This is a genomic window from Burkholderia sp. Bp8992 (genome assembly GCF_003853705.1).
Lineage (GTDB): Bacteria > Pseudomonadota > Gammaproteobacteria > Burkholderiales > Burkholderiaceae > Burkholderia.
This window is the reverse complement of sequence record NZ_QTQI01000021.1, coordinates 1-56,892: the sequence shown is the minus strand read 5'-3', so window position 1 is coordinate 56,892 and position 56,892 is coordinate 1. Positions and strand designations below refer to the sequence as shown.

49 protein-coding genes, 1 tRNA gene and 1 rRNA gene (1 of these 51 only partly in view) are annotated in these 56,892 nt (G+C 66.0%); 15 read left to right on the top strand and 36 right to left on the bottom strand.

Annotated features, from left to right (window positions below):
* The 5 genes from DIE03_RS26935 to DIE03_RS26905 form a co-directional block, all read right to left on the bottom strand.
* On the bottom strand, window positions 1–1,015 hold the 5' portion of the coding sequence (locus tag DIE03_RS26935) for a ribonucleotide-diphosphate reductase subunit beta (protein ID WP_014898151.1). 197 nt of this gene lie to the left of the window's left edge; 1,015 of the gene's 1,212 nt are visible here — the first part of the coding sequence; the start codon lies at window positions 1,013–1,015; its stop codon lies beyond the left edge, outside the window.
* A gap of 365 nt (window positions 1,016–1,380) precedes the next feature.
* Complete coding sequence (locus DIE03_RS26925; protein ID WP_124455331.1) at window positions 1,381–4,377, bottom strand: ribonucleoside-diphosphate reductase subunit alpha; 2,997 nt, start codon at window positions 4,375–4,377, stop codon at window positions 1,381–1,383.
* Between the two features lie 451 nt (window positions 4,378–4,828).
* Entirely contained in the window at window positions 4,829–5,419 is a 591-nt protein-coding gene (gene ampD / locus DIE03_RS26915; protein ID WP_124455329.1) for a 1,6-anhydro-N-acetylmuramyl-L-alanine amidase AmpD, read from the bottom strand.
* Entirely contained in the window at window positions 5,416–5,733 is a 318-nt protein-coding gene (locus DIE03_RS26910; RefSeq protein ID WP_124455328.1) for a PP0621 family protein, read from the bottom strand. The genes ampD and DIE03_RS26910 overlap by 4 nt, the downstream gene beginning before the upstream one ends.
* Before the next feature lie 13 nt (window positions 5,734–5,746).
* Window positions 5,747–6,640, bottom strand: coding sequence for an inner membrane protein YpjD (locus DIE03_RS26905; protein ID WP_059236271.1), 894 nt, complete (start codon window positions 6,638–6,640; stop codon window positions 5,747–5,749).
* Between the two features lie 89 nt (window positions 6,641–6,729).
* Here DIE03_RS26905 and ffh point away from each other — a divergent pair, with 89 nt between their 5' ends.
* Both ffh and DIE03_RS26895 read left to right on the top strand, forming a co-directional pair.
* Window positions 6,730–8,097: a signal recognition particle protein gene (gene ffh, locus DIE03_RS26900; RefSeq protein WP_124455327.1), complete on the top strand. Its 1,368-nt coding sequence runs from the start codon at window positions 6,730–6,732 to the stop codon at window positions 8,095–8,097.
* Window positions 8,098–8,191: 94 nt separating this feature from the next.
* Entirely contained in the window at window positions 8,192–8,743 is a 552-nt protein-coding gene (locus DIE03_RS26895; protein ID WP_124455326.1) for a hypoxanthine-guanine phosphoribosyltransferase, read from the top strand.
* A 92-nt stretch (window positions 8,744–8,835) separates the two neighbouring features.
* On the opposite strand, the gene DIE03_RS26890 is transcribed toward DIE03_RS26895, so the two are convergent.
* Together DIE03_RS26890 and DIE03_RS26885 are read right to left on the bottom strand one after the other, a co-directional pair.
* Window positions 8,836–9,438 carry a MarC family protein gene (locus tag DIE03_RS26890; RefSeq protein WP_047899741.1) on the bottom strand — a complete coding sequence of 201 codons (603 nt, stop codon included), beginning with the start codon at window positions 9,436–9,438 and terminating at the stop codon, window positions 8,836–8,838.
* A 21-nt stretch (window positions 9,439–9,459) separates the two neighbouring features.
* Window positions 9,460–11,196, bottom strand: a complete 1,737-nt coding sequence (locus DIE03_RS26885) for a proline--tRNA ligase (protein ID WP_124455325.1) — start codon at window positions 11,194–11,196, stop codon at window positions 9,460–9,462.
* Between the two features lie 228 nt (window positions 11,197–11,424).
* On the opposite strand from DIE03_RS26885, the gene DIE03_RS26875 reads away from it, so the two are divergent.
* Together DIE03_RS26875 and DIE03_RS26870 are read left to right on the top strand one after the other, a co-directional pair.
* Window positions 11,425–12,072: an RNA pyrophosphohydrolase gene (locus tag DIE03_RS26875; RefSeq protein ID WP_124455324.1), complete on the top strand. Its 648-nt coding sequence runs from the start codon at window positions 11,425–11,427 to the stop codon at window positions 12,070–12,072.
* 13 nt (window positions 12,073–12,085) lie between these two features.
* On the top strand, window positions 12,086–12,694 hold the full coding sequence (locus DIE03_RS26870; protein WP_124455323.1) for a CNP1-like family protein: 609 nt from the start codon (window positions 12,086–12,088) through the stop codon (window positions 12,692–12,694).
* A 106-nt stretch (window positions 12,695–12,800) separates the two neighbouring features.
* Here the strand turns inward: DIE03_RS26870 and proB are convergent, their stop codons facing one another.
* From proB to rplU, 4 genes are all read right to left on the bottom strand, one after another.
* Complete coding sequence (gene proB / locus DIE03_RS26865) at window positions 12,801–13,919, bottom strand: glutamate 5-kinase (protein WP_124455322.1); 1,119 nt, start codon at window positions 13,917–13,919, stop codon at window positions 12,801–12,803.
* Window positions 13,920–14,009: 90 nt separating this feature from the next.
* A complete protein-coding gene (obgE, locus tag DIE03_RS26860; protein ID WP_124455321.1) occupies window positions 14,010–15,122 on the bottom strand; it encodes an Obg family GTPase CgtA in 1,113 nt (370 codons plus the stop codon).
* A gap of 187 nt (window positions 15,123–15,309) precedes the next feature.
* A complete protein-coding gene (gene rpmA / locus DIE03_RS26855; protein ID WP_006476999.1) occupies window positions 15,310–15,573 on the bottom strand; it encodes a 50S ribosomal protein L27 in 264 nt (87 codons plus the stop codon).
* A 24-nt stretch (window positions 15,574–15,597) separates the two neighbouring features.
* Window positions 15,598–15,909, bottom strand: coding sequence for a 50S ribosomal protein L21 (gene rplU / locus DIE03_RS26850; protein ID WP_006025184.1), 312 nt, complete (start codon window positions 15,907–15,909; stop codon window positions 15,598–15,600).
* Window positions 15,910–16,119: 210 nt separating this feature from the next.
* On the opposite strand from rplU, the gene DIE03_RS26845 reads away from it, so the two are divergent.
* From DIE03_RS26845 to DIE03_RS26805, 9 genes are all read left to right on the top strand, one after another.
* Window positions 16,120–17,115, top strand: a complete 996-nt coding sequence (locus DIE03_RS26845; RefSeq protein ID WP_069247066.1) for a polyprenyl synthetase family protein — start codon at window positions 16,120–16,122, stop codon at window positions 17,113–17,115.
* 148 nt (window positions 17,116–17,263) lie between these two features.
* A tRNA-Pro gene (locus DIE03_RS26840) sits at window positions 17,264–17,340 on the top strand.
* 142 nt (window positions 17,341–17,482) lie between these two features.
* Window positions 17,483–18,775: an HlyC/CorC family transporter gene (locus DIE03_RS26835; RefSeq protein WP_124455320.1), complete on the top strand. Its 1,293-nt coding sequence runs from the start codon at window positions 17,483–17,485 to the stop codon at window positions 18,773–18,775.
* Window positions 18,776–18,858: 83 nt separating this feature from the next.
* A complete protein-coding gene (locus tag DIE03_RS26830) occupies window positions 18,859–20,136 on the top strand; it encodes a GspE/PulE family protein (RefSeq protein ID WP_124455319.1) in 1,278 nt (425 codons plus the stop codon).
* Entirely contained in the window at window positions 20,133–21,344 is a 1,212-nt protein-coding gene (locus DIE03_RS26825; RefSeq protein ID WP_124455318.1) for a type II secretion system F family protein, read from the top strand. Before DIE03_RS26830 ends, DIE03_RS26825 begins: the two co-directional genes overlap by 4 nt.
* Window positions 21,345–21,390: 46 nt before the next feature.
* Window positions 21,391–22,302: an A24 family peptidase gene (locus DIE03_RS26820; RefSeq protein ID WP_124455317.1), complete on the top strand. Its 912-nt coding sequence runs from the start codon at window positions 21,391–21,393 to the stop codon at window positions 22,300–22,302.
* Window position 22,303: 1 nt separating this feature from the next.
* Window positions 22,304–22,912, top strand: coding sequence for a dephospho-CoA kinase (gene coaE, locus DIE03_RS26815; RefSeq protein WP_124455316.1), 609 nt, complete (start codon window positions 22,304–22,306; stop codon window positions 22,910–22,912).
* Between the two features lie 109 nt (window positions 22,913–23,021).
* Window positions 23,022–23,777 carry a cell division protein ZapD gene (zapD, locus tag DIE03_RS26810; protein WP_034186363.1) on the top strand — a complete coding sequence of 252 codons (756 nt, stop codon included), beginning with the start codon at window positions 23,022–23,024 and terminating at the stop codon, window positions 23,775–23,777.
* A gap of 28 nt (window positions 23,778–23,805) precedes the next feature.
* Complete coding sequence (locus tag DIE03_RS26805) at window positions 23,806–24,006, top strand: DNA gyrase inhibitor YacG (RefSeq protein WP_059506884.1); 201 nt, start codon at window positions 23,806–23,808, stop codon at window positions 24,004–24,006.
* 60 nt (window positions 24,007–24,066) lie between these two features.
* Here DIE03_RS26805 and DIE03_RS26800 read toward each other — a convergent pair whose 3' ends face one another.
* The 4 genes from DIE03_RS26800 to secA all read right to left on the bottom strand — a co-directional run bounded on the left by DIE03_RS26800 (window position 24,067) and on the right by secA (window position 29,582).
* Window positions 24,067–24,510, bottom strand: a complete 444-nt coding sequence (locus tag DIE03_RS26800; protein ID WP_039353126.1) for an NUDIX domain-containing protein — start codon at window positions 24,508–24,510, stop codon at window positions 24,067–24,069.
* Window positions 24,507–25,376, bottom strand: a complete 870-nt coding sequence (locus tag DIE03_RS26795; protein WP_124455315.1) for an ATP-binding protein — start codon at window positions 25,374–25,376, stop codon at window positions 24,507–24,509. The genes DIE03_RS26800 and DIE03_RS26795 overlap by 4 nt, the downstream gene beginning before the upstream one ends.
* A 19-nt stretch (window positions 25,377–25,395) precedes the next feature.
* Window positions 25,396–26,637, bottom strand: a complete 1,242-nt coding sequence (gene argJ, locus DIE03_RS26790) for a bifunctional glutamate N-acetyltransferase/amino-acid acetyltransferase ArgJ (protein WP_124455314.1) — start codon at window positions 26,635–26,637, stop codon at window positions 25,396–25,398.
* Between the two features lie 143 nt (window positions 26,638–26,780).
* Window positions 26,781–29,582: a preprotein translocase subunit SecA gene (gene secA, locus DIE03_RS26785; protein WP_124455313.1), complete on the bottom strand. Its 2,802-nt coding sequence runs from the start codon at window positions 29,580–29,582 to the stop codon at window positions 26,781–26,783.
* 256 nt (window positions 29,583–29,838) lie between these two features.
* Here secA and DIE03_RS26780 point away from each other — a divergent pair, with 256 nt between their 5' ends.
* Window positions 29,839–30,315 (top strand): DUF721 domain-containing protein, encoded by a 477-nt coding sequence (locus DIE03_RS26780; RefSeq protein WP_124455312.1) that lies wholly within the window; start codon window positions 29,839–29,841, stop codon window positions 30,313–30,315.
* Window positions 30,316–30,396: 81 nt separating this feature from the next.
* On the opposite strand, the gene lpxC is transcribed toward DIE03_RS26780, so the two are convergent.
* From lpxC to coq7, 18 genes are all read right to left on the bottom strand, one after another.
* Window positions 30,397–31,314 (bottom strand): UDP-3-O-acyl-N-acetylglucosamine deacetylase, encoded by a 918-nt coding sequence (lpxC, locus tag DIE03_RS26775; RefSeq protein ID WP_124455311.1) that lies wholly within the window; start codon window positions 31,312–31,314, stop codon window positions 30,397–30,399.
* A 240-nt stretch (window positions 31,315–31,554) separates the two neighbouring features.
* A complete protein-coding gene (locus DIE03_RS26770; protein ID WP_124455310.1) occupies window positions 31,555–32,061 on the bottom strand; it encodes a peroxiredoxin in 507 nt (168 codons plus the stop codon).
* Between the two features lie 188 nt (window positions 32,062–32,249).
* Complete coding sequence (gene ftsZ, locus DIE03_RS26765; RefSeq protein WP_021159911.1) at window positions 32,250–33,446, bottom strand: cell division protein FtsZ; 1,197 nt, start codon at window positions 33,444–33,446, stop codon at window positions 32,250–32,252.
* A 111-nt stretch (window positions 33,447–33,557) separates the two neighbouring features.
* Window positions 33,558–34,790: a cell division protein FtsA gene (ftsA, locus tag DIE03_RS26760; RefSeq protein ID WP_006487138.1), complete on the bottom strand. Its 1,233-nt coding sequence runs from the start codon at window positions 34,788–34,790 to the stop codon at window positions 33,558–33,560.
* Window positions 34,791–34,816: 26 nt separating this feature from the next.
* Entirely contained in the window at window positions 34,817–35,569 is a 753-nt protein-coding gene (locus DIE03_RS26755) for a cell division protein FtsQ/DivIB (RefSeq protein ID WP_006477014.1), read from the bottom strand.
* Window positions 35,570–35,588: 19 nt separating this feature from the next.
* The gene (locus tag DIE03_RS26750; RefSeq protein WP_124455309.1) at window positions 35,589–36,530 is read right to left on the bottom strand and encodes a D-alanine--D-alanine ligase; all 942 of its coding nucleotides are present in this window, start codon (window positions 36,528–36,530) and stop codon (window positions 35,589–35,591) included.
* A gap of 84 nt (window positions 36,531–36,614) precedes the next feature.
* On the bottom strand, window positions 36,615–38,012 hold the full coding sequence (gene murC / locus DIE03_RS26745) for a UDP-N-acetylmuramate--L-alanine ligase (protein WP_124455308.1): 1,398 nt from the start codon (window positions 38,010–38,012) through the stop codon (window positions 36,615–36,617).
* The gene (murG, locus tag DIE03_RS26740; RefSeq protein WP_124455307.1) at window positions 38,009–39,112 is read right to left on the bottom strand and encodes an undecaprenyldiphospho-muramoylpentapeptide beta-N-acetylglucosaminyltransferase; all 1,104 of its coding nucleotides are present in this window, start codon (window positions 39,110–39,112) and stop codon (window positions 38,009–38,011) included. Before murG ends, murC begins: the two co-directional genes overlap by 4 nt.
* Complete coding sequence (gene ftsW / locus DIE03_RS26735) at window positions 39,109–40,392, bottom strand: putative lipid II flippase FtsW (protein ID WP_124455306.1); 1,284 nt, start codon at window positions 40,390–40,392, stop codon at window positions 39,109–39,111. Before ftsW ends, murG begins: the two co-directional genes overlap by 4 nt.
* Complete coding sequence (murD, locus tag DIE03_RS26730; protein WP_124455305.1) at window positions 40,389–41,897, bottom strand: UDP-N-acetylmuramoyl-L-alanine--D-glutamate ligase; 1,509 nt, start codon at window positions 41,895–41,897, stop codon at window positions 40,389–40,391. Before murD ends, ftsW begins: the two co-directional genes overlap by 4 nt.
* A gap of 28 nt (window positions 41,898–41,925) precedes the next feature.
* The gene (mraY, locus tag DIE03_RS26725) at window positions 41,926–43,095 is read right to left on the bottom strand and encodes a phospho-N-acetylmuramoyl-pentapeptide-transferase (protein ID WP_006477019.1); all 1,170 of its coding nucleotides are present in this window, start codon (window positions 43,093–43,095) and stop codon (window positions 41,926–41,928) included.
* Between the two features lie 16 nt (window positions 43,096–43,111).
* Window positions 43,112–44,518: a UDP-N-acetylmuramoyl-tripeptide--D-alanyl-D-alanine ligase gene (gene murF, locus DIE03_RS26720; RefSeq protein ID WP_124455304.1), complete on the bottom strand. Its 1,407-nt coding sequence runs from the start codon at window positions 44,516–44,518 to the stop codon at window positions 43,112–43,114.
* The gene (locus tag DIE03_RS26715) at window positions 44,515–46,053 is read right to left on the bottom strand and encodes a UDP-N-acetylmuramoyl-L-alanyl-D-glutamate--2,6-diaminopimelate ligase (RefSeq protein ID WP_124455303.1); all 1,539 of its coding nucleotides are present in this window, start codon (window positions 46,051–46,053) and stop codon (window positions 44,515–44,517) included. The genes murF and DIE03_RS26715 overlap by 4 nt, the downstream gene beginning before the upstream one ends.
* Window positions 46,050–47,897 (bottom strand): penicillin-binding protein 2, encoded by a 1,848-nt coding sequence (locus tag DIE03_RS26710; RefSeq protein WP_124455302.1) that lies wholly within the window; start codon window positions 47,895–47,897, stop codon window positions 46,050–46,052. Before DIE03_RS26710 ends, DIE03_RS26715 begins: the two co-directional genes overlap by 4 nt.
* Window positions 47,894–48,235 (bottom strand): cell division protein FtsL, encoded by a 342-nt coding sequence (ftsL, locus tag DIE03_RS26705; protein ID WP_124455301.1) that lies wholly within the window; start codon window positions 48,233–48,235, stop codon window positions 47,894–47,896. Before ftsL ends, DIE03_RS26710 begins: the two co-directional genes overlap by 4 nt.
* Window positions 48,232–49,173, bottom strand: coding sequence for a 16S rRNA (cytosine(1402)-N(4))-methyltransferase RsmH (gene rsmH, locus DIE03_RS26700; RefSeq protein WP_124455300.1), 942 nt, complete (start codon window positions 49,171–49,173; stop codon window positions 48,232–48,234). Before rsmH ends, ftsL begins: the two co-directional genes overlap by 4 nt.
* Window positions 49,174–49,196: 23 nt before the next feature.
* Window positions 49,197–49,625, bottom strand: coding sequence for a division/cell wall cluster transcriptional repressor MraZ (gene mraZ, locus DIE03_RS26695; RefSeq protein ID WP_006487094.1), 429 nt, complete (start codon window positions 49,623–49,625; stop codon window positions 49,197–49,199).
* 384 nt (window positions 49,626–50,009) lie between these two features.
* A complete protein-coding gene (gene coq7, locus DIE03_RS26690) occupies window positions 50,010–50,633 on the bottom strand; it encodes a 2-polyprenyl-3-methyl-6-methoxy-1,4-benzoquinone monooxygenase (protein WP_124455299.1) in 624 nt (207 codons plus the stop codon).
* Between the two features lie 279 nt (window positions 50,634–50,912).
* On the opposite strand from coq7, the gene DIE03_RS26685 reads away from it, so the two are divergent.
* Complete coding sequence (locus tag DIE03_RS26685) at window positions 50,913–52,064, top strand: porin (RefSeq protein WP_124455298.1); 1,152 nt, start codon at window positions 50,913–50,915, stop codon at window positions 52,062–52,064.
* 271 nt (window positions 52,065–52,335) lie between these two features.
* On the opposite strand, the gene DIE03_RS26680 is transcribed toward DIE03_RS26685, so the two are convergent.
* The 3 genes from DIE03_RS26680 to rrf form a co-directional block, all read right to left on the bottom strand.
* On the bottom strand, window positions 52,336–54,009 hold the full coding sequence (locus tag DIE03_RS26680; RefSeq protein WP_124455297.1) for a long-chain fatty acid--CoA ligase: 1,674 nt from the start codon (window positions 54,007–54,009) through the stop codon (window positions 52,336–52,338).
* A gap of 136 nt (window positions 54,010–54,145) precedes the next feature.
* The gene (locus DIE03_RS26675) at window positions 54,146–56,221 is read right to left on the bottom strand and encodes a molybdopterin-dependent oxidoreductase (RefSeq protein ID WP_124455296.1); all 2,076 of its coding nucleotides are present in this window, start codon (window positions 56,219–56,221) and stop codon (window positions 54,146–54,148) included.
* A 340-nt stretch (window positions 56,222–56,561) separates the two neighbouring features.
* Window positions 56,562–56,674 (bottom strand): 5S ribosomal RNA (gene rrf, locus DIE03_RS26670).
* Window positions 56,675–56,892: the final 218 nt, after the last annotated feature.

Sequence of the window (56,892 nt, the reverse complement as noted above, 5' to 3'; positions counted from 1 at the left end):
TCAGGCCCAGCACGCCGCGCGGCATCGTGTCCTCGGCGTAGCGGTACTCGAGTTCGACAGCCTGCTTGAACAGCTCGCGGATCTCGGCGCGGAATTCCGCGGTCCAGAGATGCGGATTCTCGAGCTTGATCTGGTTGATCAGGTCGATGCCGAAATTGCAGTGCATCGACTCGTCGCGCAGGATGTACTGATATTGCTCTGCAGCACCCGTCATCTTGTTCTGGCGGCCGAGTGCGAGGATCTGCGTGAACCCGACATAGAAGAACAGGCCTTCCATGATGCAGGCGAACACGATCAGCGACTTCAGCAGCTTCTGGTCCGCTTCGAGCGTGCCGGTCTTGAAGGCCGGATCCGTCAGCGTGTGGATGAACGGGATCAGGAATTCGTCCTTCGCGCGGATCGACGTGACCTCGTGGTACGCGTTGAAGATCTCGCCTTCGTCGAGACCGAGCGATTCGACAATATATTGGTACGCGTGCGTGTGGATCGCTTCCTCGAACGCCTGGCGCAGCAGGAACTGCCGGCACTCGGGCGCCGTGATGTGGCGGTACGTGCCGAGCACGATGTTGTTCGCCGCGAGCGAATCGGCCGTCACGAAGAAGCCGAGGTTGCGCTTCACGATGCGGCGCTCGTCCTCGGTCAGACCGTTCGGGTCCTTCCACAGTGCGATGTCGCGGGACATGTTGATTTCCTGCGGCATCCAGTGGTTCGCGCAACCGGCCAGATACTTTTCCCACGCCCACTTGTACTTGAACGGCACCAGCTGATTGACGTCAGTCTGGCCGTTGATGATGCGCTTGTCGGCGACATTGACCCGCGCTTCCGAACCGCCGGCGGGAACAGCCGATGCTTGCGGCGGCACCGCAAGATCGCCTTCGAAAATGTCACGGACCTGATGGGCGGCAGGCGTTGCAGCCTGCATTCCGACAGCCATCCCGGCGGAGGTGCGCATCGCGTTTTGCTGCGCTCCGCTCGCGGGGGTTACGGCAGTCTTCTCGTCATCCCAGTTGAGCATAAATTCTCACCATCAATTTAGAACGGTTTGTACCATCTTTTCCTGAGCGATAAAAGGGTTCGCTCACGAAAAATCCTTTTTTCGATTCGCGTTGCGACCTCGATACAACACTTTGAGCAACGCATCGTCGTTCATGCAGCGCGCGATGTGAGTCGCGCTTGTATCGCGAGGTGCGCTCGACGCATCGAACGCTGATCGAAACGCGACGTCGTCGGGGATGTTTCGATCGCTTGTCACTGCCTGCAACGCAGGTGCCGCGTTACAGATTCCTTATCATTTTTTTAGTTGAGAGCGGCGCACACTTCAACCTCGATCGGTCGTCGTGTGCGCCGCCGTTGCCTGCTTCTCAGGTCAGGCGCACTGCGTTACTGGCACGCTTCGCACTCGTCGAAGCCCGGATCGCCCGGACGCATCGTGCACACCGGACCGTCGGCCTCGACCGGCGCGAGCGCCGATGCCGCGTCGACTGCACCCGACGACGATGCCGCACCGCCTGCCGCGCCGAAGCCGCCGGCTGCGCCTTGCGCGCCGCCGCTGCTCGAGCCGCCACCCGTCGGCACTGCGTTCAGCGCGCCGTGTGCGACCGTCGACTTCTCGACGTGCGTCGCCGCCATCGTGCGGAGGTAGTAGGTCGTCTTCAGGCCGCGCAGCCATGCGAGCTTGTAGACCTCGTCGAGCTTCTTGCCCGACGCGCCGCCCATGTAGATGTTCAGCGACTGCGCCTGGTCGATCCACTTCTGGCGACGCGATGCCGCTTCGACCAGCCACGTCGGGTCGACTTCGAACGCGGTCGCGTAGATCGCGCGCAGGTCGGCCGGGATGCGGTCGATGCGCGACAGCATGCCGTCGAAGTACTTCAGGTCGGCGACCATCACTTCGTCCCACAGGCCGCGTTCCTTCAGGTCGCGAACGAGGTACTCGTTCACCACCGTGAATTCGCCCGACAGGTTCGACTTCACGTACAGGTTCTGGAAGGTCGGCTCGATGCATGCCGACACGCCGATGATGTTCGAGATCGTCGCCGTTGGCGCGATCGCGACGCAGTTCGAGTTGCGCATGCCGTGCGTGGCGATCCGCGCACGCAGCGTCGTCCAGTCGAGCGATTCCGACGTGTCGACCTCGACGTAGCCGCCACGCGCTTCGGCCAGCAGCTTCAGCGTGTCCTGCGGGAGGATGCCGCGATCCCACAGCGAGCCGCGGTAGCTCGAGTAGCGGCCGCGCTCCTCGGCCAGTTCGGTCGACGCGTGATACGCGTAGTAGCAGACGGCTTCCATCGAACGGTCGGCGAACTCGACCGCCGCTTCCGACGCGTACGGCGTACGCAGCAGGTGCAGGCAGTCCTGGAAGCCCATGATGCCCATGCCGACCGGGCGGTGCTTCAGGTTCGAGTTACGCGCCTTCGGCACCGCGTAGTAGTTGATGTCGATCACGTTGTCGAGCATGCGCATCGCGACGCTGATCGTGCGCTTCAGCTTGTCGTGGTCGAGCGCGTAGCTGCCGTCGGCCTGCTTCACCAGGTGGGCGACCAGGTTCACCGAGCCGAGGTTGCACACCGCGATTTCGGTGTCGCTCGTGTTCAGCGTGATTTCCGTGCACAGGTTCGACGAGTGGACGACGCCGACGTGCTGCTGCGGCGAGCGCACGTTGCACGGATCCTTGAACGTGATCCACGGGTGGCCCGTCTCGAACAGCATGCCGAGCATCTTGCGCCAGAGCTGCGCCGCCGGGACCTTCTTGAACAGCTTGATCTCGCCGCGCGCGACCTTGTCTTCGTAAGCCGTGTAAGCCTTCTCGAAATCGGCGCCGAACTTGTCGTGCAGGTCCGGGCAGGTCGACGGCGAGAACAGCGTCCAGTCGCCACCTTCCATCACGCGCTTCATGAACAGGTCGGGAATCCAGTTCGCCGTGTTCATGTCGTGCGTACGGCGACGGTCGTCACCGGTGTTCTTGCGCAGCTCGAGGAACTCCTCGATGTCCAGGTGCCACGATTCGAGGTACGCGCAGACCGCGCCCTTGCGCTTGCCGCCCTGGTTCACCGCGACGGCCGTGTCGTTCACGACCTTCAGGAACGGGACCACGCCTTGCGACTTGCCGTTCGTGCCCTTGATATGCGAGCCGAGTGCACGCACGCGCGTCCAGTCGTTGCCGAGGCCGCCGGCGAACTTCGACAGCAGCGCGTTTTCCTTCAGCGCTTCATAGATGCCGTCGAGATCGTCCGCGACCGTCGTCAGGTAGCACGACGACAGCTGCGAGCGGTGCGTGCCCGAATTGAACAGCGTCGGCGTCGAGCTCATGAAGTCGAAGCTCGACAGCACGTTGTAGAACTCGATCGCGCGCGTTTCGCGGTCGATCTCGTTCAGCGACAGGCCCATCGCGACGCGCATGAAGAATGCCTGCGGCATTTCGATGCGCGCGCCTTCGACGTGCAGGAAGTAGCGGTCGTACAGCGTCTGCAGGCCGAGGTAGCCGAACTGCAGGTCGCGGTTCGCGTCGAGCGCTTCGCCGAGGCGCTTCAGGTCGAACTGCAGCAGCTTGTCGTCGAGCAGGCCGGCGTCGACGCCGCGCTTCAGGAACTGCGGGAAGTATTCGGCGTAGCGGGCCGGCATCTCGGCCTGCACGACTTCCTCGCCGAGGATCTCGCGACGGATCGTGTGCAGCAGGATGCGGGCCGTGACCTGGCTGTATGCCGGATCCTTTTCGATCATCGTGCGCGCTGCGAGGATCGCCGAGTCGTAGACCTGGCTCATCGGCACGCCGTCGTACAGGTTCTTCACCGTTTCCGCGACGATCGGGTCAGGGTTAACCGCAGCGCCGAGGCCGTCGCATGCCGACACGATCAACGCACGCAGCGCGTTCAGGTCGAGCGGGCGCGTGACGCCGTTGTCGACGACGTTGATGCCGGTGCTCGCCTCGCCGCCCGCTGCCGCTGCTTCCTCGCCCGCATGCTGGCGCTCGAGGTGGCGCTTCTCGCGGTACAGCACGTACGCACGCGCGACGTTGTGCTCGCCGCCGCGCATCAGCGCGAGTTCGACCTGGTCCTGGATGTCTTCGATATGGAACGTACCGCCGTTCGGGCGGCTGCGCACGAGTGCGCGCACGACGTTGTGCGTCAGCTGTTCGACTTGCTCGCGCACGCGTGCCGATGCCGCGCCCTGCCCGCCGTTGACGGCCAGGAAAGCCTTGGTCACCGCGATCGCGATCTTCGAAGGTTCGAACGACACCACGCTGCCGTTGCGGCGGATCACCTTGTAGTCGGCGAACGTGGCCTGCGGCGCGAGCGCCTTCGCGCCCTGTTCGGTCCCGCCGAGCGGACGGCTCGAGGCGCTCTCGTACTGGGACGTCGCGTTGTCGGTGGTTTGCATGTGCAAAGCTCCTGGTGTTGGATGGTGCGGAGAGAACCGCGGATTAAAACGAACGCTGCGCAATGCGGTGCGCGAGCGGTAAGAGGCGAGCGATGCGCCGGGGAAGCCGGTTCGGTCGATGCGCGACAACCTGGCCGGTCGTGTGCTTCGTCATGTCTACCCTGCCCCGTCGATGTTCGCTGCGCTGATCGCGACGCCCGGACCGCCCGGCCTGGCGCGCCGCCCTGAGAACCCTGTCCGCCGGCGTTGCCCGCCGGCCGGTGCCGCTCGGGTTTCCCCTGCGGCACACACTATATCTAGTACAGAACTACTCAACTGGCACCAAGTATAGTGGACATTCGGACGAGGTCAAAACGGATAATTTGCGATGAAGGTCTTGACATCGCGCACGCGCAGACACGACAAGGCATTGGTCGGAGAAAAAACTTTCTCCGCTCAAAAAACCCCGCGATCAGTGCTGACGGAAAGGAAAGTATTCGGCGGAAAACCCGGCATCGCTCGCGAAGCGTTGCCAATCGAAGTGCGGGCCGGGGTCGGTCTTGCGGCCCGGCGCGACGTCCGAGTGCCCGGCGAACGCGTCGACCGGATAGTGCTCGGCGAGCGTGCGGGAGAGCGCGGCCAGGACCGCGTATTGCGCGTCGTCGAACGGCACGTCGTCCGCGCCTTCGAGCTCGATGCCGATCGAGAAGTCGTTGCAGCGCGTGCGGCCGAAGAACTCGGACGAACCCGCGTGCCATGCGCGCTCGTCGCACGACACGAACTGCACGAGTTCGCCGCCGCGGCGGATCAGGAAGTGCGCGGAGACACGCACGCCGCGCAGGTGGCTCTGGTAATAAGGGTGCGCATCGCAGTCGAGGCGATTGAGGAACAGCGACTCGATCGCGTCGCCGCCGAATTCACCGGGCGGCAGGCTGATGTTGTGGACGACCACGAGCGTCGGCACCGCACCCGCGGGCCGCACCTCGAAGTTCGGCGACGGCGCATGGCGCGCTTCGCGCACCCAGCCGTTCGCATCGACCGACAGCACCGGCGCGTCGCTCATCGCGCGTCGTGACCGCTTGCGCGCGCGGCGTGGCGCTGCGCGTGCTCGGCGCTGCAGAAGTAGTCGCCGCCCGCGGCGATCGCATCGCCCTTCGGCGCATGCACGCCGCATTCGGCACAGCGCACCATCGGCTCGGGCAGCGAGCGCGCTTCGCCGTTCGGACGGGCCGCGCCGGGACCGCCGGCGCCGGGCGCGCCGTCGTAGCCGGCGCCGCGGCCGGTGCGCGCCTGCGCGTGCTCCTGCGCCTGGCGCAGCTTGCGCGCGAGCCACGAACCCGCGAAGAAGAGAAGGATCAGGAGAAGAATCTGTCGCATCGGAAACCTGCGTTCAAACCACGGAACGGTGCAGCAGCACCTCGAAAACGAACCGGCTGCCGACATACGCGAGCAGCAGCGCGGCGAACGACACGAGCACCCAGCGCGCGGCGCCGCGGCCGCGCCAGCCCGACGTCTTGCGCGCGACCAGCAGGCCGCCGAACATCAGCCACGACAGGATCGCGAACACGGTCTTGTGGTCGAGGCGCAGCGCGCGCGCGTCGACCTGCTCGCTGAACAGGATGCCCGACGCGAGCGTCAGCGTGAGCAGCACGAAGCCGGCACCGATCAGGCGGAACAGCAGCTTCTCGAGCGTGAGCAGCGGCGGCAGCGTTTCGAGCCAGCTCGCGATCCAGCCCGTCGAGCCGTCGCGCCCGCCGCTCCTCAGCGACTGCAGCCGCCGCTCGACCATCAGCATCAGGACCGCATGCAGCGCGGCGATCGCGAACAGGCCGTACGCGATGTTCGCGATCAGGAAGTGCAGCTTGAACAGCGGCGCTGCGGCATAAGGAAGCACCCGCACGCCGCCGAACACGAGCGGCAGCAGCGACGCGCCGCACGCGAGCGGCAGGACCAGCAGGCGCAGGCTGTCGAGCGGGAAGAAGAAACTCTCGATCCAGTAGATGCCGGCGCCGAGCCAGAACATCGCGGACAGCGCGAACGCGAAGCCGAACACCATCGAGTCGTTCGGAAAGATCGTCATGTGGAGCAGCACGCCGTGCGCGACGAGCGCGGCGAACAGCAGCGCGCGGCCGGCCCCGCTCATCCCGGACGCGGCGGACGCGGGAACCGGCACGGCCGGCACGCTCGCGACGAGCGGCGTCGCGCCCTGGCGATGCGTGCGCCAGCCTGCGACGGCGAGGCCGCCGTACAGGAATGCGGTGAGGGCATACAGTACAATATCCATGTTCGAAGTTTACACTAGGCCCCCTTCCCGCGACGGCTCCCTTTGTTCGGTTCCGCCGCGCCTTCGGGCCCCACTGTCCAACGCTCCCCATGCTCGACAATCTCACCCAACGGATGGCGCGCGTCGTCAAGACGCTGCGCGGCGAAGCCCGGCTCACCGAGGCGAACACCCAGGAGATGCTCCGCGAGGTGCGTCTCGCGCTGCTGGAGGCCGACGTCTCGCTGCCGGTCGTCCGCGAATTCATCGCCAAGGTCAAGGAAAAGGCGCTCGGCGAAGAAGTGATCAGCAGCCTGTCGCCGGGCCAGGCGCTCGTCGGCGTGGTCCAGAAGGAACTGACCGCCGTGATCGGCGGCGACTACGAAGGCAAGGCCGCCGAGCTGAACCTCGCGGTCACGCCGCCCGCTGTGATCCTGATGGCCGGCCTGCAGGGCGCGGGCAAGACCACGACCGCCGGCAAGCTCGCGAAGCTGCTGCGCGAGAAGTACAAGAAGAAGGTGCTGACGGTGTCGTGCGACGTGTATCGCCCGGCCGCGATCATGCAGCTGAAAACGGTGAGCGAACAGGTCGGCGCCGACTTCTTCCCGTCCACGCCCGACCAGAAGCCCGTCGACATCGCCGTCGCGGCCGTCGACTGGGCGAAGCGCCACTACCATGACGTGCTGATCGTCGACACGGCCGGCCGCCTCGGTATCGACGAGGCGATGATGCAGGAAATCGCCGCGCTGCACGGCACGCTGAAGCCGGCCGAAACGCTGTTCGTCGTCGACGCGATGCTCGGCCAGGATGCGGTCAATACCGCGAAGGCGTTCAACGACACGCTGCCGCTCACCGGCGTCGTGCTGACCAAGCTCGACGGCGACTCGCGCGGCGGTGCCGCACTGTCGGTGCGTCACATCACGGGCAAGCCGATCAAGTTCGTCGGTGTCGCCGAGAAGCTCGACGGCCTGGAAGTGTTCCACCCCGACCGGATGGCGAACCGGATCCTCGGCATGGGCGACATCCTCGCGCTCGTCGAGGAAGCCCAGCGCGGCGTCGACGTGCAGGCCGCGCAGAAGCTCGCCGACAAGGTCAAGAAAGGCGGCGACTTCGACCTGAACGATTTCCGCGCGCAGATCTCGCAGATGAAGAACATGGGCGGCCTGTCGTCGCTGATGGATAAACTCCCCGCGCAGTTCCAGCAGGCGGCCGCCGGCGCCGACATGGGCCAGGCCGAGAAGTCGATCCGCCGGATGGAAGGCATCATCAGCTCGATGACGCCCGCCGAGCGCGCGAAACCCGAAATCATCAAGGCGACGCGCAAGCGCCGCATTGCAGCCGGCGCGGGCGTGCCGGTGCAGGAAGTCAACCGGATGCTGAACCAGTACGACCAGATGCGTACGATGATGAAGAAGCTGAAGGGCGGCAACATGCAGAAGATGATGCGCGGCCTGAAGGGCATGATGCCCGGCATGCGCTGATTCCGCCCGTCGGCCGGCGCGCGGGTTTTTGCTGTAGCGCGCGCCCGCCGTTCTGCTTCATTCTTATTTGTATACCGACTGCCCGCCAGAACACATGAACCGCGAAGAAGCCCTCCACATTTTCAACCACTCCGAAGAGATCGTGTCGGCCGATGCCGTCAACGCGTCGATCTCCAAGATGGCCGACGCGATCCGCGCCGAGATCGGCGACGCGTTCCCGCTCGTTCTCTCGGTGATGGGCGGCGCCGCGGTGTTTACCGGGATGCTGCTGCCGCATCTCGATTTCCCGCTCGAATTCGACTACATCCACCTGACCCGCTACCGCAACACGACGCAGGGCAGCCCGGAGATGCACTGGCGCGTCGCGCCGCGCGAATCGGTGAAGGACCGCATCGTGCTCGTGCTCGACGACATCCTCGATGAAGGCGAGACGATGGCCGCGATCCGCGACCGCATCCTGGACATGGGCGCGAAGCGCTTCATGTCGGCCGTGCTGTGCGAGAAGACGCTCGCGAAGGCGAAGCCGCTGCACCCCGACTTCTGCGGCTTCTCGGTGCCGGACCGCTACGTGTTCGGCTGCGGGATGGACGCGAAGGGCTACTGGCGCAACCTGCCGACGATCCGCGCGCTGACCGCCCAGGTCTGATCGCCGCCCTGCCCGCCCCATAAGAAAAGCGGCGCTCCGGTTTCCCGAAGCGCCGCTTTTTTCGTGCGCGTGCCGCCTGCCTTATGCCCGCCTTATAGCTGGTGCACGAACGCGCGGATGCCGGCCAGCAGCATCTCGACCGAGATCGCGACGAGCACGAGGCCCATCAGCCGCTCGAACGCCGCGACCGTCCGCTCGCCGAGCCACTGCTGGATCCGTTCGGCCAGTACCAGCGTGATCGCGCAGACGATCATCGTGACGGTCAGCGCGCCGACCCATTCGAGCATCTTGCCGGGCGCCTGCGACGTCAGCAGCATGACCGTCGCCAGCGCGGACGGCCCTGCCAGCGCCGGAATCGCGAGCGGCACGATGAACGGTTCGCCGCCCGCGCGCGGATCGCTGCCGAGCGCACCGTCCGGGTGCGGGAAGATCATCCGCAGCGCGATCAGGAACAGCACGATCCCGCCGCCGAGCCGCAACGACAGGTCGGTGAGGTTCATCATCCGCAGGAAGCGGTCGCCGACCACCATGAAGAACAGCAGGATCACGAACGCGATCCCCACTTCACGCAGGATCAGCTTCACGCGCCGCTCGCGCGGCACATCCCGCATCGCCGTAATGAACAGCGGGATGTTGCCGAGCGGATCGGTGATCAACACCAGGAGCACGGTGGCCGACAGGAACGTGTATTCCATCGTGTCCCCCGGTCGCCGTGCTCAGCGTGCGAGCGCGGCGCGGATCTTCTCCGCGACCGTCGCCGCAGCCGCGTCGGCCGGCAGCAGCGTCGCTTCGGCGTCGCGGCGGCCCTGGTACTCGATCTTGCCTTCCTTCAGGCCGCGCTCGCCGATCACGAGACGGTGCGGCACGCCGATCAGCTCCCAGTCGGCGAACATCACGCCCGGGCGCTCGCCGCGGTCGTCGAGGATCACGTCGATGCCGGCCGCGACGAGTTCCGCGTACAGCTTGTCGGCCGTTTCGCGCACCATCTCGCTGCGGTCGTAGCCCATCGGGCACAGCACGACTTCGAACGGCGCGATCGACTCGGGCCAGATGATGCCCTTGTCGTCGAAGTTCTGTTCGATCGCCGCGCCGAGAATGCGCGTGACGCCGACGCCGTAGCAGCCCATCAGCATCGGCTGCGGCTTGCCCGACTCATCGAGGAACGTCGCACCCATCGCTTCCGAGTACTTGGTGCCGAGCTGGAACACGTGGCCGACTTCGATGCCGCGGCAGATGTCGATCACGCCCTTGCCGTCCGGCGACGCGTCGCCCTTCTTCACGTTGCGCACGTCGGCGATGTCCGGTTCCGGCAGGTCGCGGCCCCAGTTCACGCCGGCGATGTGATAGTCGACCTCGTTCGCGCCGACGACGAAATCGCTCATGTTCGCGACCGTGCGGTCCGCGATCACCTTCACCGGCTTCTTCGTGCCGACCGGGCCGAGATAGCCCGGCGGCGTGCCGAACCACTCGACGATTTCCTGCTCGGTCGCGAAGCGGTGGTTCTTCAGCCCCGGCAGCTTCGACACCTTGATCTCGTTCAGGTCGTGGTCGCCGCGCAGCATCACGAGCCAGATCGTCGGCTCGGCGCCTTCGTTGTCGGTCGCGAGCACGATCGACTTGATCGTGCGCTCGAGCGGGATCGCCAGCAGTTCGGCGACGGCTTCGCACTTCGCCTTGCCGGGCGTCGCGACCTTTTGCATCGCTTCGGCCGGCGCGGCGCGCTCAGGCGTCAGCGGCAGCGCTTCGGCGGCCTCGATGTTCGCCGCGAACTCGGAAGTCGGGCAGTAGGCGATCGCGTCCTCGCCGGTATCGGCGATCACGTGGAATTCGTGCGAGAAGTTGCCGCCGATCGAGCCGCTGTCGGCCGCGACCGCACGGAACTCGAGGCCGAGGCGCGTGAAGATGCGCACGTACGCGTCGTACATCTTGCGATACGACTCGTTCAGGCCGGCTGCGTCCTTGTCGAACGAATACGCGTCCTTCATGATGAATTCGCGGCCGCGCATCACGCCGAAGCGCGGACGGATCTCGTCGCGGAACTTCGTCTGGATCTGGTAGAAGTTCACCGGCATCTGCCGGTAGCTCTTGATCTGGTTGCGCGCGATGTCGGTGATGACTTCCTCGTGCGTCGGCCCGATCACGAAGTCGTTGTCCTTGCGGTCCTTGAAGCGCAGAAGCTCGGGGCCGTACTGTTCCCAGCGGCCCGACTCCTGCCACAGCTCGGCCGGCTGCACGGCCGGCATCAGCAGCTCGATGGCGCCCGCCCGGTTCATTTCCTCGCGCACGATCGCCTCGACCTTGCGAATCGAACGCAGGCCGACCGGCAGGTAGTTATAGATGCCGCCGGCGACGCGACGGATCATGCCGGCGCGGACCATCAGCTTGTGGCTGACGATCTCTGCGTCGGCGGGAGCTTCTTTCAGGGTGCCGATAAAGAAACGGGAAGCTTTCATGCGGACGGTTCCAAAAACGGCGCCCCCAGGCGGGGCGCCCGAAAAAGTTTCAAGGTGAAAAAGCTGCGCGCGGCGAACAACGAGGGACGACGATGGCGCAGATGACTTAGCAGACTAATCAGGGACAATTCAGCCGGTGCACCCCGCGCGGATTCGCTCCGTCACGGTGCGCAGCGCCCGTTATCTGTTTATAATCAAAGCAATTTTAAAGGATTCGAAGGTGGTTGTATGCTGGATCGTGAAGGCTTTCGCCCGAACGTCGGCATCATCCTCTTGAACGCGCGCAACGAGGTGTTTTGGGGCAAGCGGCTCCGCGAGCATTCCTGGCAGTTTCCTCAAGGTGGGATCAAGTACGGCGAGACCCCCATGCAGGCGATGTACCGGGAACTGCACGAGGAGACGGGCCTGCATCCGGAACACGTCAAGATAATCGGCCGCACTCGCGACTGGTTGCGTTACGAGGTGCCTGACAAGTTCATCAAACGCGAAGTACGCGGTCATTACCGCGGCCAGAAGCAGATCTGGTTCCTGCTGCGGATGGTTGGACGCGATTGCGACATTTGCTTGCGCGCGACCGACCACCCGGAGTTCGATGCGTGGCGCTGGAACGAGTACTGGGTACCGCTCGATGCGGTGATCGAGTTCAAGCGGGATGTCTATCAGTTGGCGCTGACGGAACTGTCGCGCTTCCTGCGCCGCCCGGCGCAGCGAGCCGAGAAGCCGCGCGGGCCGCGAATGTCGCGCTATCCACGCGTCATTGGCGTACAGGCCCAGCAGACGCTGACGATTGTCGACGCATCGGTAGTCTGTTCGGAGATCGAAGTGGAGGCGAGCACGCTCGACGAGATGCCGCCCCACGTGATCGTCGGCAAATGACGAGTCGGACTGCATGACCGGGCGCGACCTTGGTGTCGCGCCCTTTTTTTACGAGGAATGCATATTGAAAGCGATTGCTCTCGCGCTCGCATCGATCGCCGCGATGGCTGCCCTGGCCGGCTGCGCGAATTCGAAAGCGCCGTCCAACAAGGACGACAGCGAATTCGTGTACCTGCTCGACCGCCAAGGGACCTGGAAGGAAAACACGGTCGACACGCTGCCGCCGCTGCCGCAAACGGGCGACCTGCTGCCGTTCAACGTGTCGCAGAACACGCCGCTCAAGTTCTTCGTCGATGCGAAATCGCTCGACGTCGGCACCGATGGCGTCGTGCGCTACGCGGTCGTCATCACGAGCCCGGCCGGCGCACGCAACGTGAACTACGAAGGCATCCGCTGCGACACCTACGAATGGCGCCAGTACGCCGGCCTGAACTCGGACCACGACGGCTGGGATCGTACGGTCGAGAACGACTGGCGGCGCATCGAGAACGGCGAGCTGAACGCCTACCACTCCGCGCTCTATCAGGACTACTTCTGCTCGAACAAGATGCCGCAAGGCTCGACCCGGCAGATCCTGGAAAACATCCGGTTCCATCGCACCGCGATGACGCAGCTGCGCTGACGACACACGATGCGGGTGGCCCGCATCGTCCCGCCGCAATAAGAAAGCCCGCATCGCGCGGGCTTTTTTGTCGGACTGCCTGAACTGCCGATACCGTGGCCGGCGATCAGACGAGCACGAGGTTGTCGCGGTGGATCAGTTCGGGTTCCAGCATGTAGCCAAGCACAGTCTCGATCTCACCGCTCGGCTTGCGGTGAATCAGTTTCGTTTCCGCGCTGCTGTAGTTCGTGAGCCCGCGCGCCACTTCGCGCCCGTCAGGGCCGACGCACGCGATCACCTCGCCGCGCGCGAACGCGCCCTGCACGTCGATCACGCCGATCGGCAGCAGGCTCTTGCCGCCGGCCGTCAGCTTCTCGACCGCGCCGGCATCGATCACGACATGGCCGCGCACCTGCAGATGGTCGGCCATCCATTGCTTGCGTGCCGCCATCCGCGCGGTGCGCGCGATCAGCTGCGTGCCGATCGCCTCGCCGGCCGCCAGGCGAACGAGCACGTCCGGCTCGCGGCCGCTCGCGATCACGGTATTCGCGCCGCTGTGTGCCGCGCGCTTCGCCGCGAGGATCTTCGTCAGCATCCCGCCGCGACCGAGGCTCGAACCGGCGCCGCCGGCCATCGCCTCGAGCTCCGGCGCGCCGGCATTGGCCTCGGCGACGAGCGTCGCGTTCGGGTCCTTGCGCGGATCGGCCGTGAACAGCCCGGTCTGGTCGGTCAGGATGATCAGCGCATCGCCTTCGATCAGGTTCGCGACGAGCGCGCCGAGCGTGTCGTTGTCGCCGAACTTGATTTCGTCGGTGACGACCGTGTCGTTCTCGTTGATGATCGGCACGACACCGAGCCGCAGCAGCGTGAGCAGCGTCGAACGCGCATTCAGGTAGCGCTCGCGATCGGCCAGGTCGGCATGCGTGAGCAGGATCTGCGCGGTGCGGATGTCGTGCTCGGTGAAGCGGCTCTCATAGACCTGCGCGAGCCCCATCTGACCGACCGCCGCAGCAGCCTGCAACTCGTCGATTTCCCGCGGCCGCTTGCTCCAGCCGAGCCGCTGCATCCCTTCGGCAATCGCACCCGAACTGACGAGCACGACTTCCTTGCCCTGCGCGCGCAACGCGGCGATCTGGGCTGCCCAGCGGCCGATTGCAGCATGATCGAGCCCCTTGCCGTCGTTGGTCACGAGGCTGGAACCCACCTTCACCACCAATCGCTTCGAATCCGCGATGATCGAACGCATCCTGCACTGTCTCCTGTATCTGATGCCTGCCCGGCCGGGCGCGATTGAACGCCGGCGCCGGACGGCACGCCCGGCGCGTTCAGGAACCGCTCAGGCGTCGTCGCCCGGCGTCGCACCGCCGTCTGCCGGCGGCGCATCGCGGAAACGCACGTCCGCCGCGAGATCTTCCGCCTCCGCCGCACGGTGAGCGTCCGAATGTTCGGACAGGTAATCGTAGATCGCGTAGCACAGCGCTTCGCAGCCCTGGCCCGTCAACGCCGAAATCTCGAACACGGGGCCGTCCCAGCCGAAACGATCGAGGAAATCGGCGACGCGCGCCTCGCGCTCGTCTTCCGGCACCATGTCCAGTTTGTTGAGCACGAGCCAGCGCGGTTTCTCGTACAGCGCCTCGTCGTACTTGCGCAGCTCGCCGACGATCGCGGTCGCTTCCGCGACCGGATCGACGCTTTCGTCGAACGGTGCGAGATCGACCAGATGCAGCAGCACGCCGGTCCGCTGCAGGTGGCGCAGGAACTGGTGGCCAAGGCCCGCGCCTTCCGCCGCGCCCTCGATCAGCCCCGGGATGTCGGCGATCACGAAGCTCTTGCTCGGGCCGACGCGCACCACGCCGAGATTCGGCGCGAGCGTCGTGAACGGGTAGTCGGCGATCTTCGGCCGCGCATTCGACACCGACGAGATGAACGTCGACTTGCCTGCGTTCGGCATGCCGAGCAGGCCGACGTCGGCGAGCACCTTCAGCTCGAGCTTCAGCATGCGCCGCTCGCCCGGCTTGCCGTCCGTCTTCTGGCGCGGCGCACGGTTCGTGCTCGACTTGAAATGCAGGTTGCCGAGGCCGCCGGAGCCGCCCTGGGCAAGCATCACCTGCTGGTCGTGCTCGGTCAGGTCGGCGATCAGCTCGCCGGTATCCATGTCGGTGATGATCGTGCCGACCGGCATGCGCAGCGTGACGTCGTCGCCGCCTTTGCCGTAGCAATCCGAGCCGCGGCCGTTTTCGCCGTTGCGCGCGAGATGCTTCTTCGCGTATCGGTAGTCGATCAGCGTGTTGATGTTGCGGTCGGCGATCGCGTAGACGCTACCGCCCCGGCCGCCGTCGCCGCCGTCCGGCCCGCCGAACGGGACGAACTTCTCGCGGCGCATCGACGCGCTGCCATCGCCTCCGTCGCCGGCGATGACTTCGATTCGTGCTTCGTCAATGAACTTCATTCGTCACTCCGCCCAGTATTTCCGCTATTGTGCCGCGCGCCGGCACGCTTGAACAATCTGCCATTCGGCCGATCGTGCGCCGGTTGCGCGAGGGTCGCCGGCACGCACCTGCGCCCGGCGACCAAATAAAAAAAGGCCCCGCGAAGACTGCGGGGCCTTTCGGCTACGAAGCCCGTGGGTGCCTGACTTAGGCAGCCGCCGGGACGACGATGACCAGATGCTTCTTGTCCGCGCCCTTCGTCGCGAACTTGACGTGACCGTCGACCAGCGCGAACAGGGTGTGATCCTTGCCCATGCCGACGTTCTCGCCTGCGTGCATACGCGTACCGCGCTGACGCACGATGATGCCGCCGGCATTGATTGCCTGGCCGCCGTACACTTTCACGCCGAGACGTTTCGACTCGGAGTCGCGGCCGTTCCGGGAAGAGCCGCCTGCCTTTTTGTGTGCCATCTGATTGCTCCTTAACCGAGGCGCTTACGCGTTGATCGCGTCGATGCGCAGCTCAGTGTAGTTCTGGCGGTGGCCGCCATGCTTTTGGTAGTGCTTCCGGCGACGCATCTTGAAGATGGTGACCTTGGCATGACGACCGTGCGACACAACGGTGGCCTTGACGGAAGCCCCACTGACCAGCGGCGTACCGAACTTAATCGATTCGCCTTCGCCCACTGCGAGAACCTGGTCGAGCGTGATTTCAGCGTCAATGTCAGCCGGTATCTGTTCTACTTTGAGTTTTTCGCCAACGGCAACCTTGTACTGCTTGCCGCCGGTTTTTATGACCGCGTACATTGAGAACCTCACTCTGGATCCAATTTTTCCGCACACCACGCGCGGAAAACACGTGATTATACATGGGGTTAGCACCGAAGTCAAAACCGATCGACGATTGCCGCGCGCGGGCCCTGGCCGGACGGCCAAAATCGCAGTGCCGGCACGTCTGACAGACCGGGATTTCGCGGATTCGACTTATAATCCGCCGCATCACCCAATTCCATCATCATGTCGTCGTCCACCGCCTCCCCCACCCTCAGCGCCGCCCACCTGCTCGCCCCGATCACCAGCGACATGGAGCAGGTGAATCGCGTTATCCGGCAAAGCCTCGCGTCCGACGTGCTGCTGATCAACCAGATCGCCGAGTACATCATCGGCGCGGGCGGCAAGCGGCTGCGTCCGGCGTTGCTGCTGCTCGTCGCCGGCGCGCTCGGCGAAACGTCGCACCAGCGGCACGTGCTGGCCGCCGTCGTCGAGTTCATCCACACGGCCACGCTGCTGCATGACGACGTCGTCGACGAATCCGAGCTGCGCCGCGGCCGCCAGACCGCCAATGCGCTGTTCGGCAACGCGGCGAGCGTGCTGGTAGGCGATTACCTCTACTCGCGCTCGTTCGAGATGATGGTCGGTGTCGGCAAGATGCGCGTGATGGAGATCCTGTCCGAAGCGACGACGATCATTTCGGAAGGCGAGGTGCTGCAGCTCCTCAACATGCACGACGCGGACGTCGACGAAACGCGCTACATGCAGGTGATCCGCTACAAGACGGCGAAGCTGTTCGAGGCGTCGGCCCGCCTGGGCGCGGTGCTCGCGGGCGCCGATGCGCCGACCGAAGCCGCCGCCGCCGAATACGGCCGCCGGATCGGCACCGCGTTCCAGATCATGGACGACTGGCTCGACTACGCGGGCACCGTCGAGGCCATGGGCAAGAATGCCGGCGACGACCTGCGCGAAGGCAAGCCGACGCTGCCGCTCATCTATCTGATCGAACGCGGCACGCCCGAGCAGTCGGCGCTGGCGCGCGAGGCGATCGAACAGGGCGGCACCGATCGCTTCGACACGATCTTCGAGGCGATCACGCGCTCAGGCGCGCTCGACCACACGCTCGAATGCGCACGCCAGGAAGCGCAGGCGGCAGCAGCGGCGATTGCCGCGTTCCCCGATTCGATCTACAAGGAAAGCCTGCTCGGGCTGTGCTCGTACTCGACGTCGCGGCAGTCGTAAACACGCGGCAAACAGGAAGCGATGCCTTGTCCCGAAAATTTTCTTCATCAAAGTATTCCCTTTTAGAAAAAACATCGTTATAGTTACGTTCTTGCTTGAGACGACGCAGAAATCTTCACGAAGACGGCGAAGTCCGAAGAGCAGAAATCGGGGTGTAGCTTAGCCTGGTAGAGCGCTACGTTCGGGACGTAGAGGCCGGAGGTTCGAATCCTCTCACCCCGACCAGATTTTTAAAAAACCGTGCACCATGTGCGCGGTTTTTTTTTGCCCGGCCGCCGCAGGCCCCTCGTGTCGCGCACGACACATCGCCGTCGCCGGCCTCTGCTATATTTCCTCCATCCCTGTCCTTCACTGCCCATTCCGACGCGTGGACCAAATTCCCTTATGGGCGCAAATCGGCGCCGTCTTCCTGCTTCTCCTCTGTTCCAGCTTCTTTTCGATTTCCGAAACCGCGATGATGGCGCTCAACCGCCATCGGCTGAAGCATCTCGCCGGCCAGGGCGCACTCGGCGCGAAAACCACGCAAGGCCTGCTCACGCGCACTGACCTGCTGCTCAGCGTGATCCTGATCGGCAACAACCTGTTCAACACGATCATCCCGGTCCTGACGACGTCGCTCGCGCTGCATACGTTCGGCCGCAACAACGTCGCGCTGTCGATCGCGACCGGCATCGTCGCGTTCCTGATCATCGTGTTCGCGGAAATCGCGCCGAAGATCGTCGGCGCGACCTTCCCCGAACGCATCGCACTGCCCGCGAGCCTCGTGATCGCGCCGCTGATGCGCGTGTTCAAGCCGGTCGTCTGGTTCGTCAACGCGCTCGCGAACGGCGTGCTGTGGGTGCTGCGCATCAACACGAAGAAGGGCCGCGACCAGCGGATGTCGGCCGACGAGCTGCGCGCCATCGTGCTCGAGTCGAGCAGCTTCATGCCGACCAAGCACCGCAGCATCCTGCTCAACCTGTTCGACCTCGAGAACATCACGGTCGACGACGTGATGGTGCCGCGCCGCCAGATCGAGTCGCTCAACTTCTACGCGCCGCTCGACGACGTCCTGCACCAGCTCGAGACCTGCTATCACAACCGGCTCGTCGTCTACGAAGGCGACATCGACAAGGTGCTCGGCGTGCTGCATGTGCGCAAGACCCTCACCGCGCTGCACAACCAGGAGTTCGACCGCGAGACGCTGCGCACGCTGCTCGCCGAGCCGTACTACGTGCCGTCGGGCACGCCGGTGGTCCAGCAGCTCCAGTTCTTCCAGGAAACGCGGCAGCGAACCGCGCTCGTCGTCAACGAGTATGGCGAGCTCGAAGGACTCGTCACGCCCGAAGACATCATCGAGGAACTGATCGGCGAATTCACGACGTCGATGCCGCGCAGCGAACGCGCGGGCGGCTGGGACGAGAACGGCGAATGCATCGTGTCGGCCAGCATGCCGCTGCGCGAACTGAACCGCTGGCTGCACCTGAAGCTGCCGACCGACGGGCCGAAGACGCTGAACGGACTGGTGCTCGAAATCCTCGAGGAAATTCCGGAAGACGACGTGTGCCTGAAGATCGGCGACGTGATGCTCGAGGTGATGCGCAGCGACGACCAGGCCGTGCGCACGGTCAAGCTCTTCAAGCCGCGCGGCTCGCGCACCGCACGCGCCACCGGCCGATAGCCGAACGGCCGACTGCCGGCGCCGCCCGCGACGCGCGACCATCTGCATGTCACGGTCAACAGGCGGCCAGCGTGCCGGCTCACATGCATTTCCCTCCTCCCGGGGCGCCGCTGCACACGCAGTCGTCGCCCGCCCGCTCCGACGCGCCGCCTGCCGCCGCGCCTCATGCACTCGATGCGGCCCAGCTCGACGATGCACCGGCCGTGCGGCTGCTGACGGACACGCTGCACGCGGCACGCGTGCGCGACGCATCCGACATCCACGTCGAACCGTTCGAAACCGGCTGGCGCATCCGCCTGCGCATCGACGGCGTGCTGCACGAGCATGCGCGACCGCCCGTGCACCTGCGCGACGCGCTCGTCACGCGAATCAAGGTGCTCGCGCGCATGGACATCGCCGAACGGCGGCTCCCGCAGGACGGCAGGCTGCGCATCGCGATCGACGGCGGCACGCGCGGCGACTATCGCGTCAGTTCGCTGCCCACGCTGTTCGGCGAAAAGCTCGTGCTGCGGCGCCTCGAAACGCTGCCGGCCGATCTCACGCTCGCCCGTCTCGGCTTCGACACGCAGCAGGCCGCCGCGATGGAGGCCGCGATACGCGCACCGCACGGCCTCGTGCTCGTCACGGGCCCGACCGGCAGCGGCAAGACGCTGTCGCTGTACTGCGCACTGCAGATGCTCGATCGCGACGCACACAACGTGTGCACGGTCGAGGACCCCGCCGAGATCCAGCTCGACGGGATCAACCAGGTCGGCGTCGCCGACAAGGCCGGGCTCACGTTCGCGACGGCGCTGCGTGCGCTGTTGCGGCAGGATCCGGACATCATCATGGTCGGCGAGATACGCGATGCGGAAACGGCAGACGTCGCGATCAAGGCCGCGCAGACCGGCCATCTCGTGCTGTCGACGCTGCACACGAACGACGCGCCGGCCGCCATCGCGCGGATGCTCGACATCGGCGTCGCGCCGTACAACCTCGCGGCCGCGCTGCAGCTCGTCACCGCGCAGCGCCTGGTCCGGCGCCTGTGCGTCGCGTGCCGTGTCCCTTCGGACGCATCGGCGCGCGTGCTGCAGGAAGCCGGCTGCGACCCGGCGGCCCTGGCAGGCGGATGGCGGCCGTTCGTCGCACGCGGCTGCACCGCCTGTCACGGGATCGGCTATCGCGGCCGCATCGGGCTGCATCAGACGATGCCGGTCTCGCCGGAACTGGCGGAGCGCATCGTCGCACGGGCAAGCGTCGGCGAGCTCGCGCAATGCGCGGCGGCCGACGGCGTGCGCAACCTGCGAGACGCGGCATTCGCCCGCGTGCGGGACGGCACGACGAGCATCGCGGAAGCCGTCGCCGCCACGCCCGCGGCATGAGCATGCCCACGCCGCCGCGCGAAACCCGCTTCGCCTGGCGCGGCCGCCGTCGCGACGGCACACCGCGCCGCGGCACGGTCATCGCCTTCGACGCCGCAGCCGCGCGTGCCACACTCGCGCGTGACGGCATCGCGGTGCTGTCGCTCGACGTCCGCGGGCCGGCCCGGCCGCCGGCGGCCGGCGCCCGGGAGATCACGCGTTTCACGCGCCAGCTCGCGAGCCTGTTGCAGGCCGGGCTGCCGCTTGCACCGTCGCTCGAAATGCTCTCGCGTACACGGTCGCACGACGGCCTGCCGCGCATCGCCGCGGGCCTCGCGCGGGAAATCGTCGGCGGCCGGCGCTTCGCCGAGGCACTCGCACGCTATCCGTCGCAGTTCGGCACGCTGTACCGCCAGTTGATCGAAGTCGGCGAGGCGTCCGGCTCGCTCGGCATCGTGCTGACACGTGTCGCGGAACACCGCGAGCGCGCCGATGCGCAATGGCGCAAGCTGCGGGCCGCCCTCGCGTATCCGGCCGCCGTCATCCTGTTCGCGCTCGCGATCTCGGCGGCATTGATGGTGTGGGTCGTGCCGACGTTCCGGCAGATCTTCGACGGCTTCGGTGCCGCCCTGCCGGCACCGACCCGCGCCCTGCTCGCGCTCTCCTCCGCGCTGTCGGCGTGGGGCGGCGTGCTCACCGCCGGCACGGCGGCAGCAGCGCTTGCCGCGCATCACGCGCTTCGACGGTCGGCGCCGTTGCGCCATGCGGTCGCGCGGCGCCTGCTGCATGCCCCGCTGGCAGGCAGCGCGCTCGAACGGTATGCGGCCGCACGCTGGTGCCGTTCGCTCGCGACGCTGCTCGGCGCCGGCGTGCCGCTCGCCGACGCCTTCGCCACGCTCGAGCGGACGGCCGGCCATCCGGTGTTCGCGCACGCCACCGCGCACATCGCGGCACGCGTGTTGCGCGGCGCGCGTCTCGCCGATGCGATGCAGTCGGCCGGCTGCTTTCCGGACGACGTCGTCCAGCCGATCGCCGTCGCCGAGGAAACCGGCGCGCTCGATACGATGCTCGCCGACATCGCCGCGCTGTGCGAACGCCAGCTCGACGCGCGTCTCGATGCGCTCGCGGCGCTCGGCGAACCGCTGATCGTGATCGTCCTGGGCGCACTCGTCGGCGGCCTCGTGATCGCGATGTACCTGCCCATCCTTCAGCTCGGCAACGTGGTGTAGCATCGCAACCGATTCTGTCGCCTTTTAAGCCCGAACCTTGAGCCTCATGACGCCCGTGCCCCTGCCCGCCGTTCCCGATTCGCCCGAGCGCACGCTGCTCGCACTGGCGATGCTGCCGCCCGCGCTGCAGTATGCGTTCGCGGTCATCATCGGCCTGTGCGTCGGCAGCTTCCTGAACGTGGTCGTGCACCGGCTGCCCGTGATGATGCAGCGCGCGTGGCAGGCCGAGATCGACGAAGCGACCGGCAACGCGAGCGCCGCGCCCGACGACGGCTATCCGCCGCACTACGATCTGTGGCGCCCGCGCAGCGCATGCCCGCATTGCGGCCACGTGCTGCGCGCCTGGGAAAACATCCCGCTCGTCAGCTATCTGATGCTGCGCGGGCGCTGCCGCCGCTGCGGCCACGCGATCAGCCTCCGCTATCCGCTCGTCGAGCTCGTGTGTGCGCTGCTCGCCGCGGGCTCGCTCGCGGCATTCGGCCCGACCGTCGCCGGGCTTGCCGCGTTTGCGCTGTGTGCGGCGCTGCTCGCGATGAGCGCGATCGACATCCGCACGGGCTACCTGCCCGACTCGATGACGCTGCCGCTGCTCTGGGCCGGGCTCGTGCTGAATCTCGGCGGGACGTTCACGTCGCTGCGCTCGGCCGTGATCGGTGCGATGGCCGGCTACCTGTTCCTGTGGTCGATCTACTGGCTGTTCAAATGGCTGCGCGGCATCGAGGGCATCGGCTTCGGCGACCTGAAGCTGCTGGCCGCACTCGGCGCGTGGATGGGCTGGGCCGCGCTGCCGCAAGTCGTGCTGTTCGCGGCGGTAACGGGCGCCATCGTCGGGCTCGTCGCGACCTGGCGCGGCCGCATGCGCTTCGAGGAGCCGATTCCGTTCGGCCCGTTCCTCGCGGCCGGCGGCGTTGCGACGCTGTTTTTCGGCACGCCGTTCTATTTCGCGCTCGGAGGCTGACATGTTTGCAGTAGGACTCACGGGCGGCATCGGCAGCGGCAAGACGACCGTCGCCGACCTGTTCGGCGCACGCGGCGCGTCGCTGGTCGATACCGACCTGATCGCCCACCGCATCACGGCTCCCGGCGGCCTCGCGATGGCCGCGATCGAACAAGCGTTCGGCCGCGACTTCGTGGCCGCCGACGGCTCGCTCGATCGCGCGAAGATGCGCACGCTGATCTTCAGCGACGACGACGCACGCCGGCGCCTCGAAGCGATCACGCATCCGCTGATCCGTGCGGAAACCGATCGCGAGGCACGCGAAGCGCAGGGCCCGTACGTGATGTTCGTCGTGCCGCTGCTCGTCGAGTCAGGCAACTGGAAAACGCGCAGCGATCGCGTGCTCGTCGTCGACTGCCCGGTCGAAACGCAGATCGCACGCGTGATGCGGCGCAACGGCTTCACGCGCGAGCAGGTCGAGGCGATCATCGCGCGACAGGCGACGCGCGAAGCCCGTCTCGCGGCGGCCGACGACGTGATCGTCAACGACTCGGTTACGCCCGATGCACTCGCCGCGCGGGTCGATGCACTGCACCAACGCTATGTCGCGCTCGCGGCCGCCGCGCACTGAGCATTGCGCGCAATCGTGATGGTGCACGAAATTGGCGCGTTGCTAGGGTAGAGAGTGAGCATTAGAATGTCCTGCATTGTTTCAATCCCTACCCAAGAGGCGAGCGCGCTTGATTCTTTACGAGTATCCGTTCAACGAGCGAATTCGCACGCTGTTGCGCCTCGAAGATCTCTTCGAGCGCTTCGCGTTCTTTTTGGCTCAGGAGGACCCGCGTGAACACCACGTCGCGCTGACGACGCTGTTCGAAATCGCCGAGGTAACGGGCCGCGCGGACCTGAAATCGGATCTGATGAAGGAGCTCGAACGTCAACGCCAGACGCTCGCCCCCTTTCGCGGCAATCCGGGCATCGAGCAGAACGCGCTCGAAGCCGTGCTCGGCGAAATCGAGCAGACGCTGGCCAATCTCGCGCAGATGCAGGGCAAGACCGGCCAGCACCTCGTCGACAACGAATGGCTCGCCAGTATCCGCAGCCGCGCGGTGATTCCCGGCGGCACGTGCAAGTTCGACCTGCCGTCGTACTACGCGTGGCAGCAATGGCCCGCCGAGCAGCGGCGCCAGGACATCGCGAAGTGGATCCTGCCGATGCTGCCGCTGCGCGACGCCGCGTCGATCGTGCTGCGGCTCGCGCGCGAATCGGGCCAGGCGTCGAAGGTGATGGCGATGCAGGGCAGCTACCAGCAGATGCTGTCGGGCCGCACCTACCAGCTGATGCAGGTACGCGTGCCGCCGGAACTGCGCGTCATTCCCGAAGCGAGCGCCAACAAATACATGCTGTGGGTACGGTTCACCATGCAGGACGGCGATGTGCGGCCGCGCGCGGTGGACATCGACGTGCCGTTCCATCTGACACTGTGCAATCTGTAACGGCCGTGTGCCGGTTCAACGCTTTCGTATGACTACCGTCGTGAAATGTCCTTCGTGCGGCGCAGAAGTGCGCTGGACGCCTGAAAACAAGTTCCGTCCCTTCTGTTCGGCCCGCTGCAAGCAGCTCGACCTCGGCGCATGGGCCGCGGAAAAGTACCGGATCGGCGGCGCCTCGGACGAGGGCCCATCGTCGGAAGAAGACGGCACGGACGGCCGTCGCGACAGCTGAGCGGCGCGTAGCACCGCCCGCCGGCGATATGGCCCGCCTTTCCGGCAGGCCGCCACGGCGTCAGTTCGACGCCGCTTCCTTCTCGAGCAATTCGAGCACCGGCAGCGCCGCCGGCAACAGCGGCGCGACGGCGACCGGCAATTGCTGCCACACGAACGCCTGCCCTTCCTTGCTGTGCGGCTCGCCCGTCCAGCCCGTCACCTTGCAGAAATAAAGCCGCACGTACGCATGCGGATAATCGTGCTCGAGCGTGTGCCAGCGATGGCTGGCCGTGACCTCGATGCCGAGTTCCTCGTGGAGTTCGCGCGCGAGCGCGTCCTCGACGCTTTCGCCGGCCTCCAGCTTGCCGCCCGGGAACTCCCAGTAACCTTCATACGGCTTGCCCTGCAGGCGTTGCGCGAGCAGGTAACTGCCGTCCGGCTGAACCATCACGCCAACCGCGACTTCCGTCACCTTGCGGCCATCCGGTGCGCGCACGGCGCCTTGTGCGAGATCCGCGCTCATGCCTGCTCCTTGCGGCCCGACCAGTCGCGCGCGAACTGCCACGCCACGCGGCCCGAGCGCGAACCGCGCTCGAGCGCCCACACGAGCGCGTCGCCGCGCGCGGTCTCGATCTCCACGTCGGGGCAGCCGAAATGGCGCAGCCAGTGCGCGACGATGTCGAGATAGTCGTCCTGCTTGAACGGATAGAAGCTGACCCACAGGCCGAAGCGCTCCGACAGCGAGATCTTCTCCTCGACGACTTCGCCGGGGTGAATCTCGCCGTCCGGGAGATGCTTGTACGACTCGTTGTCGCTCATGTACTCGGGCAGCAGATGGCGGCGGTTCGACGTCGCGTAGATCAGCACGTTGTCCGACTGCGCGGCGATCGAGCCGTCGAGCGCGACCTTCAGCGCCTTGTAGCCCGATTCGCCGTCCTCGAACGACAGGTCGTCGCAGAACACGATGAACCGCTCGGGACGCTGCGAGATCAGGTCGACGATGTCGCCGAGATCGTGCAGGTCGTCCTTGTCGACTTCGATCAGGCGCAGCCCGTCCTGCGCATACGCGTTCAGGCATGCCTTGATCAGCGACGACTTGCCGGTACCGCGCGCGCCGGTCAGCAGCACGTTGTTGGCCGGCTTGCGCTGCACGAACTGCCGCGTGTTCTGCTCGATCAGCCCTTTCTGGCGATCGATGTTGTGCAGGTCGCCGAGCGTGATCGACGACACGGCCGGCACCGGCTGCAGGTAGCCGCGCCCCTGGCGCTTGCGCCAGCGGAATGCGTGGGCGGCGTTCCAGTCGACGGCCGCCGGCGCGGGCGGCAGCATCCCCTCGAGACGGCCGAGCAGCGCTTCGGCGCGCGTCAGAAACTGTTCAAGCTTGTCCATGTCGTTCGAACGCTCCCGATCAGGAGCGGTAGTCCGCGTTGATGCTCACGTAATCGTGCGACAGGTCGCACGTCCAGATGGTGGCCTGCGCGTCGCCGCGGCCGAGCAGCACGCGGATCGTGATCTCGCTCTGCTTCATCACGCGCTGGCCGTCCTCTTCCTGGTAGGCCGGGTTACGGCCGCCCGCCTTCGCGACGAGCACGTCGTCGAGATAGAGGTCGATCTTGCCGACGTCGAGATCCGCGACGCCCGCATAGCCGATCGCCGCGAGAATCCGGCCGAGGTTGGGGTCGGATGCGTAGAAAGCCGTCTTCACGAGCGGCGAATGGCCGATCGCATAGGCGATCTGGCGGCATTCGGCAACGCTCTTGCCGCCTTCGACCTGCACCGTCATGAATTTCGTCGCGCCTTCGCCGTCGCGCACGATCAGCTGCGACAGCACCTGTGCGACTTCGGTCACCGCGTCGCGCAGTGCCGCATAGGCCGGCGAATCGGTCGACGTGACGGCCGGTAGCGAGCTCTTGCCCGATGCGATCAGGATGAACGAGTCGTTCGTCGACGTATCGCCGTCGATCGTGATGCAGTTGAACGAGCGGTCGGCCACTTCCTTCACGAGCGTGTCGAGCACCGGCTGCGCGACGTTCGCGTCGAATGCGAGGAAGCCGAGCATCGTCGCCATGTTCGGCTTGATCATGCCCGCGCCCTTGCTGATGCCCGTGAGCGTGACCGTGTGGCCGTCGATCGTCACCTGACGCGACGTGGCCTTCGGCAGCGTGTCGGTCGTCATGATCGCCTGCGCGGCATCGAACCAGTTCGCGGCCTTGCGGTTCGCGAGCGCGGCAGGCAGGCCGGCCTTCAGGCGGTCGATCGGCAGCGGCTCGAGGATCACGCCGGTCGAGAACGGCAGCACCTGCGCCGGCTCGATGCCTGCGAGGCGGGCAAGCCCCGTGCAGGTTTCACGGGCGTTCACGAGGCCCGGCTCGCCGGTGCCCGCGTTCGCATTGCCCGTATTCACGACGAGCGCGCGGATGCCCGCGCCGCCCGCGCGCACCTTCGCCAGATGCTCGCGGCAAACCGTGACAGGCGCGGCGCAGAAACGGTTTTCGGTGAACACGCCCGCGACCGTCGCGCCTTCGTCGACGGAGATGACCAGCACGTCCTTGCGATTCGGCTTGCGGATATTCGCTTCCGCCCAGCCGAGCGTGACGCCGGCGACGGGATGCAGTTGGGCGGGATCGATCGACGGAAAATTGACAGCCATGGGGCACACCTGCCGGATGGAAAATGCCGGCATGTGCCGGCATCGATTGGAAGAACCGGCGGCCGCACGCGCGGGCCGCCGCAACTCACGTCAGTCACTCGAAGCTGCAGCGAAGCGGCACGCGTGACGCGCGCCGCCGTCGATCATGACAGCTTCCCGTGACACTGCTTGTACTTCTTGCCGCTGCCGCACGGGCACGGGTCGTTGCGGCCGACCTTCGGCATTTCGCCGCCGGGGCCGCTGTGCGTCATCGCGCTGCCGACCATGTCGGCCGTTGCCGTGGCCGCCGCGGCAGCCGCGACGTTCGCCACCGGCGCACCGGATTCCGCGTAGTCGGCATGCTGGTACTCGACGTTTTCGAGATGACCGGCGCCGCGCTCCTCGATCTGCTCGGCGGCTTCCTCGAGCTGCTCCGGCGACTGGATCTGCACGTTCATCACGACGCGCGTGACTTCCTGCTTGATCGCCTCGAGCATCGCGGCGAACAGTTCGAACGCCTCGCGCTTGTATTCCTGCTTCGGATTCTTCTGCGCATAACCGCGCAGGTGGATGCCCTGGCGCAGGTGGTCGAGTGCCGCGAGGTGTTCGCGCCACAGGCGGTCGACCGTCTGCAGCATCACCGAGCGCTCGAACGCGCTGAACGATTCGCGGCCGACCATCGCGACCTTGCTCTCGTACTGCTCGTCGGCGGCCGTCATCACGGCATCGAGAATTTCCTCGGCCGTGATCGACGACGACTCGTTCACCATTTCCTGGATCGCGAGGTCGAGCTGCCAGTCGTTGCGCAGCGCTTCTTCGAGCTCGGGCACGTCCCACTGCTCTTCGATGCTGCCTTCCGGCACGAACTGGCGGACGACTTCGGTGATCACGCCGTGACGCATTGCCGTGATCGTCTCGGTGATGTCGTGCGCTTCGAGCAGCTCGTTGCGCTGCTGGTAGATCACCTTGCGCTGGTCGTTCGACACGTCGTCGTATTCGAGCAGCTGCTTGCGGATGTCGAAGTTGCGCGCTTCGACCTTGCGCTGCGCCGATTCGATCGACCGCGTGACGATGCCGGCCTCGATCGCCTCGCCTTCCGGCATCTTCAGGCGATCCATGATCGAGCGCACGCGGTCGCCCGCGAAGATGCGCAGCAGCGGATCGTCGAGCGACAGGTAGAAGCGCGACGAGCCCGGATCGCCCTGGCGGCCCGCACGGCCGCGCAGCTGGTTGTCGATCCGGCGCGATTCATGGCGCTCGGTGCCGATGATGTGCAGGCCGCCGGCGGCCTTCACCTGCTCGTGCAGCGTTTCCCACTCGTCGTGCAGCTGCTGGATGCGGCGCGCCTTTTCGTCGGCCGGGATCGCCTCGTCGGCCTCGATGAACGCAGCCTGCTTCTCGGCGTTGCCGCCGAGCACGATGTCGGTACCGCGACCGGCCATGTTGGTCGCGATCGTCACGCGTTTCGGACGGCCGGCTTCCGCGACGATCGCCGCTTCGCGCTCGTGCTGCTTCGCGTTCAGCACTTCGTGCGGCAGCCCTGCTTGCTTCAGCAGGTGCGACAGCAGCTCGGAGTTCTCGATCGACGTCGTGCCGACCAGCACCGGCTGGCCGCGTTCGTAGCAGTCGCGGATGTCGCGGATCACCGCGTCATAGCGCTCCTTGGCCGTCTTGTAGATCTGGTCCTGCTTGTCGATCCGCTTCGGCGGACGGTTGGTCGGGATCACGACCGTCTCGAGACCGTAGATCTCGTTGAATTCGTATGCCTCGGTGTCCGCGGTACCGGTCATGCCGGCCAGCTTTGCGTACATCCGGAAGTAGTTCTGGAACGTGATCGACGCGAGCGTCTGGTTCTCGCTCTGGATCTTCACGTGTTCCTTCGCCTCGACGGCCTGGTGCAGGCCGTCGGACCAGCGGCGGCCGGCCATCAGGCGGCCCGTGAATTCGTCGACGATGACCACTTCGCCGTTCTGCACGACGTAGTGCTGATCCTTGTGGAACAGCGTGTGTGCGCGCAGCGCCGCGTACACGTGGTGCATCAGCGTGATGTTCTGCGGCGCGTACAGGCTCTCGCCCTCGCCGATCAGGCCCCATTCGGCGAGCAGGCGCTCGGCCTTCTCGTGGCCCGATTCCGTCAGGAACACCTGGCGTGCCTTCTCGTCGAGCGTGTAGTCGCCCGGCTTCTCGACACCCGTGCCGTCGGCCTTCTCTTCGCCGATCTGGCGCTCGAGCAGCGGCGGCAGTGCGTTCATCCGCACGTACAGTTCGGTGTGATCCTCGGCCTGGCCCGAAATGATCAGCGGCGTACGCGCCTCGTCGATCAGGATCGAGTCCACTTCGTCGACGACTGCAAAATTCAGTGCCCGCTGCACGCGCGCGTCGGTCTCGTAGACCATGTTGTCGCGCAGGTAGTCGAAGCCGAACTCGTTGTTCGTGCCGTACGTGATGTCCGCCGCGTAGGCCTGCTGCTTCTGGTCATGCTCCATGCCGGACAGGTTGATGCCGACCGACAGACCCAGGAAGTTGTAGAGGCGCGCCATCCATTCGGCGTCACGCTGCGCGAGGTAGTCGTTGACGGTCACGACGTGCACGCCGCGGCCGGCCAGCGCATTCAGGTACACGGGCAGCGTCGCGACGAGCGTCTTGCCCTCGCCGGTGCGCATTTCCGCGATCTTGCCGTAGTGGAGCACCATGCCGCCGATCATCTGCACGTCGAAGTGCCGCATCTTCAGCACGCGACGGCTGGCCTCGCGACAGACCGCGAACGCCTCGGGCAACAGCTTGTCGAGCGACTCGCCGGCCGCGACCCGCTGGCGGAATTCGTCCGTCTTGCCGCGCAACTGGTCGTCCGTCAGCTTCTCGATCTGCGTTTCGAGCGCATTGATCGTCGTGACGGTCTTTTGGTATTGCTTGACGAGCCGCTGGTTGCGGCTGCCAAAAATTTTCTGGAGAAAACCGGTTGTCATCGGATCGGATCCTGCGTCGCAGCACCGGCGCCCGGCGCGTGTTGCGCGCCCCGGCGCCCGAGCCTCGGCGGCTTAGCGAATTAGTGGACTCAAACGGTGAATTTTAGCACGCGGGGAAGCATGCGCCCGTGTCTCGGCGGGACCGGCGCTGCACGGCGAGGGCTGGGCCGGCGGGGCGAAAGCCGCCCGGGCACGGGCCGGCGCGGGTACAATCGGCAGCAACCTCCGCGCGCGTGCGCGCCCGAAGAAAGCCTCGATGAACCGATTTTCCAAGCGTTTCGGCCCGCTCGCCGCCTATCGCCCGCAACCCGTGTCGGAAGTGCTCGGCCGCACCGACGCGTTCACGGCGTTGCGCGCCGGCGTCGAGCAGATCGCGTCGCTGCAGCGCGACCTCGCCGCGCTCCTGCCCGAATACCTCGCGAATCATGTCGAACCGGGCTTCATCAAGGATGGGACCCTGACCCTCTTTGCCGCGCACAATGCACTGGCTGCCCGGTTGCGACAGGTCGAGCCGCGGCTGCTCGGCGATCTCCAGAAGCGCGGCTGGGCCGTCGCTACGCTGCGCGTACGCGTGCGGCCGAAGGACGCGCCGGAGCCGCCGCACGTGAAGCAGGCGCGGATGACCTCGGTCGGAGCCGCCGCGTTGCGCGATCTCGCCGATCACCTCGAACCGTCGCCGCTGCAGGACGCGCTTGCGCGCATGGCCGCCCGGCATGGCGCGAAGCCGCGTTGACGGCACCGGCCGCAGGCGGCGGCCAGCCAACAAAAAAGCGACCCGAGGGTCGCTTTCTTCATCGCTTGCGCTGAACGCCGGTCACGCGAAGGCGGTCTGCGCGTCGAACGCGAAGCCCTTCGGCGCAGCCTGCGGATCGTCGAACGTCACGATCTCGTACGCGTCTTCGTGCTCGAGCAGCTCGCGCAGCAACGCGTTGTTCAGGCCGTGGCCCGACTTGTACGCGGTGTACGACGCCAGCAGCGGATGACCGATCACGTACAGGTCGCCGATCGCGTCGAGCATCTTGTGCTTCACGAATTCGTCGTCGTAGCGCAGCCCGTCGTTGTTCAGGATGCGGTACTCGTCGAGCACGATCGCGTTGTCCATGCTGCCGCCGCGCGCCAGGCCGATCTCGCGCAGCATCTCGGCTTCGTGCGCGAAGCCGAACGTACGCGCACGCGCGATCTCGCGCACGTACGACGTGGTCGCGAAATCGACTTCGAGCTCCTGGCCCGTCTTGTCGACAGCCGGGTGGCGGAAATCGATCGAGAACTTCAGCTTGAAGCCGAAATACGGATCGAGACGCGCGAACTTGTCGCCGTCACGGATTTCGACCGGCTTCTTCACCTTGATGAAGCGCTTCGGCGCGTTCTGCTCCTCGATGCCGGCGGACTGGATCAGGAACACGAACGTGGCCGCGCTGCCGTCCATGATCGGGATTTCCTCGGCCGTCACGTCGACGTACAGGTTGTCGATGCCGAGGCCCGCGCACGCGGACATCAGGTGCTCGACGGTCGACACGCGCACGCCATCCTTCTGCAGCACCGACGCGAGCCGCGTATCGCCGATCGACATCGCCGATGCGGGAATGTCGACCGGCGTGGGCAGGTCGACACGTGAAAAGACGATGCCCGTGCCAGGTGCGGCGGGACGGAGCGTCAACTCGATCTTGTGACCCGAGTGGACACCGATACCCACGGTCTTGACGATGGACTTGATGGTGCGCTGCTTCAACATGGTGTTCTTCGTCTTGATTGAAAACATCAATCAGGAGTTATATTCGATAGGCGGGATTATAGCGTAATTCCCTATTCAACGCTGTTTGAAACTGCGTATCAATCTGTTTCGACAGTTTACCCGCGCCGATACGGGACGGGCCGATGTCCGGAACGGAGGCGTTTCCGGTCATCAGCCCGTGTTACAACTGCCCTGAGGCCGGTGAGCAGCGTTGCCGGCAGGCAACGGCGCACCGCACGATCAGGACGTCAACGTCGCGAGAACACTCGCCGCATCGCTCACTTCGAATTTGCCTGGCGCCTCGACGGCCAGCGTCTTGACCACACCGCCGTCAATCACCATCGCGTAGCGCAGGGAACGAATTCCCATGCCACGCGCGGACAAATCCTGTGTCAGCCCCAGCGCATGAGTGAAAGCCGCGCTGCCGTCCGCCATCATGCGCACCTTGCCCGCGGTGTGCAGATCACGTCCCCATGCGCCCATCACGAATGCGTCGTTGACGGACACGCACCAGATCTCGTCGATACCCGCCGTGCGCAATTGCTCGGCGTGTTCGACATAGCCCGGTACATGCTGCGCCGAGCAGGTCGGCGTGAACGCGCCCGGCAATCCGAAGATCACCACCCGCTTTCCCGCAACCTGGTCGCGCACGCTGAAGGCGTTCGGCCCCAGCGTGCACCCTTCGCGCGCGTCGTCGATGAACTCGAACAATTGCGCGTCGGGCAGCGCGTCGCCCACTTGAATCATGGCTGGTCCCTCATAGCGATACGGTTTTTCAGCGTGTTGCGGACAGCACGGCCCATCCCGCCCCGCCTGAGCGAAGAGGGCACGTTTCCCGGCCCGGCGTCGCAGCCGACGCGGCCTGTCGTGGTCCGTAGCATCCGTCACGCCGGCGATACCGCGGCAGTTTCGCCGCGGCTTCGCCTGTGTTTGCGTCAGTCAGCCTGCTTGCGCAGGAAAGCCGGGATGTCGTACGTGTCGACACCCTTCTCCTGCAGCGCCTGCACGTGCGATGCCGCGGTTTCGCGCGAATTGCGCCACACTGCCGGCGTATCGAGCGCGCCGTAGTCCGCCGTGCTGACGTGATGAGCCGGTGCATAGCCGTGCGACACCGCGCTGACCGGCTGGTTGTCCGTACCCGTGCGCAGCAGCGTCATCGGTGCCGACTGCTGCTTCTTCGCCGCACGGCCCAGACCCGTTGCCACGACCGTCACGCGCAGCGCATCGCCCATTGCGTCGTCGTACACCGCACCGAAGATCACCGTCGCGTCTTCCGCCGCGTAGCTCTTGATCGTGTTCATCACTTCGCGCGTTTCCGACAGGCGCAGCGAACGGCTCGACGTGATGTTGACCAGCACGCCGCGCGCGCCCGACAGATCGACGCCTTCGAGCAGCGGGCTCGCCACGGCCTGTTCCGCCGCGAGGCGTGCGCGATCGACGCCGGCAACCGTCGCCGTGCCCATCATCGCCTTGCCCTGCTCGCCCATCACCGTCTTCACGTCTTCGAAGTCGACGTTCACGAGGCCGTCGACGTTGATGATTTCCGCGATGCCTGCCACCGCGTTGTTCAACACGTCGTCCGCGCACTGGAAGCACTTGTCCATCTCGGCGTCGTCGCCCATCACGTCGAACAGCTTGTCGTTCAGAACGACGATCAGCGAGTCGACGTGATCCTCCAGTTGCTGCGAGCCTGCTTCAGCGACGCGCATGCGCTTGCCGCCTTCGAACTCGAACGGCTTGCTGACGACACCCACCGTCAGGATGCCCATCTCCTTCGCGATCTGCGCGACCACCGGTGCCGCGCCCGTGCCCGTGCCGCCGCCCATGCCGGCGGTGATGAACACCATGTGCGCGCCGCGCAGTGCGTCGGCGATGCGCTCACGCGCTTCTTCCGCTGCCGCACGCCCCATTTCCGGCTTCGCACCGGCGCCGAGCCCCGTGTTGCCAAGCTGGATCACCGACGATGCACGCGAACGCGACAGCGCTTGAGCGTCCGTGTTCATCACGATGAAGTCGACGCCCTGCACGCCGCGGTTGATCATGTGCTGAACGGCATTGCCGCCAGCGCCGCCAACGCCGACCACCTTGATGATGGTGCCGTTGGTTTCGGTTTCCAGCATTTCGAATTCCATGTTGCCTCCGTCAAGAGAATGACTGCTACTCGGCCGTTATTCGGCAGGAGATCGGGCAACCCCCTGTCGCGCGCCAGCCGCCGGCACCAGCGCGAATTTCGATTCGATTCGTCAGAAGTTGCTCAGGAACCATTCCTTCATCCGCGAGAACACCTGCCCCGCGTTGCCGGACTGCACGGCGACCTTGCGGCCGCGCATGCGCTGGGCACTGCCTTCGACGAGCAGCCCCATCGCCGTCGAGTAGCGCGGATTGCGCACGACGTCGGAGAGGCCGCCTGCATATTCCGGCGCGCCGATGCGCACCGGTTTCAGGAAAATGTCTTCGCCGAGCTCGACCATGCCGGGCATCATCGACGCGCCGCCGGTAATGACCACGCCGGAGCTCAGGAGTTCTTCGTAACCCGACTCGCGCACGACCTGCTGCACGAGCGAGAACAGTTCCTCGACGCGCGGCTCGATCACGGCCGCGAGCGCCTGGCGCGACAGCGTGCGCGGGCCGCGTTCGCCGAGGCCCGGCACTTCGACCATTTCGTCCGGATCGGCGAGCGCCTGCTTCGCGATCCCGTAGCCGACCTTGATGTCTTCCGCATCCGGCGTCGGCGTGCGCAGCGCCATCGCGATGTCGCTCGTGATCTGGTCGCCGGCGATCGGGATCACCGCGGTGTGGCGGATCGCGCCTTCGGCGAAGATCGCGATGTCCGTCGTGCCGCCGCCGATGTCGACCAGCACCACGCCGAGATCCTTCTCGTCTTCGGTCAGCACCGCCAGCGACGACGCGAGCGGCTGCAGGATCAGGTCGTTCACTTCCAGCCCGCAGCGGCGCACGCACTTGACGATGTTCTGCGCGGCGCTCACCGCGCCCGTCACGATGTGCACCTTCACTTCGAGGCGGATCCCGCTCATCCCGATCGGCTCGCGCACGTCTTCCTGGCCGTCGATGATGAATTCCTGCGTGAGGATGTGCAGCACCTGCTGGTCGGTCGGGATGTTGATCGCCTTCGCGGTCTCGATCACGCGCGCGACGTCCGTCTGCGTGACTTCCTTGTCCTTGATCGCGACCATCCCGCTCGAGTTGAAGCTGCGGATGTGGCTGCCCGCGATCCCCGTGAACACGTTGGTGATCTTGCAGTCGGCCATCAGCTCGGCTTCCTCGAGCGCGCGCTGGATCGACTGCACGGTGGCCTCGATGTTGACCACCACACCTTTCTTCAGACCCTTCGACTCGCTCTGGCCGAGACCGATCACCTCGTAGTGACCCTCGCCCTTCAGCTCGGCGACGATGGCCACCACCTTCGACGTGCCGATGTCGAGGGAAACCAGCAGATCCTTGTAGTCTTTGCTCATAAAGTGCTCTTGCGTGTGATCTCTCGTTACTTCTTGCGCTTGTCGGTATCGGTCAGGAACCGCATGCCTGCCGCGCGAATCGCGAATCCGTTCGGATAACGCAGGTCCGCGTACTCGATGTCGTTGCCCCAACGCTCCGTGACGGCCGGCCAGGCGGCAACCAGGCGCTGGCTCCGGTCATGCAGCGTGTCGCTGTTGCGTTCCTTGCCCAGCTCGACCTGCATGCCGTTCGACAGCTTCACCGTCCACGCGTACCGCGCCGACAGCGTCACTTCTTCCGGCGCCGCCTTCAGCGGCGCAAACCATTTCCCGAAGTCGCGATACCGCGTGACGACTTCCTTCGCACTGCCTTCCGGGCCGTCGAACGCCGGCAGCTCCTGCTCCAGCTCGCCCTGGTTCGCGGTGAACAGCTCGCCGTCGACGCTCACCAGCTGATCGCTGCCCCAGGTCCCGAGCGGTTTGTACTCCTCCAGCGTGACAGCCAGCGCATTCGGCCACACCCGGCGCACGCTCGCATGACGCACCCACGGCATCTGCTCGAAAGCGGCGCGCGCCGTATCGAGATCGACCGTGAAGAAATTGCCCTTCAGCCGGCCGACCACGCCCGCGCGCACCGTCGGCGAGTTGATGTGCTCGGTATCGCCGTCGATCCGGATTTCCCGCAGCGCGAAAGTCGGGCGCTGGATCAGCCAGTAGCAGCCGGCCGCCGCCAACACGAGCAGCAGCAGCGCATACAGCGCGCTGGCGGCAAGGTTGAGTTGGCGAACGTTGTTCCACATACGTCGTTCCGTTCCTGCGTCAGTCGTTGAGCGTGAGCGACAGCACCTTCACGACCAGCTCCGAATAGCCGATGCCGACCGCGCGCGCGGCCTTCGGCGGCAGCGAGTGGTCGGTCATCCCGGGGGCCGTGTTCACTTCCAGGAAATACGCATTGCCGGCCGCGTCGAGCATGAAATCCGCCCGGCCCCAGTCGGTGCAGCCGAGCACGTCGAACGCGCGGCGCGCGATGCGCTTCAGTTCCGCTTCCTGTTCGGCCGGCAGGCCGCACGGGATCAGGTACTGCGTATCGTCGGCGACGTACTTCGCGTGGTAGTCGTAGAACTCGCCCGCCGGCACGATCTTGATCAGCGGCAGGTCGAGATCGCCGGCGATGCACGCGGTGTATTCGCCGCCGCCTTCGATGCTCTTCTCGACGATCACGATCTTGTCGTGCGTCGCGGCTTCCGCGAGCGCAGCCGGCAGCGCGTCGGCCGTCTTCACCTTCAGCACCGCGACGCTCGAGCCTTCGCTCGCCGGCTTCACGAACAGCGGCAGGCCGAGCTTCGCGACGATGTCGGTCGCGCGCGCGGCCAGGTCGTCGCCGCGCATCACCGTCTCGAACGGCGGCGTCGGCACGCCCGTCTGCTGCCACACGAGCTTCGTGCGGAACTTGTCGAGGCCGAGCGCCGAACCGAGCACGCCGCTGCCCGTGTAGCGGATGCCGTAGAAATCGAGCGCGCCCTGGATCTGGCCGTTCTCGCCGTAGCCGCCGTGCAGCGCGTTGAACGCGCGCACGAAACCTTCGTCCTTCAGCGCCGACAGCGGCCGTTCGGCCGGGTCGAACGGATGCGCATCGACGCCCGCGTCACGCAGGCCCTGCAGCACGAGGCGGCCCGAGGTCAGCGACACCTCGCGCTCGGCGGATTCGCCGCCGAACAACACCGCCACCTTGCCGAAACGTTTCGGATCGATTCCGCTCATGTCAGCCTCCGCCGGGCCGCCCCAAGGAGGCTGACCGCCCCCGCGGGGGGCAGCGAACGAAGTGAGCGTGGGGGTCGTTTCATGTCATGCCTTCTGTTGTGTGTGTTGCACGAGCTTCGCCGGCACGCCGCCGATCGAACCCGCACCCATCGTGATCACCACGTCGCCGTTCTGCGCGACCTTCGCCAATGCGTCCGGCACGTCGTCGACCGTCGCGACGAACACCGGGTCGACCTTGCCCACCGCGCGTAGCGCACGCGACAGCGCGTCGCCGCTGGCCGTCGGAATCGCCGCTTCGCCGGCCGCGTAGACTTCCGTCAGCACCAGCGCATCGACCGTCGACAGCACGTTGACGAAATCGTCGAAGCAATCGCGCGTGCGCGTGTAGCGGTGCGGCTGGAACGCCAGCACGAGGCGGCGGCCCGGAAACGCGCCGCGTGCGGCCGCGATCGTCGCGGCCATCTCGACCGGGTGATGGCCGTAGTCGTCGATCAGCGTGTACTGGCCGCCGTCCGCGGTCGGCACCTCGCCGTAACGCTGGAAGCGCCGGCCGACGCCATTGAATTCCGCCAGGGCCAGCTGGATCGCGTCGTCCGACACACCGAGATCGGTTGCGATCGCGATCGCCGCAAGCGCGTTCTGCACGTTGTGCAGGCCCGGCATGTTCAGCACGACCGCGAGCGGCGCGCGCCCTTCGCGAATCACCGTGAAGTGCATCCGGCCGTCGCGCGCGTCGATGTCTTCCGCGCGCACCTGCGCGTCCGGCGACAGGCCGTAGCGCACGACCGGCTTCGAGATGAACGGGATGATCTGGCGCACGTTCGGATCGTCGACGCAAACGACCGCGCTGCCGTAGAACGGCAGGCGCTGCGTGAATTCGATGAACGCCTGCTTGAGCCGCGCGAAATCGTGGCCGTAGGTATCCATGTGGTCGGCGTCGATGTTCGTGATGACTTCGATCACCGGATACAGGTTCAGGAACGACGCATCCGACTCGTCGGCTTCGGCGACGATGAAGTCGCCCGTGCCGAGCCGCGCATTCGCGCCGGCGCTGATCAGCCGGCCGCCGATCACGAAGGTCGGATCGAGGCCGCCCGCCGCGAGCACGCTCGCGACGAGGCTCGTCGTCGTGGTCTTGCCGTGCGTGCCGGCGATCGCGATCCCCTGCTTCAGGCGCATCAGTTCCGCGAGCATCACCGCGCGCTGCACGATCGGCACGCCCTGGTGGCGCGCGGCGAGCACTTCCGGGTTGTCCGAGCGCACGGCCGTCGACACGACGACCGCGTTCGCGCCTTCGATATTCGCCGCGTCGTGGCCGATCGCGATCCGTGCACCGAGCGCCTGGAGGCGATCGGTCACCGCATTGCGCGACAGGTCCGAGCCGCTGACCTCGTAGCCGAGGTTGACGAGCACTTCGGCGATGCCGCTCATGCCCGCGCCGCCGATCCCGACGAAATGAATGTGTTTGACGATGTGTTTCATTGCAGTGTTTCCAGGTTCGCGCCGGCCGCCTTCGCGCACACGCGCGCGACTTCGTCGGTAGCCTCGGGCTTCGCCAGCGAGCGCGAACGTTCCGCCATGTCCGCGAGCGACGCCCGCGATTGGCCGCGCAGCCAGTCGGCAAGCAGTTCCGCCGACAGGTCGCGTTGTTGCACCAGCACGGCCGCGCCCGCATCGGCGAGGAACGCGGCATTGGTCGTCTGGTGATCGTCGACCGCGTACGGGAACGGCACGAACAGCGCCGCCACGCCCACCGCCGCGATCTCCGACACCGTCATCGCGCCCGACCGGCAGATCACCAGATCCGCCGCCGCATACGCGGCCGCCATGTCGTCGATGAACGGCACGAGCCGCACGTCTTCGCCGGCCGCGAAACCGGCCGCTTCGTAATTCGTCTTCAATGCCTCGATGTGCTTCACGCCGGCCTGGTGCACGACGCGCGGGCGCTCGCCCGGCGTCAGCAGCGCCAGCGCGCGCGGCACGACTTCGTTCAGCGCGGCCGCACCGAGGCTGCCGCCGACGACCAGCACGTTCAGCGGGCCGCTGCGCGACGCATAGCGTGCTTTGGGCGGTTCCGTGCGCGCAAGTTCCGCGCGAATCGGGTTACCCGTCCATTCCGCGTGCGGCAGCGCGCCGGGGAACGCGACGAGCACGCGCTTCGCGAGTTTCGCGAGCACCTTGTTCGTCAGCCCCGCGATCGAATTCTGTTCATGCAGCACGAGCGGGCGCCCCGACAGCGCGGTCATCACGCCCGCCGGGAACGTGATGTAGCCGCCCATCCCGAGCACGACGTCCGGCCGCACGCGGCGCAGCGCGCCGAGGCTTTGCCAGCAGGCGCGCAGCAGGTTGACCGGCAGCGTCAGCTTGGTCTTCAGGCCCTTGCCGCGCAGCCCGCCGAACCGCACGTATTCCATCGGAATGCCGTGCTTCGGCACGAGCGTCGCTTCCATCCCGGCCGGATTGCCGAGCCATACGACGCGCCAGCCCGCCGCTTCCATCCGGTGCGCGACCGCGAGCCCCGGGAACACGTGGCCCCCGGTGCCGCCTGCCATCACCATCAGCGTGCGTTGCGACGCGGTCATACCTTCCCTCCGCGCATCAGCACCCGGTTCTCATAGTCGACCCGCAGCAGCACCGCGAGCGCGACGCAGTTCAGCAAAATTCCCGAGCCGCCGTAGCTCACGAGCGGCAGCGTCAGGCCCTTGGTCGGCAGCAGCCCGAGGTTCACGCCCATGTTGATGAACGTCTGCGCGCCGAACCAGATGCCGATGCCCTTCGCCATCAGGCCCGCGAACGTGCGGTCGAGCGCGAGCGCCTGACGGCCGATCTCGAACGCGCGGCGCACGATCCAGTAGAACAGCAGGATCACGACCAGCACGCCGACGAAGCCGAGTTCCTCGCCGATCACCGCGAGGATGAAGTCGGTATGCGCTTCGGGCAGGTAGTTCAGCTTCTCGACGCTGCCGCCGAGGCCGACGCCGAACCACTCGCCGCGACCGAATGCGATCAGCGAATGCGTGAGCTGGTAGGCCTTGCCCTGCGCGTAGCGCTCGTCCCACGGATCCAGATACGCGAAGATCCGCTCACGACGCCACGGCGACAGCCACACGAGCATCGTGAACGTGCCGACCGCCGTCGCGACGAGGCCGCCGAACAGCTTGCCGTTCACGCCGCCGAGGAACAGCACGCCCATCGCGATCGCGGCGACCACCATGAACGCACCCATGTCCGGCTCGAGCAGCAGCAGCGCACCGACCAGGCCAACCGCGAATGCCATCGGCAGGAAGCCCTTCGCGAAGCTCTGCATGTATTCCTGCTTGCGCACCGTGTAGTTCGCCGCGTAGATCGTCACCGCGAGCTTCATGATTTCCGACGGCTGCATGTTCGTGATGCCGAGCGGAATCCAGCGGCGCGCACCGTTCACGCCCTTGCCGACGTGCGGGATCAGCACGATCACGAGACCGACGAGCGCGATCAGGAAGAGATGCGGCGCGTACTTGTCCCACGTCGACACCGGCACGCGGAACGCGATCACCGCCCCGATGAACGCGACGGTGAGCGAGATGCAGTGGCGCATCAGGAACGCGTAATCGTGATACGCCGCGTATTTCGGCGAATCGGGCATCGCGATCGACGCCGAATACACCATCACGACGCCGAGCCCGAGCAGCGCGATCGCGACCCACAACAGCGAGTAGTCGAAGTCGAGCATCCGCGAACGGCTCGGGCGCACGCCGTTGACGACGCTCGCGAGGCCGCCCGTCGCGGCGCGCGTGGCCGATGCGACGCGACCGCCCGCGGCATTGCCGCCGGTGTCGCGCCGGTCGTTGAAACGGGAGACGAGGCGATCGGACCAGCTCATGGCGTCGCTCCTTTGTCGATGGCGATTTCGTCGACCGCCGCGCGGAACACATCCGCGCGATGGGCGTAGTTCCTGAACATGTCGAGGCTCGCGCATGCGGGCGACAGCAGCACCGCATCGCCCGGCTCCGCGAGGTCGGCCGCCGCGTGCACCGCACCTTCGAGCGTCGCGTGGTCGGCGAGCGGCACGCCGGTTTCGGCGAGCGTATCGCGGATCGCCGGCGCGTCGCGGCCGATCAACATCACCGCGCGGCACCAGCGTGCGACCGGCGCGACCAGCGGCGCGAAATCCTGGCCCTTGCCGTCGCCGCCCGCGATCAGCACGATCTTCTGGGCGAGCCCGTCGAGCGCGGCCACTGTCGCACCGACGTTGGTGCCCTTGCTGTCGTCGACGTAGTCGACGTCGTCGATCGTCGCGATCACTTCGACGCGATGCGCTTCGCCGCGGTATTCGCGCAGCGCGTGCAGCAGCGGTGCTGCCGGCAGGTCGATCGCGCGTGCGAGCGCGAATGCGGCCAGCGCGTTCGCCGCGTTGTGCAGGCCGCGAATCCGCAGCGCGTCGGCCGGCATCAGGCGCTTCTGCGCGATGTCGGGCGTATGCGCATCGCGCTTGCGCCGGCGGGTCGTCGTCACTTCATCCGGCGCGTCGCGATCGACGGCTTCCACCAACCACGCGATGCCGTTGTCGCGCGACAGCCCGTAGTCGCCGTCCTGCACCGGTTCGTTCAGGCCGAACGTGACCGTGCGCGGCGCGTCGGCCGCCCCGGCTGCCGGCGCGAACTTCATCACGGCCGCATCGTCGCGGTTCAGCACGCGCGTGGTCGTCGCGCCGAAGATCCGGCCCTTTGCCTGCGCATACGCGTCGAAGCTGCCGTGCCAATCGAGGTGGTCCTGCGTGATGTTGAGGATCGCGGCCGCGTCGGGCGCGAACGTGCGTGCGGTCTCGAGCTGGAAGCTCGACAGTTCGAGCACCCACACGTCGGGCAGCGCCGTTTCGTCGATCGCGTTCGCGAGCCGGTCGAGCATGGCCGGGCTGATGTTGCCCGCGACCGCGACCTTCCGGCCCGCGCGCTGGCACAGCAGGCCCGTGAGGCTCGTCGTCGTGGTCTTGCCGTTGGTGCCGGTGATCGCGAGCACCTTCGGCTGGTAGCCGCTCGTGCCGAGCGCGCGCAGCGCCTGCGCGAAGAATTCCAGCTCGCCCCACACCGCGATACCGCGCTCGTTCGCGGCCGTGACCAGCGCCGCGAGTGCCGGCTCCAGCGGCGACAGCCCGGGGCTCAGCCCGACGATCTCGATGCCGCCGTCGAGCAGTGCGGGCGTGAACGCGCCGCCGACGAATTCCGCATCAATGCCTTCGGCCTGCAGCGCGGCAAGGTTCGGCGGCGCCTCGCGGGTATCGGCAATACGCAGCCGGCACCCGTGCCTCGCGCACCATCGCGCGATCGCGAGACCCGATTCACCGAGCCCCAGTACGAGCACCATCGGCCGTTGCCGATCTCCAAACATCTCGCCAGACATCCTTGTTACCTTTCCTTTACCGCAGCTTGAGGGTGGTCAGACCGAACAGGCACAGCATCAGCGTAATGATCCAGAAACGCACGACCACCTGCGTTTCCTTCCAGCCGGACAATTCGAAATGGTGATGCAGCGGCGCCATCTTCAGCAGGCGCCGCCCTTCGCCGTAACGCTTCTTCGTGTACTTGAACCACGAAACCTGCAGCATCACCGACAGCGTTTCCGCGACGAAGATGCCGCCCATGATGAACAGCACGATTTCCTGGCGCACGATCACCGCGACCGTGCCGAGCGCGCCGCCCAGCGCCAGCGCGCCGACGTCGCCCATGAACACCTGCGCGGGGTGCGTGTTGTACCAGAGGAACGCGAGCCCTGCCCCGCCCATCGCGGAACAGAAGATCAACAGTTCGCCCGCGCCCGGGATGTGCGGGAACAGCAGGTATTTTGAATACACCGCGCTGCCCATCACGTACGCGAACACACCGAGCGACGCGCCGACCAGCACGACCGGCATGATCACGAGACCGTCGAGGCCGTCCGTCAGGTTCACCGCGTTGCTCGCGCCGACGATCACGAAGTAGGTCAGCACGATGAAGCCCCAGACCCCGAGCGGGTAGCTGATCGACTTCAGGAACGGCAGCATCAGGTCGGCACGCGCCGGCAGCCCCATCGACAGCCCGCTCCGCACCCACGCCATGAACAGGTCGAACACGCGCACGTTGTTCGCCTCGGACACGCTGAACGCGAGGTAGACGGCCGCGAACAGCCCGATCACCGATTGCCAGAAATACTTCTCGCGCGACGACATCCCGCGCGGGTCCTTGTGGACGACCTTGCGGTAGTCGTCGACCCAGCCGATCACGCCGAAACCGAACGTGACGAGCATCACGATCCAGATGAAACGGTTCGTCAGGTCGCCCCACAGCAGCGTCGCGACCGCGATGCCGATCAGGATCAGCACGCCGCCCATCGTCGGCGTGCCGGACTTGACGAGGTGGGTCTGCGGGCCGTCCTTGCGCACGGCCTGCCCGACCTTCATTTGCGTCAGCTTGCGGATCACCCAGGGTCCGCACACGAGCCCGATCCCGAGCGCGGTGATGGTGGCCATCACCGCCCGGAACGTGAGGTACGTGAACAAGCGCAAAAAGCTTGCGTCACCTTGCAGCCATTGCGCCAGCGCCAGCAGCATGCTTCCTTCCTTCTACTCAGTGTGCAGCGGGCGTCGTGCCCGCCGCGGGTTGGTTCGTCAGCGCGTCGACCACGCGCTCCATCTTCATGTACCGCGAGCCCTTCACGAGCACCGTCGCCTGCGCGCCGTAACCGGCCGCGAGCAACGCCGACACGAGCGCGCCGACGTCGTCGAAATGGCGAGCGGTTGCGCCATACGCGGCGCACGCATCGCGCGACGCGTCGCCGAGCGCGAACAGCGCATCGATCCCGCGATCGCGCGCATAGGCGCCGATCTCGCGGTGGAACGCCGGCCCTTCGTCGCCGACTTCGCCCATGTCGCCGATCACCAGCACGCGCGGCGCCGGATGCGCGGCGAGCACGTCGATCGCGGCCCGCATCGAATCGGGGTTCGCGTTGTACGTATCGTCGACGACCGTCGCGCCCGCGAGGCTGCCGGCGATCGCCTGCTTCACCTGCAGCCGGCCCTTGACCGGTTCGAACGATTCGAGGCCCTGCCGGATCGCCGGCAGCGCGACGCCGGCGCCCAGCGCGGCGGCCGTCGCGGCCAGCGCGTTGCGTGCGTTGTGCTCGCCGAGCGCGCGCAGCCGTACCGTGACGGCACCCGCCGGCGTGTCGATCGCGAGTTCGCCGCCGTGCAGGCGGCCGATGACCTGCGCGTCGTTCTGCCGTTCGGCGTCGTGCAGCGCGAAATCGAGGATCCGGTTGCCGGTCGACGCGACGCGCCAGATGCCCGCGTACGCGTCGTCGGCCGGGAACACCGCGACGCCGTCCGGCGGCAGCGCGTGAATCACGGCCGCGTGTTCGAGCGCGACGGCTTCCACCGTCGCCATGAATTCCTGGTGCTCGCGCTGTGCGTTGTTGACGAGCGCGACCGTCGGCGCCGTGAGGCGCGCGAGGACTTCGGTCTCGCCCGGGTGGTTCATCCCGATCTCGATCACCGCGAGACGATGCTGGGCCGACAGGCGCAGCAGCGTCAGCGGCAGGCCGACGTCGTTGTTCAGGTTGCCGGCCGTTGCGAGCCGCGCGTCGGCGCCGACCGCCGCCGCGAAGATCGACGCGATCATTTCCTTGACGGTCGTCTTGCCGTTGCTGCCCGTCACCGCGACGAGCGGCAGCGGGAATCGCATGCGCCAGCCGTGTGCGAGCGCGCCGAGCGCGGCACGCGTTTCGCCGCCGACGATCGCCGGCAGCGTGACGCCGGCCGGCACGTGCGCGACGAGCGCCGCGGCGGCGCCGCGCGCGGCGACGTCACCGAGGAAGTCGTGCGCGTCGAAGCGTTCGCCTTTCAGCGCGACGAACAGGTCGCCCGGACCGGCCGTGCGGCTGTCCGTCGACACGCGGTCGAACGTGACGCCCGCGTCGCCGTGGACGGTTGCGCCGGGAATCAGGCGGGCGGCTTCGCCGAGACTGAGCATCGTCATTCGCCGCCTCCCTTGCCGTGCGTCGCGCGCGCTGCCAGCGCGAGCCGCGCGTGATCCTGGTCGGAGAACGTACGCTTCTTGCCCATGATTTCCTGCGTGGCCTCGTGGCCCTTGCCGGCCAGCACGACGACATCCTCGCGTGCTGCGCCGCGCACGGCCTGCAGGATCGCGCTCGCGCGATCCTCGATGCGGCGTGCACGATCGGGGGCGGTCATGCCCGCGACAATCTGGTCGATGATGCGCTGCGGATCCTCGCTGCGCGGGTTGTCGCTCGTGACGACGGTCTCGTCGGCGAACCGTTCCGCGATCGCGCCCATCAGCGGGCGCTTCGTCGCATCGCGATCGCCGCCGCAGCCGAACATGCAGACGAGCCGGCCGCCGCGCGCCGTGGCGATCGGACGCAGCGCGTCGAGCGTCTTTTCGAGCGCGTCGGGCGTGTGCGCGTAGTCGATCACGACGAGCGGTTCATCGTTCTGCAGCCGGCCGCCGAGCCGCTGCATCCGGCCGTTGACGGACTCGAGCCGCTCGATCTCGGCGAGCGCGGCGTCGAACGGCACGTCGGCCGCGAGCAGCGAGCCGAGTACGGCCAGCAGGTTGCTGACGTTGAACGTGCCGAGCGTGCCGACTTCCACGTCCGCGTCGCCCCACGACGAACGCAGGCGGAATGCGGTGCCGGTCGCCGTGGCGCGCACGTCGCTCGCGACCAGCTCGCGATCGGCGTCGGGGGCCGGCGCATCGCCGATCCCGTACGCGATCGTGCGCACACGGCCGGCCAGCTTCTCGAGCAGGCGCCGGCCGGCCGCGTCGTCGCGGTTGATCACCGCCGCGCGCAGGCCGCGCCACGCGAACAGCTTCGCCTTCGCGGCTTCGTACGCATCGAACGTGCGGTGATAGTCGAGGTGATCCTGCGTGAGGTTCGTGAATACCGCGATATCGAAGGCCGTGCCGTTCACGCGGCCCTGATGCAGCGCGTGCGACGACACTTCCATTGCCACGGCCTTTGCGCCCGCGTCGCGCAACTTCGCGAGGCTGCGCTGCAGCTGCGGCGCGTCGGGCGTCGTGAAACCGGTCGGCACGAGCTGGCCGGGCATCCCGGTGCCGAGCGTGCCGATCACCGCGCACGGCTGGTGCAGCGCCGTCAGCGCGGCAGCGATCCATTGCGTGCACGACGTCTTGCCGTTCGTGCCCGTGACGCCGACCGCGAGCAGGCTGTCGCTCGGATCGCCGTACCAGCCGCTGGCGATCTCGCCCGCGAGCTGGTCCAGCGCCGGCACCGCGAGCGCGACGGGTACGACCGGCGCGGCGGCCAGCCCTTCCGGCTGATACAGCACGGCGGCCGCACCTTGTGCGACGGCGTCGGCGATGAAGGCGCGGTTGTCTGCCCCGTCGACCGCATACGCGACGAACACGTCGCCAGCCTTGAGGCTGCGCGTGTCGGCATGCAGTTGTGCCGCGGGGGCCACATGCTGACGCAGCCACGCAAGCGCGGCTGCGATCTGCTGATGCGCCGGATGGGAACTGCGGGCGGCGCTCATCGAACAACTCCTGGTGAATTACGCGTCGTGCTGGATACGATCATATGCTTCGCACCGCTGCCCGCGGCCAGCTTTTGCGGCCCCGCTGCAGCCGGCGCTGCCGGCGAATCGTCAGACACGACCAGCTGCTTGATCGGCATGTTCGGCGGGACGTTCAGCGCGCGCATCGTGTCGCCGGCGATCGCCGAGAAGACGGGGCCGGACACCTGGCCGCCGAAGTGGCTGCCGGCGGTCGGCTCGTCGACCGACACCGCGACGACGATGCGCGGATTCGGCATCGGTGCCATCCCGACGAACGACGCGCGGTACTTGCGCGTGTAGCCGTGCCCTTCATGCTTGTACGCGGTACCGCTCTTGCCGCCGACGCGATAGCCCGGCACGGCCGCATCCGGCGACGTGCCGCCCGGCGCGACCACCGTCTCGAGCATCGCGCGCACTTCGCGCGCGGTGGTCGGGTTGAACACCTGCGTGCCCGCGACCGGCTGATTGGGGTCGGTCTTGAAAATGGTCACGGGCATCAGCTCGCCGTCGTGCGCGATCGCCGTGTATGCGCGTGCGAGCTGGAACAGCGATACCGACAGGCCATAGCCGTACGACATCGTCGCCTGCTCGATGCGGCGCCAGCTCTTCCACGGCCGCAGACGGCCGGCCACCGCGCCCGGGAACCCGACCTTCGGCGCCTGGCCGAGGCCGATGCTCGTATACATATTCCACATTTCCTCGGGCCGCATCGTCATCGCGATCTTCGTCGCGCCGATGTTGCTCGACTTCTGGATCACGCCGCCGACCGTCAGCGTGCCGAAACCCGCGTCGTCGGTGATCGGCGCGCCGTCGAGCACGAAATGCCCGTTGCCGGTTTCGACGAGCGTATTCGGCGTCACGCGGTGCAGGTCGAGCGCGAGCGACACCGTGAACGGCTTCATGATCGAGCCCGGCTCGAACACGTCGGTCATGATCCGGTTGCGCAGCTGCTCGCCCGTCATGCGCGAGCGGTCGTTCGGGTTGTACGTCGGGTAGTTGACGAGCGCGAGCACCTCGCCGGTACGCACGTCGACGACCATCGCCGCGCCGGCCTTCGCCTTGAACTTCTCGACGGCGGCCTTCAGGTTCGCGTACGCGATGTACTGGATCTTGCTGTCGATCGACAGGTCGACGTCGGTCCCGTTGTGCGGCGGAACCTGCTCGGCGACATCCTCGACGATGTGCCCCATCCGGTCCTTGATCACGCGACGCACGCCCGACGTGCCGGACAGCATCTTCTGGTCGCCGAGCTCGACGCCTTCCTGCCCTTCGTCCTCGACGTTCGTGAAGCCGATCAGGTGAGCGGTGATCTCGCCTTCCGGATAGAAACGCTTGTATTCGTTGCGCTGGTAGATTCCGGGGATGTCGAGCGCGGCGACCTTGTCCGCGACGTCGAGCGGCACCTGGCGCTTCACGTAGACGAACCCCTTGTCTTCCGACAGCTTCACGCGCAGTTCCTTCGGCGTCATGCCGAGGAGCTTGCCGAGCTGGTTGACCTTGTCGGCGTCGAGATCGTCCGGCACCGCGTCGGGAATCGCCCAGATCGCGCGCACGGGCAGGCTCGTCGCGAGCACGAGCCCGTTACGGTCGAGGATCTTGCCGCGCGTCGCGGGCAGTTCGAGCGTGCGCTGGTAGCGGCTCTCGCCCTGCTTCTGGTAGAACGCGTTGCCGGGCCCCTGGATCCAGAACGCCCGCGCGGCCAGCGCGACGAACGCCATGAACAGCAGGAACACGACGAACTTCGAGCGCCACATCGGCAGGTGCACGCCGAGCACGGGGCTCGACGAGAACTTCACGTTCTGGCGCTTCGGCGACGGCTTCATCGCGCGCCTCCCTTGCCCTTGCCTGCCGTGTCGGCCGAAGCCGGGATCGGCGCGTCGATCGCCTTTGCGGCGCCCGCCGGCAGCGTCAGGTATTGCGTGCGGCCGGTCGAGATCGGCTGCATCTTCAGCGAATCGTTCGCGAGCTGCTCGATGCGCGACGTCTTCGACAGCGCGCTCTGCTGATATTGAAGCTGCGCGTAGTCCTGCTGGAGCTGACGCTCCTGCGACTGCGCGCGCTGCAACTGGATGAAGATCTGCCGTTGCTGGTTCGTCGAGTTGACGACCGACAGCGCGCAACCCATCACGATGATCAGCAGGAAGATATTGAAGCGGCTCATGGCGTGACGCGCTCCGCAATGCGCATCACGGCCGAGCGGGCGCGCGGATTCTCGGCGACTTCCGCGTCACTCGGAAACTGGCGGCTGATGATCTTGAGCGGCGGGCTCGGGAGGTCGACGGCACGGATCGGCAGGCGACGATCGACCGCAGGCGCACTCGCGTGCGCCTGCATGAATCGCTTGACGATCCGGTCCTCGAGTGAATGAAAGCTGATGACCACCAGCCGCCCCCCTTGCTCCAGCAACGACAGTGCCGCGTCTAGTACGACTTGCAGGTCCGCAAGCTCTTGATTGACGTGAATCCGTATAGCCTGAAAGGTGCGGGTTGCCGGATCCTTGCCCTTCTCACGGGTTTTGACGACGTGACCCACGATTTGGGCAAGCTCGCCCGTGGTGTCGAGAGGCCCAAGACGGTCGGACTCTGCCCGGCGAGCAACAAGCGCCTTTGCAATCTGAAAAGCAAACCGTTCTTCCCCATAATCCCGTATCACCTCCGTCAATTCCTGCACCGAAGCCCGCGCGAGCCATTCGGCCGCCGACTCGCCACGCGTCGGATCCATTCGCATGTCCAGCGGACCATCGGCGCGGAAGCTGAAGCCGCGCGCCGGATCGTCCACCTGCGGCGAGGACACGCCCAGGTCCAGCAACACACCCGCCACCTTCTCGACGCCGCGCGCCGCAAGCGCGTCGCGCATCGATGCAAAGCTGTCGTGCACGATCGAGAAGCGCGCATCCTCGATGCCCTGCGCCGTCTCGATCGCCCTCGGATCCTTGTCGAACGCGATCAGCCGTCCGCCCGCCGCCAGCCGCGCGAGCACCGCGCGGCTATGACCGCCCCGCCCGAACGTTCCGTCGACGTACACGCCGTCCGGCCGCGTCACGAGCGACTCGACCGCTTCATCCAACAGCACCGTCCGATGCCGCAGTTCATTTCCCATCGCGGGCGTCTCCGTCACCGCAATCAGAACGTGAAATTCTTCAGCGCGTCGGGCATGCCCTGCGCCATCGCTGCCTGCTCCTTCGCGTTGTAGGTTTGCGAATCCCACAGCTCGAAGTGACTACCCATTCCCAACAACATGACTTCCTTTTCCAGTCCGGCTGCCATGCGCAGCTCGGGCGATACAAGAATCCGGCCCGCGCTGTCGAGATCGACATCCATCGCATTGCCGAGAAAAATTCGCCGCCACCAGTGCGCGTCCATCGGCAGCGCAGCGATCTTGGCGCGGAATACTTCCCATTCGGGGCGCGGAAACAGCAACAGGCAGCCGTCCGGGTGCTTGGTCACAGTCACCCGTCCTTCTGCCTGTCCTTGCAGCGCTTCGCGATAGCGAGCCGGCACCGACATCCGCCCTTTCGCATCGAGCGTCAGCGCCGACGCCCCTTGGAACACGTTCCGCTCTCCCGTTCAGGGCACCGAAGCACCCGCTCAATGCTGAGAATTTAGCCCGAATAGCCTGCTAAATCACACAAAAATACACTTTCTCACACTGTCTCCCACTTTAGAGGAAGGGTGTGGCACGGTCAAGGGAGCGGCCCGCTTTTTTGACGAATTTTGTTAGTTAGAACAAGGACTTACGCGCACATGCTCATGCGGCCCCTCATTCCAAAAACCGTTATAAATGAATGAGCTAGTGCAACTTGTGAAGGTGATACGTGAGAAAGACGGCCCAGACAGGCGTGCGGACGGGGCTTTTGGGGGCGGGAAAACGAGGAGTCGGCGGGCGATATCGGGGGCGGCGAACCGGGGCGGGCTCAACCCACCCCGGCGCAAAACTCAGAGATAGTACGCAGTGCTCGTCATGACTTTCGACGCGGCGCGCATCAGCATCCGCGCGGGCAGCGGCAGCTCGATCCCGCCTGCGTCGGTCGCGGCCTTGCCGTGCTTCACCTCGTCGATCCGCATCTGGTCGACGATCGCGCGCGACGCCGCGTCGGTCGCCGGCAGCTCGGACATGTGGCCTTCGAGGTGATTCTCGACCTGCCGCTCCGTCTCGGCCATGAAGCCGAGGCTGACCTTGTCGCCGAGCGTGCCGGCCGCCACGCCGATCGCGAGCGCGCCGGCGTACCACAGCGGGTTCAGCAGGCTCGGGCGCGAATCGAGTTCCTTCAGGCGGTGCGCGGTCCACGCGAGGTGATCCTCCTCCTCGCGCGCAGCCTCCTCGAACATCGCCTTCGCCGACGCCGTGCGCGCGGTGAGCTTCTGCGCCTGGTAGAGCGCCTGCGCACAGACCTCGCCGACATGGTTCACGCGCATCAGGCCGGCGGCATGCGTCCGTTCCGCGGGCGTCAGTTCGACGTCCGGCGCCTCGGCCGGCGCGGGCACCGGCCGGCTCATCCGGCTAATGCCGGTCAGCGATCGCAAGCCGCGATCGAATTCGCTGATCAGTTCATCCAACACGTTCCTGTTCTCCTGGCTGCAGGTGCCGCCGCGAGCGGCAAGGGCACGAGTCCGCTGCGTAACCGACTTGATTATTCAGCGGAAATTGCGGTTAACCCGTGATTTTAACCATTGTTGCATAAAGGAAACATGACGGCCTTGCGCTACGGCATTTCGCTTTGTGGCAAAAAACGGTTTTGCTACATTACGTCCGACTTCTTGCGAAGTTGATGGGGCCCGTCAACAGAACATAACTATCTGCCCCGCCAAAAAAATTCAGTGATTCTTGGAGATCCGTTAATGAAAAAGTCGCTTCTCGCGCTCGTCGCGCTGGGCGCGTTCGCTGGCGCTGCTCAAGCGCAAAGCAGCGTGACGCTTTACGGCATCATCGATGAAGGCCTGCTGTTCAACAACAACGCAGGCGGCAAGCACCTGTACAGCATGGCGAGCGGCGTGATGCAAGGCAGCCGCTTCGGCCTGCGCGGCACCGAAGACCTCGGTGGCGGCCTGAAGGCGATCTTCACCCTCGAAAACGGTTTCGACGTGAACAGCGGCAAGCTCGGTCAGGGCGGCCTGATGTTCGGTCGCCAGGCTTACGTCGGCCTGTCGAGCCAGTTCGGCACGGTCACGCTCGGTCGTCAGTACGACTCCGTCGTCGACTTCGTCGGCCCGCTCGAGGCAGGCGACCAGTGGGGCGGCTACATCGCCGCTCACCCGGGCGACCTGGACAACTTCAATAACGCCTATCGTGTGAACAACGCGGTCAAGTTCACGAGCCAGAGCTACGGCGGCTTCACGTTCGGCGGCCTGTACAGCTTCGGCGGCCAGGCAGGCCAGTTCTCGAAGAACCAGGTCTGGTCGCTCGGCGCAGGCTACAACAACGGCCCGCTGGTCCTCGGCGTCGGTTACTTGAACGCACGTACGCCGAACCAGTTCGGCGGCATGTTCAACAACGGTTCCGCATCGTCGTCGGTTTCGTCGCCGATCTACGGCGGGTACGCGAACAACGCGAACACGTACCAGGTCATCGGTGCTGGCGGCGCCTACACGTTCGGCGCGGCAACGATCGGCGCGACGTACTCGAACACGAAGTTCAAGGGCTTCTCGGCAGGCCCGTTCGTGAACCAGACCGCGACGTTCAACAACGGCGAAATCAACTTCAAGTACCAGCTGACCCCGGCGCTGATTCTGGGCGCAGCGTACGACTACACGCAAGGCAGCAAGATCGACGGCAACTCGGCAGCCAAGTACCACCAGGGCTCGCTGGGCGTCGACTACTTCCTGTCGAAGCGCACGGACGTCTACGCGATCGGCGTGTATCAACACGCTTCGGGCAACGTGCTCGACGCGAACGGCAACGTCCTGAAGGCAACCGCAGCGATCAACGGTCTCGCGGGTTCGAGCTCGGCCAACCAGGTCGCGGCGCGCGTCGGTATCCGTCACAAGTTCTAATCAGCTTGCCTGGCAAGCCGCAGCATATTGAAGGCGCCTTCGGGCGCCTTTTTCTTTTCCGGTGCGGCGGCAACGCGCGGTCAACGCGCCGGGAATCCGGCTGGCCAATCGCGGCGGTAGCGCCGCCGGTGCACCGTGTGCGCCCGCCGTGTCGGCACATGCGATCGGTCGCCGGTCCGCTGCGGAAAGCGGCGGCTCCCGATCTGCCTCGGCTGCAAATGAAAAAGCCCGGCGTCTGCCGGGCTTGTTCTTCGCTCAACCTCGCGGCGACTTACGCGCGTCCGTCGCGCAGCTCGCGCCGCAGGATCTTGCCGACGTTCGTTTTCGGCAGTTCCGTGCGGAATTCGACCAGCTTCGGCCGCTTGTAGCCGGTGAGCCGTTCCTTGCAGTAGGCCAGGATGTCCTTGTCGGTGAGCGCCGGGTCCTTCTTCACGACGAACAGCTTCACGGCTTCGCCGGAATGCTCGTCCGGTACCCCGACCGCCGCCACCTCGAACACGCCCGGATGCGACGCCACCACGTCCTCGACTTCGTTCGGATACACGTTGAAGCCGGAGACGAGGATCATGTCCTTTTTCCGGTCGACGATCTTCACGTAACCGCGCGCGTCCATCACGCCGACGTCGCCCGTCTTGAAGAAGCCGTCCGGGAACATGACCTTCGCGGTCTCGTCCGGCCGGTTCCAGTAGCCGGCCATCACCTGCGGCCCGCGGATGCAGATCTCGCCCGGCTCGCCGAGCGCCACGTCGTTGCCGGCATCGTCGCGGATCGCCACTTCGGTCGACGGCAGCGGCAGGCCGATCGTCCCGCTGTATTCGGTGGCCGTCACCGGGTTGCAGGTCGCCACCGGCGAAGTTTCGGACAGCCCGTATCCCTCGATGATCGCGGTTTGGGTCTTTTCGTACCAGCGCTTCGCGACACCTTCCTGGATCGCCATGCCGCCGCCGTTGGCGATCACGAGCTTCGACAGGTCGAGCTGACTGAATTCGGGATGGTTCAGCAGCGCGTTGTACAGCGTGTTGACCGCCGGAATCGTCGAGATCTGATAGCCCTTCAGCTCCTTGATCATGCCGGCGATGTCGCGCGGGTTCGGGATCAGGATGCCCATGCCGCCCGTGCGCATCGTCAGGAAACCGCAGACGGTCAGTGCGAACACGTGATACAGCGGCAGCGCGACGACCGTCACGAACTGTTTCACCTCCGGGTACTTCTCGTGCGCCGGATGGTGCCAGGCGCCGGCCTGCAGCACGTTCGACACGATGTTCCGGTGCAACAGCGTTGCGCCCTTCGCAACGCCGGTCGTCCCGCCGGTGTATTGCAGGAACGCGACGTCGTTCGGGCCGATCGTCTGCGGCTTGAACGCCTGGCGTGCACCTTCCGACAGCGCGGCCTTGAAACGCGTGAACGACGGCAGCTGCCACGCAGGCACCATCTTCTTCACGTTGCGCACCACGTAATTGACGAGCCATCCCTTGATGCCCAGCAGGTCGCCCATCGATGCGACGACGACGTGCTTGATGGCCGTATTGGCGATGACGGACTGCAGCGTCGACGCGAAATTCTCGAGGATGACGATCGCTTCCGCGCCGCTGTCCTTCAACTGGTGCTCGAGCTCGCGCGGCGTATAGAGCGGGTTGACGTTGACGACGGTGTAGCCGGCGCGCAATACCGCGGCAATCGCCACCGGATACTGGAGCACGTTCGGCATCATGATCGCGACGCGCGCGCCGCGTGCCAGGCCACGGGATTGCAGCCATGCGCCGAACTGCCGCGACAGCTTGTCGAGCTCACCGTACGTGATGCCCTTGCCCATGCAGACGAACGCGGTGCGATCGCGATACTGCCGGAAGCTTTCGTCGAGCAGGTCCGGCACGGAAGGATAAGGAGACGCGTCAATTTCGGCTGGAACGCCGGGTGGGTACGATTTCAGCCAAATTTTGTCCATGCCGCGCGTCTCCTCACAGATTTTCGAATGGTCGTGCTAAAACGCATCGTAACGGCTCCCCCGCCCCGAGACAACAGAGTTAGATGTCCACTTCGAACTTCTGGAGACATTCGTCCGATCATAAGGCAACATTCGATCAAATTCGCTCAACTTCCACAAGACAATCGTAAAACGTCGCCGAATTGCCGAGATCGGTCAGCGCCTGGCTCGTCACCTCGTTTGCGTTCCGGCCATCCGGTGACAGTTTCTTCCACCAGATCGACAGCCCGACGACGAGGCCCACGCGTGCGCGATCGGTAATTCGCGCGAGCGCCTGCATCGATCCGCGATCGTTGAAGATGCGCACCACGTCACCGTCGGCAATGCCGCGCGCCTGCGCGTCGGACGGGTGCATGTCGAGATGCGGCTCGCCTTCCGTCGTGCGCAGGCTGTCGACGTTCACGAACGTGCTGTTCAGGAAGTGACGAGCCGGCGGCGAGATCATCGCGAGCGGATAACGCGCAGCGAGCTCGGGCGCGGCTTCAGCCGATTCGAACGGCGGCAGGTAGTCGGGAACGGGGTCCATGCCCATCTGCTCGAGCCGCGGGCTGTAGAACTCGCACTTGCCTGACGGGGTCCGGAAACCACCGTTCGCGAACGGCGCCTCCGGCAGCTTGAGCTTCAGCCAGCCTTCGCGCTTCAACGTCTCCCAATCGCTGTCGAGTGCCGGGTCGTCCCAGCGGAGCGCCGCGCGCGCGATCTCTTCGTCGCTGTGATACAGCGCCGGCTCGTCGAGTCCCATGCTGCGCGCGATGCCACGGAAAATCTCCGTGTTCGGCCGTGCCTCACCCACCGGCGGAATCGACGGCAGGTTCGCCATCACGTACGTGTGGCCATACGACTTGTGAATATCGAGATGCTCGAGCTGAGTGGTTGCCGGCAACACGACGTCGGCGAAATCGACGGTATCTGTCTTGAAATGTTCGAGAACGACCGTGAACAGGTCCTCGCGAGCAAAACCCGCGGCGACCTTCGAAGAGTCCGGTGCGACCGCTACCGGGTTCGAGTTGTACACGATCACCGCCTCGACCTTCGGCCCGAACGTCGCGTCGCCCGCGTGCAATAGCGCGTCACCGATCGCGTTCATGTTGATGATGCGCGGCAGCTGGTGCGGCCAACCGGGCATCAGGTCCGGACGCAGCAGCGCCGCCTGGTCGACCGGCGCGGATTCCGACGATGAGAGCAACAGCCCGCCGGCCCGATCGCGCCACGCGCCCGTCAGCGCCGGCAGACTTGCAATCGCGCGCACCGCATTGCCGCCACCGCGAACGCGCTGCATGCCGTAGTTGAGGCGGATCGACGCCTTGCGGGTCGCACCGTAGCGACGCGCAAGATCGACCAGCTCCGCCGCATCGACACCGCAAATCTGCGCCACGCGTTCCGGCGGATAGGACATTGCGCGCTCTTTGAGCGCATCGAAGCCAAGCGTATGGTCTGCGATGTAGTCGTGATCGAGCAGGTTTTCGGTCATCAGCACATGCATCATGCCGAGCGCAAATGCGCCGTCGGTGCCGGGCTTCAGCGCGATGTGCTGATGGCATTTTTCCGCAGTCAGCGAACGATACGGGTCGATCGCGACGAGACGCGCGCCGCGGCGCTTCGCTTCCTGCGCGCGCGTCCAGAAGTGCAGGCTCGACGCGATCGGATTCGCGCCCCAGATCAGAATCAGCTCGCTTTCCTCGAAATGTTCGAGGTGCATACCGAGACTGCCGCCATACGTGTATCGCAGCCCCGCTGCGCCTGCTGCCGCGCAGATCGTGCGCTCGAGCCGCGATGCGCCGAGCTTGTGGAAGAACCGCTGGGCGATGCCCTCGCCCTGCACGAGCCCCATCGTCCCTGCGTAGCTGTACGGCATGATCGCTTCCGGCGCGCGAGCAGCGATTTCACCGAGACGACGGCCGATCTCGTCGAACGCCTCGTTCCAGCTGATCGGCAGGAAGCGCCCCTCCCCCTTCGCGCCGACGCGTTTGAGCGGTACCGTCAGGCGATCGGGATGGTGCACGCGATCGGCATAACGGCTGACCTTCGTGCACAGCACGCCTTGCGTCGGCGGGTGGTCGGGATCGCCCGTGACCTTGATCGCCTTGCCGTTCTCGACGGTCACGCGCATCGCGCACGTGTCCGGACAATCGTGCGGGCAGACGGCCCGGGCTACCTGTGTGGCGGCGTTCATCGTTTTGAATGCGGAGAGGGGAATTCGCGAATTTTACGTGGACGCGCCGAATAAAGCGTTCATTTCGTTCGGATCGCGGGTTGCCTGACCGAAGACCGACTGATGACGCGGGGCGCCGTGGAGAACGGGAGGTTGAGCACAGAGCGCGTTTTGATCGACGATGCGCTCAGTAAGCCCGTGAATCGCAACAGATATCAACCAGCAGGAGAAATCGGTACCACGTCTGGTCTTTGGAAGAGTGACGTAGACGACTCCAACGTCGCTTCGCGGCTCCACGCACATTTCCTTCGCGCCAATGCAAAAACCCCCGCCTTTCGGGCGGGGGTTCTTGGCTTAGGGAGCCTGACGATTACCTACTTTCACACGGGAATCCGCACTATCATCGGCGTAGAGTCGTTTCACGGTCCTGTTCGGGATGGGAAGGGGTGGGACCGACTCGCTATGGTCATCAGGCAAAGAGGGTTGTTGCGTTGCTTCGCAGCGCAACCAATCTGGGAAGAAGCAGTAATCTTGAGTTGTGTGTATCACACACGAGAATCCAACATGTCGCTTTGGATCGCGGCCAGTGCTTTCACACGGCGCCGATCTACAAGGCAGACTTGTTATAGGATCAAGCCTTACGGGCAATTAGTATCAGTTAGCTGAACGCATTACTGCGCTTACACACCTGA

Excerpts from the sequence above, each read along its gene's own strand:
- DIE03_RS26925 (WP_124455331.1), bottom strand. The coding sequence starts at position 4,377 with ATGCAAACCACCGACAACGCGACGTCCCAGTACGAGAGCGCCTCGAGC.
- ampD (WP_124455329.1), bottom strand. The coding sequence starts at position 5,419 with ATGAGCGACGCGCCGGTGCTGTCGGTCGATGCGAACGGCTGGGTGCGC.
- DIE03_RS26910 (WP_124455328.1), bottom strand. The coding sequence starts at position 5,733 with ATGCGACAGATTCTTCTCCTGATCCTTCTCTTCTTCGCGGGTTCGTGG.
- DIE03_RS26905 (WP_059236271.1), bottom strand. The coding sequence starts at position 6,640 with ATGGATATTGTACTGTATGCCCTCACCGCATTCCTGTACGGCGGCCTC.
- ffh (WP_124455327.1), top strand. The coding sequence starts at position 6,730 with ATGCTCGACAATCTCACCCAACGGATGGCGCGCGTCGTCAAGACGCTG.
- DIE03_RS26895 (WP_124455326.1), top strand. The coding sequence starts at position 8,192 with ATGAACCGCGAAGAAGCCCTCCACATTTTCAACCACTCCGAAGAGATC.
- DIE03_RS26890 (WP_047899741.1), bottom strand. The coding sequence starts at position 9,438 with ATGGAATACACGTTCCTGTCGGCCACCGTGCTCCTGGTGTTGATCACC.
- DIE03_RS26885 (WP_124455325.1), bottom strand. The coding sequence starts at position 11,196 with ATGAAAGCTTCCCGTTTCTTTATCGGCACCCTGAAAGAAGCTCCCGCC.
- DIE03_RS26875 (WP_124455324.1), top strand. The coding sequence starts at position 11,425 with ATGCTGGATCGTGAAGGCTTTCGCCCGAACGTCGGCATCATCCTCTTG.
- DIE03_RS26870 (WP_124455323.1), top strand. The coding sequence starts at position 12,086 with ATGACCGGGCGCGACCTTGGTGTCGCGCCCTTTTTTTACGAGGAATGC.
- proB (WP_124455322.1), bottom strand. The coding sequence starts at position 13,919 with ATGCGTTCGATCATCGCGGATTCGAAGCGATTGGTGGTGAAGGTGGGT.
- obgE (WP_124455321.1), bottom strand. The coding sequence starts at position 15,122 with ATGAAGTTCATTGACGAAGCACGAATCGAAGTCATCGCCGGCGACGGA.
- rpmA (WP_006476999.1), bottom strand. The coding sequence starts at position 15,573 with ATGGCACACAAAAAGGCAGGCGGCTCTTCCCGGAACGGCCGCGACTCC.
- rplU (WP_006025184.1), bottom strand. The coding sequence starts at position 15,909 with ATGTACGCGGTCATAAAAACCGGCGGCAAGCAGTACAAGGTTGCCGTT.
- DIE03_RS26845 (WP_069247066.1), top strand. The coding sequence starts at position 16,120 with ATGTCGTCGTCCACCGCCTCCCCCACCCTCAGCGCCGCCCACCTGCTC.
- DIE03_RS26830 (WP_124455319.1), top strand. The coding sequence starts at position 18,859 with ATGCATTTCCCTCCTCCCGGGGCGCCGCTGCACACGCAGTCGTCGCCC.
- DIE03_RS26825 (WP_124455318.1), top strand. The coding sequence starts at position 20,133 with ATGAGCATGCCCACGCCGCCGCGCGAAACCCGCTTCGCCTGGCGCGGC.
- DIE03_RS26820 (WP_124455317.1), top strand. The coding sequence starts at position 21,391 with ATGACGCCCGTGCCCCTGCCCGCCGTTCCCGATTCGCCCGAGCGCACG.
- coaE (WP_124455316.1), top strand. The coding sequence starts at position 22,304 with ATGTTTGCAGTAGGACTCACGGGCGGCATCGGCAGCGGCAAGACGACC.
- DIE03_RS26805 (WP_059506884.1), top strand. The coding sequence starts at position 23,806 with ATGACTACCGTCGTGAAATGTCCTTCGTGCGGCGCAGAAGTGCGCTGG.
- DIE03_RS26800 (WP_039353126.1), bottom strand. The coding sequence starts at position 24,510 with ATGAGCGCGGATCTCGCACAAGGCGCCGTGCGCGCACCGGATGGCCGC.
- DIE03_RS26795 (WP_124455315.1), bottom strand. The coding sequence starts at position 25,376 with ATGGACAAGCTTGAACAGTTTCTGACGCGCGCCGAAGCGCTGCTCGGC.
- argJ (WP_124455314.1), bottom strand. The coding sequence starts at position 26,637 with ATGGCTGTCAATTTTCCGTCGATCGATCCCGCCCAACTGCATCCCGTC.
- secA (WP_124455313.1), bottom strand. The coding sequence starts at position 29,582 with ATGACAACCGGTTTTCTCCAGAAAATTTTTGGCAGCCGCAACCAGCGG.
- DIE03_RS26780 (WP_124455312.1), top strand. The coding sequence starts at position 29,839 with ATGAACCGATTTTCCAAGCGTTTCGGCCCGCTCGCCGCCTATCGCCCG.
- lpxC (WP_124455311.1), bottom strand. The coding sequence starts at position 31,314 with ATGTTGAAGCAGCGCACCATCAAGTCCATCGTCAAGACCGTGGGTATC.
- DIE03_RS26770 (WP_124455310.1), bottom strand. The coding sequence starts at position 32,061 with ATGATTCAAGTGGGCGACGCGCTGCCCGACGCGCAATTGTTCGAGTTC.
- ftsZ (WP_021159911.1), bottom strand. The coding sequence starts at position 33,446 with ATGGAATTCGAAATGCTGGAAACCGAAACCAACGGCACCATCATCAAG.
- ftsA (WP_006487138.1), bottom strand. The coding sequence starts at position 34,790 with ATGAGCAAAGACTACAAGGATCTGCTGGTTTCCCTCGACATCGGCACG.
- DIE03_RS26755 (WP_006477014.1), bottom strand. The coding sequence starts at position 35,569 with ATGTGGAACAACGTTCGCCAACTCAACCTTGCCGCCAGCGCGCTGTAT.
- DIE03_RS26750 (WP_124455309.1), bottom strand. The coding sequence starts at position 36,530 with ATGAGCGGAATCGATCCGAAACGTTTCGGCAAGGTGGCGGTGTTGTTC.
- murC (WP_124455308.1), bottom strand. The coding sequence starts at position 38,012 with ATGAAACACATCGTCAAACACATTCATTTCGTCGGGATCGGCGGCGCG.
- murG (WP_124455307.1), bottom strand. The coding sequence starts at position 39,112 with ATGACCGCGTCGCAACGCACGCTGATGGTGATGGCAGGCGGCACCGGG.
- ftsW (WP_124455306.1), bottom strand. The coding sequence starts at position 40,392 with ATGAGCTGGTCCGATCGCCTCGTCTCCCGTTTCAACGACCGGCGCGAC.
- murD (WP_124455305.1), bottom strand. The coding sequence starts at position 41,897 with ATGTTTGGAGATCGGCAACGGCCGATGGTGCTCGTACTGGGGCTCGGT.
- mraY (WP_006477019.1), bottom strand. The coding sequence starts at position 43,095 with ATGCTGCTGGCGCTGGCGCAATGGCTGCAAGGTGACGCAAGCTTTTTG.
- murF (WP_124455304.1), bottom strand. The coding sequence starts at position 44,518 with ATGACGATGCTCAGTCTCGGCGAAGCCGCCCGCCTGATTCCCGGCGCA.
- DIE03_RS26715 (WP_124455303.1), bottom strand. The coding sequence starts at position 46,053 with ATGAGCGCCGCCCGCAGTTCCCATCCGGCGCATCAGCAGATCGCAGCC.
- DIE03_RS26710 (WP_124455302.1), bottom strand. The coding sequence starts at position 47,897 with ATGAAGCCGTCGCCGAAGCGCCAGAACGTGAAGTTCTCGTCGAGCCCC.
- ftsL (WP_124455301.1), bottom strand. The coding sequence starts at position 48,235 with ATGAGCCGCTTCAATATCTTCCTGCTGATCATCGTGATGGGTTGCGCG.
- rsmH (WP_124455300.1), bottom strand. The coding sequence starts at position 49,173 with ATGGGAAATGAACTGCGGCATCGGACGGTGCTGTTGGATGAAGCGGTC.
- DIE03_RS26685 (WP_124455298.1), top strand. The coding sequence starts at position 50,913 with ATGAAAAAGTCGCTTCTCGCGCTCGTCGCGCTGGGCGCGTTCGCTGGC.
- DIE03_RS26680 (WP_124455297.1), bottom strand. The coding sequence starts at position 54,009 with ATGGACAAAATTTGGCTGAAATCGTACCCACCCGGCGTTCCAGCCGAA.
- DIE03_RS26675 (WP_124455296.1), bottom strand. The coding sequence starts at position 56,221 with ATGAACGCCGCCACACAGGTAGCCCGGGCCGTCTGCCCGCACGATTGT.